We start from the raw sequence: 57,671 nt of genomic DNA, 5'->3' as shown, positions 1-57,671 counted from the left end.
CAAATCTTCTTTGGCCCGACCGATAGTTGCCTTGCCATAAATTGGCCAGGTAAGCTTTTTGCCAATATAGGTGTAGGCTACTGTCTGACAATTCTCAGCTAATACTCCTGCAGCGTGCAGCTGATCTAACCAGCGTTCCCAGTCTTCTCCACCCATTACTTTAACGGTATTGAATATCTCTTCGTCGTTTGCCGGCTCTACCGACACGTCTTCGATCTCACGCTTGGTAGTATTAAGGTTTTTGGCAGTATAAGCCTGGCCTATTGGCTTCAATACCGAACTGTAAACCTCACCACTTACCGGATCTTTTCGCCGTGGCGCCGCCAGGCTATAGACCACTAAATCAATTTTACCCATTTCACTACGGATAAGATTAATGGCTTCGGCTTTTAGCTCATCAGTAAAGGCGTCACCATTCAGATGTTTATTCCATAACCCTTCTGCTTTCGCGGCCTGCTCAAATGCGGCAGTGTTGTACCAGCCGGCCGAACCGGTTTTACTGTCTGTCGGCGCCTTTTCAAAAAATATCCCCAAGGTGCTGGCGCCTGAACCGAACGCGGCTGTGATTCTGGATGCCAGGCCATAACCGGTCGATGCACCAATAACCAGCACGTTTTTCGGGCCATTGGCGACCGGCCCTTGTTGTTTAACATAGCTAATTTGCTGTCTGACATTTTCGGCACAGCCCACCGGATGGGCATTGGTACAAATAAAACCACGAATTTTCGGTTGAATAACCATAAGAAGTCCTGTCGTTAGCTCACTAAAAAATTATGCTAGTGTAAAACTTTAACGCAGAAAACAGGTCTGATCAGCCTGTTTATTTTATTTCAGGCTAATTTCAGCGAATAAAGTGGATAGTGCAGCTTTCACAGCAACGTGTTGCAGTATGCTGTTACAACGATGCCTTGTCGTTTTTGCTACCACCAAAGCATTTTGGCGAGGCGGGTGGTTTTTCGGCGTAATACTCGTACCACTCCGAAGGCGTATAGGTATGTAAAGCCAGAGCATGGATCTTTTCTGCCAGTTCCTCTGCCACTACAGCATTAACGGCACGGTGACGCGGCAGCAAACGCATACCATCAAATGCCGGAGTCACAATCACTACCTTAAAATGAGATTCAGAACCAGCGGGTACATTGTGATTGGCACTTTCATTAATGACTTCCAGAAATACCGGTTCAAAAGCACTCAGTAATTTTTGTTCGATTGCGGTATGAATTAGCATAGTCTTCGTTCCCTGTTCTGGTTTAATGCTGATTTTAGTCAAGCCAGTAAGCATTGTCGCCTGCAAATTGGTTTTTTGAACCAAATAATCCACTAAATCCACTAACAAACTGGCCGTATTACTAAAAATTATTTAGTCTAAATTGGCGGGGCTATATACCGAAAAGTAAGGTTAAGCCGCGGCGCCGCAACCCGGCTTTGTTTGGGCAGCCGGTGCTGCCAGTGCTGCTGGCACTTTCCTGCCATGACCAGTAAACTACCATTTTCCAGCTGCAACTGCAGTTGATGCCCCTGCGTCCGGTGTTGCAAGTCAAAACGTCGGGTTGCCCCTAAACTTAATGAAGCAATAACCGGCGCCACACCAAGTTCAGGTTCATTATCAGCATGCCATCCCATATGGTCCTGGCCGCTGGCATAAAGGTTAAGCAGCACACAATTTAGTGGCCGGTTAATCGTATTGCTGACAACCGCGACTAGCTGCTGCACTGCTGGATGCCAGGACGAAGGAGCAAAACGAACACCGGAATACTGATAGCTGCAATGCGGCTCCCCCATCCATACTTGCTGGCGCGGAATGTTCACCGTTTTACCGTAAATGCGAATTTGCTCTTGTCGCCAGCTTAATTCTGCAGCAAGCGTTGTGAGCAATGTCTCGGCATCAGGTTCTGCCAGCCATGCCGGCCACAGGCTAATCTCAGCTTCTGGTAATAAAAAGTGTTGTGCAACAGCTTTGCAGTTGTCGCTCTGCGTCTGGCGTGTCAAAATGTGGTTCTCTCTGCTAAAACGTTGTTGCTATGAATACCCAATTTCAGATTGGTCAGATCAACCTGACCCTCCAGCGCTGGCCGCTTAATCAGCCTAACCACAGTTTACAAGCCTGGGATGCGGCAGATGAACTTTTAATAGACGCGGTCAATAAAGCTGCCACCGATTTTACTGTAACTCACCACGCCTCTCCTCATCTGTTATTGATCAATGATAGTTTCGGGGCATTGTCCTGCGCCCTGGCACATTGGCGCCAAACCAGCAGTACTGATTCTTATCTGGCCCGGCAAGCCGTTATCTACAATCGCGCCGGCAACGGCCTGGATAACCAGCCGTTTACCAGTATTGACAGCTTGATGCCGCTGCCCACTGACGCCGATGTTGTAGTGATTAAACTGCCTAATAATCATAGCTATTTGCGTTTTATTCTAAGTCAGCTGGCAGCGGTTATCAAACCTGATACCGTTATTCTGGCAGCAGCGAAAGCCAGAGAAATCAACCGTAACGTATTAGATATATTTGAAAAGCAACTGGGCCCTGCCCAAGCCTCACTGGCAGTGAAAAAATGCCGGCTTATTCAATGTCAGCCGCAGCAGGGGAAATTACAACCGCAGTTTCCGTTGCAATGGCCGCTGGCAGACACGAATTTTACCTTGATAAACCATGCAAACGTTTTCGCCCGGGAAAAACTGGATTTAGGTGCCCGTTTTTTGTTGCAGCACTTACCACCAGACACAGCAGATCAGCGTATTATCGATTTAGGCTGTGGTAATGGGGTTCTGGGGCTGATGCTGCTGGCTCAGCAGTCTGATTGTCAGGTTGTATTTACTGATGAATCTTATATGGCGATAGCCTCAGCTCACGCCAGTATTGCCTTGAATTTGCCCAATTGCCTGAGCCAGGCCGAGTTTGTGGTCGACGATTGCCTGGCAAGTCAACCAGACCAGAGCGCAGACCAGATTATTTGTAACCCACCTTTTCATCAACAGCATACCGTTACCACTCACATTGCAACGCAAATGTTCACCGAAGCCAAACGGGTATTGAAACGAGGGGGCAGGTTACGTATTGTAGCTAATCGCCACCTCAATTATCAGCAGCAATTACAGCGGCTATTTGGCCATTGTCAGCAGTTGGCTGCTAATCCTAAATTTGTAATACTCGAAGCCATAAAAAGGAGTTAACCCTGATGCGTACCCTGTTGCTGTGTCTATTTTTACTTGCAGGCTGTGCCAGCAAGCCACCGCAGTTAATCGTCAGCCCTCAGGTGTTCTGGCCACAGGCACCTTCTCTGAATCAGACTTCGTTTAGTTTTTATCTGCTGGACCAGCGGGCAAGTATGCATACGCTGGTTATTCAGCGCGGTGACTCCAGCAAGGGCTATGCAACTGCCAATGATCTCAGGGCAGAATTAGAACAGACCGTTGCCACAGCGCTGAAAGCCAGAGGGGCGAGCTTAAACAATCAAAGTGACCGCACTTTAACCATTCAGATTAATCAGTTGCAAGCCAGAGTCAATCAGCGCCCACTTGATCATGAAGTGGTTAACCGGGTAACCATGACGGTGCTGGTGCAGCACAATGGCAGTAGTTTCTCCAAAGCCTATAGTGGTGACAGTCGCCAGATAGCGCCCCTTAGAGCCGATATTGCAGTGATCGAACGGGAGCTCAGGGTGCTGACCGAACAGGTACTTACCGACCTACTGCGTGATGACAGCTGGCAAACCGAACTAAGAGGATAAAACAATGCGAGCCTGGTTAACTCTGCTGATGTTATTTTTCACCCTGCCCGTCTGGGCGGGTAAGTTTATGCAGCCTGACAACCTTTATCCCAAGGTGCAGCTGGAGACGTCAGTCGGCAATATTGTGCTGGAGCTGGATCGCAGCCGGGCGCCGATCACCGTCAATAACTTCTTAAGTTATGTCAAAGCTAATGCTTATAACAACACCGTTTTTCACCGGCTTATTGCAGATTTTGTCGTGCAGGGCGGTGGATACAACAGGCAGTTTGCTGAAATTGAGCAGGGAAAAACCATTTTTAATGAGTCCGGCAATGGCTTGAAAAACCAATATGGTACTATTGCGATGGCTCGCCTGACTGACCCGCATAGTGCCAGCAGCCAGTTTTATATTAATCTGGCAGATAATGACAGTCTTGATCCGGGTTCCCGCTGGGGCTATGCGGTATTTGGCAGGGTAATCAGTGGCTTTGACGTACTCGATAAACTGAATGCATTGCAGACCGAGACCAGTGAAAAGCTGGGCTGGCCAGATGTGCCCGTTGAGCCCTTATTGTTAAATACAGTACGCTTACTGCCAATCGAATAAAACCGACTATACTTGCCTTAATTGTTGTCACATTCGCAACAGTTGAGGCAAGTAATGGCAGAGCGGTTTATTGAACTCAAATCTCAGCAGCTGGTGTACTATGTGTCTCGCTTTCTGCGCGGCCGGTTGGCACATAGTGAACTGCATTTATTTATCTGGGATACGCTGGAAGAGTGGTCGCAACTTGATTTGCTGGCAGGCACCCCCGGTAGCTTGCAGGAGCGGGCTTTCTGGCACCTGATGCATCAGCTCGAGTACTGGCCCGCTTACAGTCTGCAGCATAACCGTCAGCTTCGCCGCAGTATTCAGGATTGTATGTGCTTCCTGCGAGGTAAAGGGCAGTGTCCGCTTGACTGCATTGGCGTCCGTCCCTAATTGCTTGACCTTCATCAGCAGCAGGGTAAGCTACCGCAATCGTTTTTGAGTTTGGATGTTTACTTTGGCCCCATTCCCGCTTTGGCTTACTGGCCTGCGTGTTTATTTTCAACGCCAGGTGTTAGCGATTTTTGTACTGGGCTTCTCGAGTGGCCTGCCATTGATGCTGGTTTTCGGGGTGTTATCATTCTGGCTCAGGGAAGCGGACGTATCACGCGCCGATATTGGTTACTTCAGCTGGGTGGCTATGGCTTATGCGATAAAATGGCTCTGGTCTCCCTTAGCTGACCACCTGAAAATACCGCTGTTGCATCGCAAGTTGGGCCGCCGTCGCAGTTGGTTACTCACTTCGCAAATTCTGGTTACTGTAGCAATTTGCAGTATTGCGCTAACCGATCCGCAACAGAACCTGGCCTTAATGGCCGCACTGGCAGTGCTTCTGGCTTTTGCTTCCGCCACGCAAGACATCAATGTTGACGCGTTTCGAATTGAAAGTGCGGCAATTGAAATGCAGGCTGCTCTGGCTGCTGCCTATCTTACCGGTTATCGTCTGGCAATGATTCTGGCTTCTGCGGGTACGCTTTGGTTAGCGGCGTTATTTTCTGATGGCCAGGGTTATGACCTGGCTGGCTGGCAGCATGCTTATCTGGTAATGGGTCTGTGCATGGTGCCCGGTATTATTACCACGTTGCTCAGCAAAGAGCCTGTAAGTGCCTTAACGCCGCAACAACGCACCCGGGGATCTGTATTACAACGACTGACAGCCTGGTTAAAGCAGGCTGTGGTCGCGCCATTTATCGACTTTTTTAATCGTTATAAATGGCACGCCTTGCTCATTCTGGCACTAATTGCCTGCTACCGGCTTACCGATGTGGTGATGGGGGTAATGGCGAATGCTTTTTATGTCGATATGGGCTACAGCAAAGAAGAGGTTGCCAGTGTCTCTAAAGTATTTGGGGTGATAATGACATTGGTCGGTGCGGCACTTGGCGGTATTTTAATCAATCAGTTTGGCATTATAAAAGTGTTGTTTGCCGGTGCGATCTTAAGTGCCGCCACTAACCTGCTGTTTTCGGCGCTTAGCCAGGTTGGCTATGATTTAATGTGGTTGACGTTAGTTATTTCGGCAGACAACTTAAGTGCCGGTATCGCAACCAGCGCTTTTATTGCGTATTTATCGTCATTGGTCAATTTAGCGTTTACCGCTACTCAATATGCCATGTTCAGTTCGCTGATGCTGTTGTTACCAAAGTTTATTGGTGGATTTTCAGGTCAGTGGGTCGACCAGCTCGGTTATAGTAATTTCTTTATTATGACGGCAACCATGGGTATACCAGCGTTGGTATTGATTATTGTGTTAGCACGATTATCCAATATTACTGCTAATAAAAAAGCCGCTGAGTAGCGGCTTCCTTTCTTAATCCTATGTTAAGCGTAAACTTAACTTAAGATCGTGTTCAGGCACTGAGTACCTGTTTTAATCCTTCTGTTGGATCGACTTCCAGCGCCTGACAGTAGCGGACATATTCAACAACGTCCAGCCGGCGCTCCTGATTCTCAACTTTACCGATAAATGAATGGGGGGTCCCTAAAATTTCAGACAAACTACGCATGGTATGGCCTTTGTCCTGCCGCTGTCGCTTAAGCCAGACACAAAGACGCTTATTTTCGTCTGAAATTACACTTTTAGTACCTTTCATATTTTTTCTTCTCCCAGCGTGTTACGCTTTTATTATGATTAACCAGCCTTCCTGCGAAATAAAATCCAAACCTTATTGCCAGTGCAATAAGCAATTTAAGCATTTTAATTAAACCATAGGATACGACGAGCGTATAGCTACATGCGTTAAAAAATGTACAGTAACTTTACATGGGCAGATTTTAGTGATGAGTATAAACAGTAAGGCGGACAGAATGTTAGTTACCGCCAGAGAATTCTGAGGTTTTAAAAAATGGTTAAGTTATTGTTTTTAGTGCCTTTATTGATGTGTTTTATTTGGTATTTGTATCTTCAGCAAAACAATTGGACTATCACACAGGGTAAAAAGGGGTTTATATATATTATCAGCTTCAATCTAGTGATAGCGCTGGTTCTTACCATTTTACTGTTTGCGACCCGCTAGCAAGACAAGATTACTGATTTTGAACGATTTTGCCGGCCTAACCAGCAAAATCGTCCTTTAAAATTTACAAAAAGTATACTTTTACTAAACAGAGAATGACGAACCACAACCACAGGTTGTAGTTGCATTCGGATTCTGAACGATAAAACGGCTTCCCTGCAGGCCATCGGTATAATCAACCACACCGCCCATCAGGTATTGCAGGCTCATTGGATCGACAACCATCGACACACCCTGCTTTTCTACAGTCAAATCACCCTCGTTTACTTTTTCATCAAACGTAAAGCCGTATTGAAAGCCAGAACAGCCACCGCCGGTAATATATACCCGCAGCTTCAGATTCGGATTGTCCTCTTCGCTTACCAGCAATGCGACTTTCCGGGCCGCTGCATCAGTAAATTCTAATGGTATTTGCATATCAGACATGAGTGCTCCAACAGGGGTTACAACAACCCGGATTATCTAATACCTGACTAATTTATTCAAGTATTAACCCTGCGCTAAACAAACTTAAGTATCAAATTAACGCTGCTTTGCAATTAAGATCTGCGTTCTCAAACGCTTATGTTAGACTTAACCCATCGTTTAATTCATGCTCTCTACTATGCGACGATGGCGAGACTGGCTGCCCGGGTTGCAGCGCCGATTAGCTTTACCACAGACGTCTTTGCAACTGTGTTTGCTGGGTATGCTTGGTGGTTTGATCGCGGCCCTGCTAATTATTATCTTTCGCCTGGCGATCGTGGCTTTTCAGCAACTTTTCTTGACGAAATCCGATGATTTCTCCAGTGCCGATCCGGAAATTGTCTGGCTGCTGCCTTTGGGCGGAGCACTGTTGATTGGCCTGCTCGCTCTGGTGACAGGCTATCGTCACTACCGGATGGGTATCCCATTCGTAATTCACCGGATAAAAACCCGCTACGGTATTATGCCATTTCGAAATACCATGAATCAGTTTTTTGGCGGTATTATTGCTCTGGTTAGCGGTTTCTCAGTAGGCCGCGAGGGGCCATCCGTTCACCTCGGTGCTTATGGTGCCAGTTCAGTCGGTCGTTATTTGCAACTGCCTTACAACAGCGTTCGAATCCTTGCCGGCTGTGGCATTGCTGCCGGCATTTCCGCTTCGTTTAATACGCCACTGGCCGCTGTGATTTTCGTCATGGAGGTTGTGCTGCGTGAATATCGAATCCATGTATTTATCCCCATTATGCTAGCCTCGGTAGTAGGTGCACTGGCTACGCAGTTAGTATTCGGACATGACCGCGAACTGGCGTCGCTTAATATTGTAGCGATAAGCATCTGGCATTTTCCCTATCTTATTGTGTGCGGTATTGTATTTGGTGCAGTCGCTTTTTTGTTTAACCAGAATCTGATGCGGCTTATCCGCCTGGTAAAAAACTGGCCTTTGATGGTCCGGCTGGCGCTGGCGGGTATTGTGACTGCCGCAGTCGGCTACCTGATACCGCATGCGATGGGTGCGGAAACCGGTGCTATCTTCAACGCGGTTAACCATCCGACTGACGTGCAGCTTTTACTGGTCATCTTTGTCGGAAAACTGGTGCTGACCATCTTTGCCCTGGGGCTTGGTGTGCCTGGTGGGGTAATCGGGCCGGTGTTTGGCATGGGTATCGTCCTGGGTACGCTACTGGCAATCGTGCCTGCCATATTTATTGGTGACAGCAGCACTGCCGGCACCTATGCAGTACTGGGGATGGCGGGTTTGATGGCTGCCACCTTGCATGCCCCGTTAGCGGCTCTGCTGGCGGTCATTGAGCTGGCGTCAAACCAGCAAATTATTTTGCCTGCGATGGTGGTCATTATTACCGCCTACGTAACCACAGTGCAGTTTTTCAACAATAAATCTATTTTTATGATGCAGCTCGATTTTATGCAATTGCCTTATAAACTGGCACCTGCAGATGACATTCTGCAAAAGGTGGGCGTACTGGCGTTGCTGAGTAAAGAGTATGTTTTGCTGCATAACCCGCAGGAAGACGCCGTTCGCCAGCAACTGGCCCAACTGCAGCTGCCGGTGCAATTGCTACTGAAACGCGACGACGGTGACACACCCCAATTCGTCGCCGCCAGTTATGATGTCAGTTTATCGTTAAGTGGCGACAGTGCCATTCGTTATCAGGACATTACCGGACTACCCCACCAGTCTACCATGGCAGAAGTATTTGCCCTGCTTGAAGACGAACGTGATGGCCTGGTTTACATTTATCAGGACGACCCATATGAACCCGTCGGTATTATTCGCTGGGATCAGGTTCGCAGTTTGCTAACTAAGCAGAACAACTTATTATGACTCTGATTTTATTATACAAAGCATTACATCTTTTTTTTATGGTGGCCTGGTTTGCGGGTGTTTTTTATCTGCCGCGGCTATTTGTATATCATGCACAAACCGACAGTACTGAGTGCTCTGACACTTTCAAAACGATGGAACGGCGCCTGTTATTATTTGTAACACCTTTTGCAGTGCTGACCCTGGTTTTTGGTCTGCTGCTCATTGCTGCCTATGGTAAGGCCTGGTTTGCAGCCAGTGGCTGGTTGCATCTGAAGCTGGTACTGGTGCTCCTTTTGTATGGTTATCATGGCTGGTGTTTTAAATTACTGGCCGATTTTAAACATAACCGTAACCGGCACAGCCCGCGTTTTTACAGGGTGTTTAATGAACTGCCGGTATTACTGCTGTTGGCCATCATTTTGCTGGCCACTCTGAAGCCACTGCTGTACTAAACTCGCTTTTGCTGAGCAGTTTTGCGTATAATAGTGGCCACCTTGCGCCCGCAGCGGCGCCTAATGGCATGTGTTAAGTGAGTACTGACGATGAGCTTCAAAGGCCAGCATATTCTCTCTGTTAAGCAATTTGATCGTGATAGTATTACCCGGATTTTTGATATTGCCCGGCAGATGACACCTTACGCCAGCCGTAAAAAACGCACCAAAGTACTCGACGGTGCAATATTAGGTAACTTGTTTTTTGAACCCAGCACCCGGACCCGGGTCAGCTTTGGTTGTGCTTTTAATTTACTCGGCGGCGAAGTCCGTGAAACGACCGGCATGGAATCTTCTGCATTGTCCAAGGGCGAATCGTTATTCGATACTGCCCGGGTAATCAGCAGTTACAGTGATGTGATTGCCATGCGCCATCCGCAGGCGGGTTCGGTGGCCGAGTTTGCTGAAGGTAGCCGCGTGCCGGTGTTAAATGGTGGGGATGGTGCCAATGAACATCCAACCCAGGCATTACTCGACCTGTTTACCATAGAGCGGGAACTGGCAGCTTCAGGCTTGCAGATTGATGGCATGCACATTGCGATGGTAGGCGATTTAAAGTTTGGCCGTACCGTTCACTCGTTGTCTAAATTACTGTGTCTGTATCGTAATGTTAAGCTGACGCTGGTATCACCAGCTGAATTGGCCATGCCAGATGACATCATCAGCAGCCTGACCAATGCCGGCCATCAACTGGTGATCAGTGACAAACTGGAAGGTCACTTAAATGCTGATATTGTTTATCAGACCAGGATCCAGGAGGAGCGCTTTCCTTCTAAAGCGGATGCCGATCAGTATCGTGGTAAGTTTCGGTTAAATCAGGAGATTTATACCCGCTACTGTAAATCTAATACGGTTATTATGCATCCGTTGCCGCGCGATTCGCGGATTGAAGCTAACGAATTAGACAACGATTTAAACCTGAACCCTAACCTGGCGATTTTTCGGCAGGCCGACAACGGTGTGCTGGTACGAATGGCACTGTTTGCCCTGACCCTTGGGGTGGAAAACATCGTCAAAGATTACGAATGTGCCGTGCCCTGGTATAGCAACAAATAGTGCGGCAATGTCGTACTGCCATCGACAGGCTCCGCCAAACCTAACTTCGAACGGAAATTATTATGTCTTTATCTGAAACCCTGTTTCAACGCGCCCAACGTACTATTCCCGGTGGCGTTAACTCGCCAGTCCGTGCCTTTAAAAGTGTCGGTGGTACTCCGGTCTTTATTGAACGTGCCGATGGTGCTTACTTATTTGATGTTGATGGCAAACGCTATATTGATTACATAGGCTCATGGGGTCCAATGCTACTGGGCCATAATCACCCGGCTATCCGCGATGCAGTTATTCAGGCAGCCGCCAATGGCTTAAGTTTTGGTGCGCCTTGCCCGGCAGAAATTGATATGGCAGAAAAAATTGCGCAATTGGTGCCATCAATGGAAATGGTGCGCATGGTGAGCTCCGGTACAGAAGCTACCATGAGTGCCATTCGTTTAGCGCGCGGATATACCGGACGTGACACCATTTTAAAATTTGAGGGGTGCTATCATGGCCATGCTGATTCACTACTGGTTAAAGCGGGCTCAGGCGCACTGACTCTGGGCGTTCCGAACTCACCGGGAGTCCCAGCTGATTTTGCTAAATATACCCTGACCTGCGAATTTAACAATCTGGAGCAGGTAGCCGAGATTTTCGCAAAACAGGGTGATGATATTGCCTGCATTATTGTCGAACCGGTGGCGGGTAACATGAACTGTATCCCGCCAGAACCAGATTTTCTGGAAGGTTTGCGCCGGATTTGTGATCAGTACCAGAGTGTGCTTATTTTTGATGAAGTGATGACGGGTTTTCGGGTAGCGTTAGGTGGCGCACAAGCTGTGTATCAGGTTACCCCCGATCTGACCACCCTGGGCAAAATCATTGGTGGCGGCATGCCGGTAGGCGCTTTTGGTGGCAGGCGGGAAATCATGGAACACATCGCGCCATTAGGTCCGGTATATCAGGCAGGTACGTTATCAGGCAATCCTATTGCCATGGCAGCCGGACTGGCAGCACTTAACGAAATCAGTAAGCCGGATGTTTTTGAAAAACTCACCGCAAAAACCAGTCAACTGATTGCAGGTATCGATAAAGCAGCCCGGCAGCATGGCGTACCCATGACGTTTAATCAGGTTGGCGGCATGTTTGGTTTTTTCTTCAGCAAAGAGAGCAGGGTCAGTAATTATCAACAAGCGACTCAATGTGATATTGGCGCTTTCAAACATTTTTTCCATCTGATGTTACAAAAGGGCATTTATCTGGCACCGTCTGCCTATGAAGCAGGCTTCTTGTCACTTGCTCATACTGACGATGATCTTAAAGCGACCATAGAGGCTGCTGCCAGCAGCTTTGCTGCGCTTTAAGCTCCTTACACGTTACATATTAACTGCGGTTTTGCAGCCACACGATATCAGTATCATAATGTCGTGGCTGCACGCTAAATATGCTTTTGGCATCGTCGCTGTGGATTTCCAGCGGCAATGCCGAAGCAGGCCAGGCATAACGGGTTGTTTCTCCGCTTTGCCAATCGTAGACCTTTAGCTGCCATTGCTGGCGATCGAGCCAAAGTAATTGCTGACTGCTGCTGGTCCACTGCTCTGGCAGTATATGATGCCAGTTCAGGCTGACAGGTAATGGTAGCAGTTGTAACGGCGTTCTGTCTGACCACAATGCCAGCTTATCGTCATTATAAAACTGCACCACCAAGCCATCAGGCGCACATTTGAAATTAACCACCCCTGTCAGTAGCACTTCCGGTTGCTGCGTATTATGCAGTAGCTGCCAGCCATCATTATGTTGCTCGGTCCAGTACAGCGTATCGTGGCAGCTTTGATAACGCCCGGTTACCTGCGAATCTACCATTAAAGTAAGCCCGCCATCATCCAGCGCAATCTGAAACAACTGATTATCTATTACTGCCAGCAACAGATCCTGATGCCAGAATAACTGCCGGATATACTGACCACTGACCAGACGTGATAATTGCCGGCTCTCGCCAGCGCGCGACAACCAAACCTGATTGTCGCCAGCCCGCTCAGACACAAAAGCTATTTGCTCACCTTTGGCAGCAAACAGCCGCTCGTTCCGGTTACTGGTTTGCCAGCTTTGCTCGTTATTCAGCAGGCCATTCCCGAGCGCAAGCTTCACAATATCTGTTGTATAATCCAGGTACTGGGTAGCTAATATTCGCTGTTGATACCGTTGTGGCTGCGTCAGTTGCCAGGTCATCGGGCCTAAACTTAACTGGGTATGTTCTTTTAAACTATATAACTGTAATTCACTGTTTTTCAGGGTTAGCAGTGCATGGTGCTGATCCCAGCTACTGCTGGTAATAATCTGATGATCAAAGTTATCGATTATTTCCAGTTGCGACAGTTCCAGGTTAATCCGATAGAGCTGGCTGCGATAAAAATCTTGCTGTGCCACCAGATATAACGATGCCCCGACGAGCAGCAACTGGTCTGCACGTTGCCATTTTTCGGGAAATGCCATTATTCTGACCGTGCTGCCGTCTTCTGTCCGCTTCCATAATTCATAACGTCGCAAATCAGCAGCGTAATCCAGCCAGTACCATTGTCGATCTAAAATGGCTAATCCCTGCACCAGCACATGCTGGCAAGGCATCACTTTGCTGGCCGGGGCAAATTCAGGCATAACCTGTTGCTGGTAAAAGTAGCAACGTTGTTCGTTATCAAGCGCCCGAAACACCAACTGTGTATCGTCTAACCATAAAGCCTGGCTGGCATTGCCATATTGCGCGGCACTGTAACTCACCTTTAAGCTGGCTAAATCCTGACGGGCCAGTTGAAGCGGTGCATCTTCAGACTTACGATACCAATAAAACGCAGAATGCTCACCAGGTTCCAGCGTAGCCCAGAATTCCTGCCCTGTTACCGCGCTTAGCGGTATTATCGAATCGGGTAATCTGGTTAAGGGTGTTACAGTCACACTGGCCAGCAGATAGGCCAGCACCGTGCCACCGAGCAATAAGACTGAACATACTGCACTGATAAAACGCCAGGGAAGGCCCTTTTCTGCGGCTGCAGTTGCTGATAATTGTTCGTCAGACGTCGTTAGTGGTGTAACCGGCGGGGTTAATGTTTGTGCCGTTAATGGCTTGCGCTGCACGCTCGTTAACGGTTCAATAAGACAAAGCCATTGATAGCCTTTTTTCGCTATCGTAGCGATATACGTTGGCGCCTTTACATTATCACCGAGTACTTTGCGCAGTGCCCCCACTGCCCGCATCACCGCAGCATCGGTACCTTCGCCGTCAGGCCAGACATCATTAATTAAGGTATCTTTATCCAGGATCTTGTCTGGATGGAGCAAAAAGTAATTAAGCAGGCTGTGCAGCCTGGGCTCTAATACTACTGGCACGGCACTGCCTGTATCAGGCTCTGCAGGCAGCAACTGCCCGTAAGCCGCCTGATAATACCAGCCGCCAATTTTCACCAGTGGTTCTAAATTTGACATTAAGGTCCGCCTGACTAAAGTGTCAGGACGGATTATACCTTAATTGACTGAAAAGTAGAGTGTATCTGCTTTTGAAACGACGTTAATGCCCTTTACGCCAGCCGGGTTTGGTCTTTTTTATCTTTAGTCGTGTCTTTATCGCCTGTTGGTTTAGGAAGAGAACTGTCAGTTGGAACAGGCTTAGGTGATAAGTCTTCCGGATCTTTGCACGCAGGCCACCACGGACAGGCATACAAATTGTCCAGCAATACCGGCTCATTAATTTTCACGCTATTGCTACTATTGCTACTATTGCTGGAAATTATAGTTAAGCTAGTAGCAATAAGTAATAGTTTAAAAGTGTTATTCATGATCCAATCTCCGAGTGATATTCAGTTGTTGGGGTCACACAGTTGTGCTCAACAATAGTGAGCCTACTCCTGAACCCAGCATTAAACTCGATGATCTTTCAATAAAAACCTTATAAAACGTCGATCTAAAAGCTAATCTCGGCAATATCAAAATCGGCTCTGACCGCTTCCAGCATGTACACTTCAGTCTCATCAACAGAAATACTATAGCGATTGTGGTACAGATAATCGTCAATCACTTTTTCATCAACAGTGCCACTTTCTAAGTCATAGTAACGAAGCTGATATTGGGTGTCTTCAAGAAGATAAGTGAAATAAAAGCCTTGCCGGCGCAAATCAAATTTAAACAACATCTGGTCAGCTTTCGTCCCTAAATTAAGTTCTCTGATATCACCATTGCTGTATTCAATAACAAAGTTCTTCGAATTTGCGTCGCGCCAGATATTATAATCTGCGTTATAACTTTGAATATATAACTCCCGATCAGTTGCCAGCACCCGTTTTTCAATCTCGGTATCAACAGCGGCCACCATAATATCCCAGCGTCCTTTTCGTGACTGAGCATAAAATACTTCGCTGCCATCCCGGCTCCAGGCGGGGTTAGCAACAATCTCACCTTCTTTTCCAACTATCTGGATTAGCTCACCAGCCATTGTTAACTGCCAGATACCACTATTTAAATGCAGTAATAGCTGACTGCCATCTGGTGAAAAGACCAGGCTGCGGATCCTTTCATTGGACGTAAAATCCGTAAGTTGCTGCTGGCGGCCATCAGGATAAAACAGCCAAACCTGAGATAAGCCGGAGCGACGCGACACAACGGCTGCCGGCCCTTCTGATTTTGGATTAATTTCAATATAGATTTCATTACGATTTGAGCTGAATACCAGGTTTTTTGTTTCTATGTCTGATACTAATTTATTTGCCACTTTTTTTATGTTGGTATGGGAGAAAAAGCCCACTGAGGCATAAATTTTACCGCTAACTGCCCCAACTTGAATTTCACTGGCCTGACTATCGGTATAAGCCAGCTCCCGACTCTCTCCTGTCATAACATCCACTATTCCCAGCGACGAAATACCGGATGGAAAAATAATACTGCGATCATCTTGGGTCCAGTCTATGTTGCCCGGATAGGCATCATCTATCTGTACCAACAGCCGGGTTGCCCGGTTGGTTAAATCAAGCAGCCAAATCTGTGCTGTTCCTGCAGCATCACGAATAAAGGCAATTTTATCGCCCGAGCGTGAATATCGCCCTGCATAATCACCAAAGCTGCTGGCCGGTGGTACAGTTAGTTGCTCGGCAGTGCCACCTGCCAGCGGATACATCATCAAGACCATCTGGCGCTGCTCAGGATCGAGGCTGGGGTAAACAATATAACGGCCATCAGGTGACCAGCTAACCCGAGCAGATACGGATTCAGGCGTACAGACGGTGAGCAACGTATCAGATTTAACAACCATCTGATCGGGTTCAAGCTCGATTAACCGGATTTCACAACGTCGATCCGGTAGCATTTTATGATAGGCAATATACTGACCACTGGGACTGAACGCGGCACCAAGGCTGCTGGCGCTGTCAGCAGTAATTTGTACCCGTTTATGGCTTTGCAGATCCTGTAAATTAAGCACGGCTATTTGTTCGCTACCTTCATTTGCGTAGCTAAATACCAGATAACGTTCATCGGGCGAAACATTATGATAAAACTCAAGGCCATCCAGTGAAGTAATCGGCTTGTAACGCCAAAGTGGAATAGTATCCACTTCCGCTGCCTGCTTATCCGCCACCGGTTTCAGCCAGAATAGCCAGCTTAATAATAGCATTGACAACACAGCCACTGCGGCGGCCCAACGTGAACCTCGGCTTTTGGGCGTTGACACAGCGCCTGATGGCGCTACTTCAGCCGCATTGTCAGTAGCCAGCGACTTATCAGGAATATCTGTGACACTGGCGATAAACCGATAACCGCGTTTTGGAATCGTTTCAATATAAGTCGGCTGCCTGCTGTCATCGTTCAGCGCAATTCTGATGGCCCTGATCACCCGCATTACCCGACCATCAGAGACATCCCGGATCCCCCAAACATCAGCCAGTAACTGATCTTTGGTCACCAGATTACCGGCATGGACGATAAAGTAGTTGACGACTTTCTGGCCAAGGTTATCTAAATTAGCAGTTGCAACAATGTGACCATTCGCATCAAGTTGCACCAGCTTGTCTTCTTTTGCCAGATAATGCCATTCACCCACCTGGAGCGATCGTTCGGGTTTAATTTCCATAATTGTAAGTTAGCCGCACCCTTTATATTAATCGTTAATTGGAATTATCACAGGTTAATTGCTGCTGCATTTCAACTGATATTGCAGGCAATAACAATATGTTAGCGCAAGATTCTGCCACGGCTGTGCCGCTGGTAACAGAAAACGCCTGCACCTGAACCTGATCGGGCAGATACCGAATTATTGACTGAGCGCCCTGTTTTTTAAAATAGTCAATAAACAACGGTAAAGCGCCGTTACTGCCTGTCAGACCAATAGGTTTATTATCATCACGTCCCAGCCAGACCGTTACCAGAGTTTGCTGATCAAAACCACTAAACCAACTGTCCCGATAATCACTGGAAGTGCCGGTCTTACCGGCAAATACGGTGGTTGGTAAGGCATATTGCAACGTTTTGGCTGTGCCCGTTTGTGTTGCAGCAATTAGCGCATGCTGCAACAAATAGATACTCGATGCCGGGTAACGGCTGTACCGTTCACCAGACCGGTGATAAAGACGATGGCCATCCTGATCTGTTACCGCTTGCACAGTGGCTAACATCTGGTACACCCCGTCGTTTGCCAGGGTCTGATAAAGCTGGCTCACCTCCAACGGGCTTAATTCTACCGCACCAAGCAGGGCCGCAGGATGCAGATTTACCCGCCGATTCAACCCCAGCTTGCGTAAGCCGTCACTGATCGCCGGCATTCCCAGTTGCAAACCTAAGCGTACAGTCGGCACATTCAATGAATCTGTTAACGCGGTTAGTAAGTTAACCTGTCCCCGGAAGGTTTTATCAAAATTCTGTGGCTGCCAATCCTCGTTATTTGAGCGCAAACTCAGTGGTTGATCCTGCAGAATCGATGCCAGCGAAAATCTGCCAGGCTGATTAAGCGCCTCCAGATAAATGACCGGTTTAATAATACTGCCAATTTGGCGTTTGGCATCCAACGCCCGGTTAAAGCCGGCAAATCCGCTCTCTCTGCCACCCACTAATGCCTGGATCTCAGCCTGCTGATAGTTTACCACCATCATGGCCGCCTGCAATTGTTCGTCCTTATTTAACAATTGCTCAGTAACTGTCTGTTCAGCTTGTTGCTGCGCTTTGGGATCTAAAAAGGTAAATACCTTAATACCGCTGCTTAATAACTGCTGATCAAAATTAATCTGCCGTAGTTCTTTTTTCACCGCATCCAGATAAGCCGGGAACCGCGCATTGAGATACTGGCCACGGGCCACCAGTTGTAGCGGTCTGGCAAGTGCCTGTTGATACTGCTCCCCTGTCAGCAAATGATGTTCAAACATCAGTCTGAGCACCAAATCGCGGCGGTTCATAGCCCGTTCCGGGTAGCGTCGTGGGTCATAATAGGACGGCCCCTTTAATAAGCCAATCATTAACGCGATTTCATCTGGCCGCAGCTCTGTTATCGGCTTAGCAAAATAAAACCGGCTACCCAAACCGAACCCATGTACTGGGGTGGCATGGTTCTGTCCCAGAAATATTTCATTCAGATAGGCTTCGAGCAAGTGATCTTTACTAAAGCGGTAATCCAGAATCAACGCTATCATTGCTTCGTTAACTTTTCGCAGCAAGGTCCGATCGCTGGACAAATACATATTTTTTGCCAGCTGCTGGGTTAGCGTAGAGCCCCCCTGCACCGTACGTCCGGCAATGATATTGGCCCACAATGCCCGCAAAACGGAAAGCGGTGACACGCCGCGATGATGATAAAAATTCCGGTCTTCTACCAGCAATAAACCTTCTTTTAAAAGCCCGGGTACCTGCTCTAATCTGACCAGTTCCCGGTCTTCCTGATGCGGTGACAACATATGCTCTATTAACTGTGGCTCCAGTCGGGCAAAGTTGACTTCCTGCTGCTGGCGGTAGCGAATCCGGTTAATACCACTACTGTTAAATTCAACGCTGAACAACGCTTCCGGTTCCATGCCATCAATATAGGTAAAAGCACGCCGGAATATGGTGATATGGTTGCGGGAAACGCTGTATTGCCCGGCAGCAGTCATCGCGGGATTACGCTGGTACTGCAGCTGTTCCAGCTCAGCCTGGAGCTGCAAAGAGCTTAACGCCTTGCCAGGATAGAGTTCCAGACTGCGGGCATAGATTTGCGCCGGTACCTGCCATTTCTGACCGGCAAACGCCCGGGTCACTTTACTGTCCAGATAAATCAGATAAGTGAGCAATATACATAAGGTGACCAAAGCCAGCTTACCGAGGGTAACTAATGCTTTATGCCACCACGGCCGGGCTTTCACTTTCGGCGCAGCAGTAGCTTTACTTCGGGTTGACATCGCGTAACATCGCCTTTTTCGTTTTTGTTGTTGGCTGTGCTTCGGCCGGGTTATCAGGCCAGTAGTGTTTGGGATAACGACCTTTCATTTCTTTTTTAACATCCTGCCAGCTATTTTGCCAGAAACTGGTTAAGTCGCGGGTGACTTGCAACGGCTGGCGCCCCGGCGCGAGTAACGCTATGGTCAGGGCAATAGCACCATTGAGCACCACGGGTGTGGTGAGTTGACCATACATTTCCTGAACTCTGACTGAAAGTAGTGGCCCACCCGGATGCAGATAATCAATTTTCAGACGGCTGCCGGTCGGCGTTTGCCAGTGGCAAGGCAATAACTGATTTAATATTTGTTGTTGTGCAAAGCTTAACTGCGCCAGCAATATCGGCTCCAGTTCCAATTGGTTCAGCTGATTTTTTTTACTGATATTACCTAGATAGGGTGCCAGCCAGTCGTGCACGTTTGCCAGTAAACTGGCCTGACTAAAATCAGGCCAGTTGGCATGATCTATTCTGGTGGCACTCTTCTGTGCGGTGCCAGAGGCCGCATCACTATAATACTGGCGAAGCAATTGCACCCGGACAGATAAACTTTGGGCGCCATCAGACCAGGTAAGCTCGGACAGGCCGCGCCTGCTCAGGTAGTCAAGCCAGGCCTGTTGCCGTTCCGCGGCAGTGATAATCCCCTGTACCGGCTGCCGTTGTAACACCAGCTGGCCAAAGCAGCGCTGACGTTCACTGCTGAAACTGGCCGTTTTGTCATGCCAGCCCGTCTTCAGTTGCCACTGTAGCTGGGACCGCCAATCGTTTAATATGTCGTCCAGAGTAATAGCAACAGCATGCCGAATGCGGTTTTGTTGTTGCCATTGCTGAATATCTAATACCACAAGATACTCATTATTCTGTTGCGGATGGTCCGGCATCAGACTGGCACCAACGCCATTTGCCAGTAAATATCCCTGGCCCCGGCGCTGTGCCAGCTGATCCGGAAAAGCTCTGAGCAACAACATAGGCAGCCATTGCAACGGCAAATTTCCGCCCATGCTGACACCTAAGCGCCTGGCGAACTGCCGCGCTTGTTGATGCTGTGGCAAGTGCTTGTTTTGCGCCACATTCTGCAATTGCTGGTCCAGATTCGGCTGCAGGTTACGACTGTCTTCTAACACTGCCGCCACCACAGCGGCTAACCAGGTTAACCCTGACGCTTCTGCCTCGCGCTCAAGTGCATAAAGCAACATGTTGGCCAGGCGCACTGAGCTACCGGTTTGATATAAACGCCGGCCAAAAGAGGTGATCACACCGTGCTCATCCAGTGCTGCAAACTGTTGCAACAAGTGGTTTGCTGCGGCCAGATGTGCCTCTGGTGGTGGTGTTAACCAGTTTATATCAGCTGGCTGACAGCCCCATACTGCAATTTCCAGCCGTAACTGGGTTAACTCAGCCAATTCAATTTCTGCAGGCTCAAACGCCGCTCTTCTTTGCCACAGTTCTGCGGTATCTATTCTGAAACATCGACCCGGCGCTTGCCTGCCTGCTCGGCCTGCGCGCTGGGTGGCCGCCGCCTGACTGATCGCCACCGTTTTCAGCTTGCTGATACCATGGCGGGGGTTAAAGCTGGCCCGTCGGCATAAGCCCGTGTCCACCACCAGGTTAACTCCCTCGATGGTTAAACTGGTTTCCGCCAGATTAGTCGCCAGCACAATTTTAAAACGCCCGGCAGCAGGGGCCGCTATTGCTGCCTGTTGTTCGGCCAGCGACATTACGCCAAGCAGTGAAAACACCTGCACATTAACCGGCAACGCCTGGCTGGCCAGATAATCTTTTGCTTTATTAATCTCAGCCTGCCCCGGCAAAAAAACCAGAATATTACCCGGTTCCTGATTAAAAGCCGTCAATGCCTGGCGTGCAGCCTGGATTGTAATGAGCTCTGTGCCGGGTTTTATATACTGAATGTCGACCGGATAACTGCGGCCGCTGCTGCTGACAACCGGAGCCTGCAGATAGCGCTCCAGCGCTGTAACATCCAGCGTGGCTGACATCACCAGAATTTTTAAATCGTCCCGAAGGTCTTGCACTTCTAAGCTTAACGCCAACGCCAGATCGGCATGCAGTGAGCGTTCGTGAAACTCATCAAAAATAAGCAGGCTGATCCCAGCCAGTTCAGGATCCTGTTGCAATTTGCGGGTAAGAATACCCTCTGTAACAATAAGTAGCCGGGTAGCAGCCGACTGACAACTGTCATGCCGGATCTGGTAACCCACAGTGTGACCAACCGGCTCGTTCAGCTGCTGCGCCAGATAACCGGCAATGGTTTTAGCCGCCAGTCTGCGCGGTTCCAGCATAATGATTTGGCCTGAAGCCAAAGCACTATGCCGGAGTAATTGCAACGGTAACCAGGTAGATTTACCAGCACCAGGTGGCGCCGACAATATCACCCGATTGCGGGTTGTCAGTAACTGACAAAGCTCGGGCAACACTGCTGCAACCGGTAAGCCCGCATTAACCTCCCGGGTTGGCACTGTGTTACGACTTACCTGAGGTTTCAGAAAGTAACGTGGCGGCAATACTACGAATACCGTGGCCGGTAGCGCCCGCAGCCCAATAACTGTTGGCCGAGTTATTAAATGCCGCAGCTAAATCATAATGTAACCAGCCTGAGCCATCTTCCGGCACGAAACGGCTTAAAAATCCGGCAGCATTACTGGCACCACCTGCGCCACCGCCTTTAACCGGCCGACTGTTAGCGGTATCAGCATAAGGTGATGGGCACTGATGCTGATGCCATTTTTCCAGTGGTAGCTGCCAGGTTGCTTCCTGCTCATTGGCAGCATGCTGCAGTGCGCGCGCTGCGAGTGGCTTGTCCAGGGCAAATAACGCGTTATATTCCCCCCCTACAGCTACCATGGCCGCACCGGTCAGGGTAGCAGCATCAATAATCAAAGGTGCGTTACTTTCAGCTGCACACATCAAGCCGTCGGCCAATACCAGGCGACCTTCGGCATCAGTATTGACAATTTCAACCGTAGTGCCATTTTTGTAAGTGATAATGTCGCCCAGCTTGTAGGCATGGCCACTGATCAGGTTTTCGGCACAGCATAAAATCAGTTTTACCCGTTGGCTCAGGCCCTGCAGAATGGCCAGTGCCAGTGCCGCGGTAACTGTGGCGGCCCCGCCCATATCACACTTCATTGTCGCCATACCTTCGGTCGGCTTTATGGAGTAACCCCCGCTGTCAAAGGTAATACCTTTACCCACCAGCGCCCCTGCAACAGGGGTTTCCTGTTTTGCCGAAGGATTAAAATCAAGTACCAGTAACGCCGGTGGCCGGTTGCTGCCGCGGCCAACCTGATAAATACCATGCCAGCCAGCGGCGGCCAAATCTGCGCCGGTAATCAACTGGCTGCTAACGCTGCCTGCAGGTGCAATAGTACGAATAAACGCCTCAGCCTGCTCGGCCAACGCGACCGGCGATAGCATTTCCGGCGTATCGTTGATTATCTTTTTTGCAAAACTAAAACACTTCGCCAGTTGCGACAGCTGTTCAGCTTCACCCTGCTCATTATTAAAACCAACACCATCGTGGTTTCTGGCAGTACAAAACCCCTGATAAAATGCCCACTGCAGGTCTTTGCTCCAACCCAAGCCATTTAACTGTAATTTGGCAATGCCAAGGTTACTCAGGCTTCGAGCCGCTTTTTGCATACTACGCAGCGGATCAGACTCTGTTATGTGAATTTGATATCCCTGGGCAGTCGGGCTGAATAATGCATTATTGCCCCATTTTTGTTCAGCTTTATCTGTTGCAATACTAATCTGTAATATATCGGGTGTTGAATTAGACCTTGAATCAGACATAGTAATCCCCATTTTAACGAGCTTATCAGCGGTAAAGGCTAACTTTGATGGGCCAAAGTGTATCATAGCGCAACGGCTGACAACGAGCGCATCGCGTTAATATGGCGGTACAATGCACTATTTTCACGGTTATTCGTGCTCAAACCCCACTACATTTTAGCCATTGGGGTACGGAGGGTTAAAACAGGTGACGGCTCTTGCCACAATCTGTATACTTCGCCGGCTTTTTTATTAGTGATTGCGGTGGTGGCAATATTCTGTTATCTATAGCCGCCACTTTTTTTGCTTGGCAGTATTGTACAGGAGATAATCATGCCAGAAGGCAAGAATGTTAAGACATTAGGGTTACTGGCACTGGCCGGTGTAGCACCTTATCAGGAAGCGGTCGGGGAAGAATACATGAACCCGAAACAGCTTGAGCATTTTCGCAAAATTCTTGACGCCTGGCGCCAACAACTTCGCGAAGAGGTTGACCGCACCAAAACTCATATGGCAGATGAAGCGGCCAATTTTCCTGATCCGGTTGACCGGGCTGCGCAGGAAGAAGAGTTCAGCCTGGAACTGCGCGCCCGCGATCGCGAGCGTAAGTTATTGAAAAAAATTGAGAAAACGTTACAGAAAATTGAAAATGACGATTTTGGGTTTTGTGATACCTGCGGCATCGAAATTGGCATTAAACGCTTAGAAGCAAGGCCAACAGCTGATCAGTGTATTGACTGCAAAACGCTGGCCGAAATTAAAGAAAAGCAGTTAGGCGGCTAGTTGTAGCCACTGTGGCAAAGTTGACAAACTTCGGTAAGCCAGCAGCAGGTGCTGTTGGCAGGTTTGCCCCCTCCCCATCCGGACCACTTCATTTTGGGTCCTTGCTGGCTGCAGTAGGCAGCTATCTGTTTACCAAGCGCCAGGCCGGTAAATGGCTGTTGCGTATTGAAGATATCGACACCCCCAGAGTTCGCAGCGGCGCAGACAGCGCTATTATGGCCGCACTGGAACAACATGGTCTGCTTTGGGACGATGCGGTCATGTATCAAAGCACCCGGACCGAACGTTACCGCGAGATATTCAGCCAGCTGCAACGCCAGCGATTGCTATATGGCTGTCAATGCAGTCGCAAACAAATAAATGCGGATGGCGGTGTGTATCCGGGTACCTGTGCCAACCTTAACTTACTGCAGACAAATAGCCACACCGGGCCGTTAAGCTGGCGGTTGCGAACAGCAAAGGTTGCCAGTCAGTTTGAAGACATCTTACTGGGGTTACAACGTATTGCGCCCGCACTGGCCCATGAAGATTACATTGTACTGCGCCGGGATGGTTTATTTTCATATCAGCTGGCGGTAGTGGTAGATGACTGGGATCAGGGCATCACTGAAGTGATCCGCGGTGCCGACTTACTCAGTATGACACCACGCCAACAACATTTGTTTACGTTACTCGGGGCACAAGCACCGGTATACGGTCACCTGCCCTTGGCAGTCACCGCGCCGGGCCAGAAACTTAGTAAGCAAAACCATGCCACCGCCCTTAATAACTGGCCTGCCAGCTATACCATGGCCAGCGCGTTGGCGATACTCGGCCTGCCTCTGCCCGCAGAATTGCGGCACGCACCTGCGCCGGAGCAACTGGCCTATGCCCTGCTGCACTGGCAACCTGCTGATATTCCGGCCACGCTGGAAGTTTTAGCAACCAATTTTGGCTGATTTTGGCCAGATTAATTCTTTTTTGCCGCGTGCTGCGGTATTATTAGCCGTTTTTTAAGTCAGATGCCAGGACCGCCGTATAGGCGGGCAAGGGCTCAGGAGAGATATCATAATTTCGCGTGTGTTAGATTTTTGCCGCAGAACCCTTAGCGGTAAGCCTCAGGGCGATAAACAGCAACAGCCGGCTGCGACTAAACCTGTGGCCGCTGCTCCATCGGCGACTACCAGGGCGTCGGCAAGCTCCATATTACCGCCAATGCAGATTATTAGCCGCGATCAGCATAGTATCTCGCGGCGCGATATCAGTCCCAGCGCATTGAAAGTTCTGTACCGGTTAAAGGATGCAGGTTTCGAGGCGTATTTAGTGGGTGGTTGTATTCGCGATTTACTGCTCGGTTTAAAACCAAAAGATTTTGATGTGGTCACTAATGCCCACCCGGAACAGGTTAAACAGGTGTTTCGTAACTGCCGGTTAATTGGTCGTCGCTTCCGGCTGGCGCATGTGGTATTTGGCCGCGAGATCATTGAAGTCGCCACCTTTCGTGGTCATCACAGCGGCGCTGATGATGAAGAGAATATCGCGCCAAAAATGAAAACGGCCAGCTCAAATGACCACGGCCAGATTTTACGTGACAATGTTTACGGCAACATTGAAGAAGATGCCGAGCGGCGCGATTTTACCATTAATGCGCTGTATTACTCGGTAAAAGACTTTGCGATTTATGATTTTGCCAATGGTATGCAGGATATTGCTGCGCGGCGTATAGAACTCATTGGTGACCCGGAAGTGCGTTACCGGGAAGATCCGGTAAGAATGCTCAGAGCCGTCCGGTTCGCAACCAAACTGAATATGGATATTGCGCCCGCTGCATTAACGCCGATCAGTCAGTTAGCGGTGCTGTTAAAAAATATTCCGGCACCACGCTTGTTTGACGAGCTGGTAAAAATGCTGATGGCGGGCAAAGCCTTTGACAACTTTATATTGCTGCGCGATACCCGAATCTTAAAACAACTGATGCCGCAGCTGGATAAAATTCTAAAGCAGGAGCCAGAAGGTAAAGCCTTCAATCTGGTTACCCACGCCCTACAGGATACTGATCAGCGCGTTGCTGTTGATAAACCGGTTACTCCGGCTTTTATTTTTGCCGCTATGTTATGGTATCCGGTAGAGCTTCGCAGCCAGACATTACTGATAGAGAGTGGTCTGAACGAGATTGATGCGCTGAATATCGCGATGACCGAAGTGCTGGATGATATTCAGCGTACTATCGCTATTCCGAAACGCTTTAGCTTAACCATGCGCGATATCTGGGCATTGCAATCGCGGTTAACCAAGCGTGGTGGTCGGCGAGCGTTTAAAATGCTTGAACAAACCAAGTTCCGCGGTGCCTTTGATTTTCTGCAATTACGGGCTCAGGCCGAAGGTGGCAGTCTGACGGAACTGGCCAGCTGGTGGCAGCAATTCCAGTTTGCTGATGAGGCCGAAAAGTTGGAGTTGATAAACAGTCTGGGGCGCGAAGCGCACGACAGACCAAAACGGCGGCGCAACAACTATAAACGTAAGCGCAGCAGTACGCCCGATGCCTGAGCAGCTCAGCCAGCATGAGGTCTATCTGGGATTGGGCGCTAACCTGGCCAACCCCGTAGCTCAGCTGCAACACGCCATCGCAGCATTAAGGCGCTTGCCACAGAGCAAATTGCTGGCAGTCTCGGCTTTATATGGTTCTAAACCCATGGGGCCGCAAGACCAGCCTGACTACGTCAATGCCGTGGCAAAAGTCAGTACAACGCTGGCGCCGCTCGCCTTGCTGGATGCCCTGCAGCAGATCGAGCAGCAGCAGGGGCGGCAACGAAAAGCTGAGCGCTGGGGCCCTCGCTCCCTGGATCTGGATATTTTGCTGTATGGTCACCACACCATTGTCTCAGAACGCTTAACCGTTCCCCATTATGGTTTAACCCAGCGTGAATTTGTATTATACCCACTGGCAGAAATTGCCCCACAGCTGGTTCTACCTTGCGGAACGCCATTGCAAACCTTGCTAAGCCGGATACCGTTAAATGGCCTGGAAAAGCTTAGCGCCACTGTTTGCGAATAACTTGGTCGCGGCTAGCTTGCAGCTGCGTTAACTTTGTGCGATCTTGCGCACCCGGAATAAAAGGTCGGACGAGAACTCTATGGCTAAAATCACCACTGCAGTGTTACTAAAAATGAAGCAGCAGGCAGATAAAATCAGCATGCTGACCGCCTACGATGCCAGCTTTGCCAAGTTATTTGCCGAGCAAGGCGTCGATGTTTTGCTCATTGGTGACTCACTGGGTATGGTGTTACAAGGCCACAGCGACACTTTGCCGGTTACCGTTGCCGATATTGCTTACCACACGAAAAGTGTACGTGCCGGTGCGCCAGATGCATTCGTGATAGCCGATTTACCTTTTATGAGTTACGCCACGCCCGAACAAGCGATGCAAAGTGTTACGCCACTAATGCAGGCGGGTGCCAATATGGTGAAGTTAGAAGGGGGTGATTTTTTATTGCCAACCATTAAAGCGCTTACCGAGCGGGGGGTGCCGGTATGTGGCCACCTCGGGTTAACACCGCAGTCGGTACATATTCTTGGTGGCTATAAGGTACAAGGTAAAACCAGCGATGCGGCCGATGCCATGCTTAAGCAAGCGCTGGCGCTGGAAGCAGCAGGAGCGCAGCTGCTGGTGCTGGAATGTATCCCTACCCCACTGGCAAAACGTATTACCAACGCACTGAGCATACCAGTGATTGGCATTGGCGCCGGTAATGTTACTGACGGTCAGGTGCTGGTGATGCACGATTTACTAGGTATCAGCAGTGGTTATATTCCAAAGTTTTCCAAGAACTATCTGGCGCAAACCGGTGAGATCCGCAGTGCTATTGCCGCTTATGTCAGTGAAGTTAAAAGCCAGGTGTTCCCGGGCGCAGAACATAGTTTTAACTAAATGAATATACTTGCCAATATTAATGAACTGCGGGCGCAGATTGCCAGTTGGCGGCGCGCGGGTAAGAAAATCGCTTTCGTGCCAACCATGGGCAACCTTCATCAGGGGCATTTGCAGCTGGTTGATGTGGCTAAACGCCGGGCAGATAAAGTCATTGTCAGTATTTTTGTTAACCCGATGCAGTTTGGCCAGAATGAAGATTTAGCCAATTATCCCCGTACCATGGCGGATGATATTGCCGGTTTAACCGCACACAACGCCGATGCGCTATTTAGCCCGACGCCGCAGTTAATCTATCCGCGCGGGTTGGATGCCCAAACCTTTGTTGAAGTACCGTTATTGGGTGATTTACACTGTGGTGCCAACCGTCCGGGCCATTTTCGCGGCGTGTCGACCATCGTGTGTAAGTTGTTTAATCTGGTACAGCCGGATATTGCCTGTTTTGGTAAAAAGGATTTTCAACAACTGGCGATTATCCGCCAGATGGTTATCGATTTATCACTGCCAATTGAGATCCTTGGCGTCGCAACCGAGCGCGCAGCCGATGGTCTGGCGCTCAGCTCACGCAATGGCTACCTAACAACCGAACAGCGCGCTAAAGCACCGGCGTTGTATCAGATACTACAACAGCTTAAAACCGCCATTACCAACGGTAACCACGATTACCGGACGCTGGAGCAACAGGCCAAAGTGCAGCTTACTGCCGCAGGGTTTGTGCCAGATTACGTTAATATCAGCAACCAGCACAGCCTGGCGCTGGCCACTACGACCGGCGAACCGAAAGTGATTCTGGCCGCAGCCAGACTGGGCACTACCCGGCTGATTGATAACCTGGAGCTGTAAACGCTTGCTGTATCTGGGTTGTCCGATGTGGGCCAACAGCCGCTGGAAGGGCAACCTGTTTGCTGATGATCTCAGCAGTAATGAATTTCTGACCGGTTACAGTCAGTATTTCAATAGTGTAGAAGGCAATACCAGTTTCTATGCTGACCCTGCCACTCACCAACTAGAGCGCTGGGCAGAGCAGTTGCCAGTGCATTTCCGGTTTGTATTTAAAATACCACGCCGTTTCAGCCATGCGCTGAACGAGCTTGACCACAGCGCATTGCAAGCCTGGTGGCACCACTTTACACCAGTTCACCGCTATATCGGCTTAATTCACTTGCAGCTGCCTGCCAGTACCGGTCCGGCGCTGCTAGGGCAATTAACCACTGTGCTAGAGCTATTAAGCAGCAAAATACCAATGGTTGTAGAAGTACGCCATCCGGCCTTTTTTGATAAAGCAGAGCATGAACTGACATTAAATCGTCTATTGCAAAAATTTGGTGTCGAACGAGTCGTGTTTGATAGCCGGGCGCTATTTTCTGTACCCGCCAGCAGCCCGGCATTGCTTGATGCGCAGGGTAAAAAACCGCGCTTACCTGTGCATGCTATTTGCCTGAGCGACCGGCCTGTGCTGCGCTTTATCGGCACCGACGATATGGATCTGAACCGCCAGTTCTACACCCCCTGGCTGGCTAAAATTAACAGCTGGCTGGCTGAGGGGAAAACCCCTTACTGCTTTTTCCATACGCCAGATAATACCCTGGCACCACAACTATGCCGCCAGTTTGCAGTCGATTTACAGCAACCCCATTCTGTGTTGGCTCCATGGCCAGGAGAGCAGCAGGCGCAGCTGGGGTTGTGGTAACTTCAGTTAATTATGTATCTCTTAATAGTGCTCAGCATTAACCCATGGCAAGGCCAAGCACAATCAGGAACGCAGTACCCAACACGATAAGAGCAGAAAACGTAGTACCAAGAATGCCAAAAATCTTTTTGCGATTTTTCTGAATAAGTGAACTAATACCCAGGCCGAAAGCAACTATTGACGCCCCTAAAAAAGCAAGTAAAAACAGGCCAACTATTACAGCATCTGCAGAGGTTTCATCAATACCACCCGGCGTAGATGCTTCCATAATGCCAGCAATAACGATAAGCACAAAAATTAAAATTCCAGCAACGATACTGGTAATAAATGACGCAATCCCGAGCCCTGAATGTTTTAACGCTTCCACTGTAACTCCCTTTTTTTATATATGCTGTTTTAAGCGCACTCTTACGTTATCTTTATTGATATAGCAAGTAATTGCCGTAGTTTGCAGCACTACGCTTCCTTACCTGTTTCAATAATATAACCAGCTAAACCGTTGGATGGCCGCAACAGCGGCCATCTGAGTTTCAATATTTCGCAGACAAAAATACCAATAAAGCCGACTTACTGACTTTCAAATGAAACTTCTTGTGTATGATTATTTTTAGGACTAATGACAACGGTACCCGCCAGTTTATCGTGCCACCCTTGCTTTTTCTTATCCCATGCTACCCAGAAAAAACCAAGTCCGAGTGGGATCGCGGCAAGATAATAGCCAATGTAGCGAACAATATACTGCTGTAAAGTCGGCTTACCGCCAGTTTTAGCATCTACAATTATTGCTGAAATTGCCATTTTTCCGGGCGTGGCTTGCTTATAAATCCAAAAAGCTAATACAGCAGCTAACGGAAATAACCAATTCATAAAAAAATCGGCAAAGCCCATAATAAATGAGTCATCATCGAAGTAATCCCAGCCATATACTGATATCAAAATTGGCAATGTGATTACTAACAAAATAAGTGTATCAATAAGACTGGCACCAACTCTTGGCCAGAATCCGGTGAATTTTTTTACATCACCCATAGTTGCAGGTACTTCACTATTCACTTCTTAATCTCCATTTTCTACTTATTATCTAATCCTGAAAAAAGCCGGTATCTGACTAAAAGGATTTAACGTTAGTGTGAAATTTAGAATATAGCCTGAGACATTAAATCAATCAGCATATTCTTGTACCCGAATGTAATTCAAGATTTTAACTATGTATACCTTTTTATTGTGGATTGTCTTACGTACATTCTCAGCTTTGGATGTTGATTTACCAGCAGTTGTCTGAGTAACAGCATGTCACAAATTAAACTGTATTAATCTTACCCAGCGTGACGGTGTTTCGGCCAGCCTGCTTACTGGCGTACAGCGCTTCGTCAGCCGCTTTAAAAGCGATCTTATGGCCGTGCTGCGCCGGAATAATCTGAACCAAGCCAATACTGATTGTCAACTCAACTTTTTTCTCTTCAATAAACTGTAACTGTGCGGCTACCTGCTGACATAAACGCTGGCCGATGACTGTTGCAGTTGACTCATCAATATCGATTAACAACGCAGCGTATTCTTCGCCACCAATTCGGCCAATGATGTCGTTACTGCGCAACTGTTTTGATAATAGCCTTGCTACTGAAGCAATAGCCCTATCACCCACTGCATGGCCAAAGGTGTCATTAACCGTTTTAAAAAAGTCGATATCGATCATCATAAAAACGGCAGGAACCGATGGGTGCTGCTGCCAGTAGCGCTCAAGCTGATTGAAAAAATGCTCGCGGTTGGCCAGGCGGGTTAAACCGTCGCGCTGCGATTTAAAGGTCAGTTGGCGTTCCAGTTTTAAAAAGCTTAACCAGGGCAACAACAAGGCAGTAACGGTGGTAAGCATAATGTGGCTCAGCAGGGTGTAAACCGATATTTCAGGTAAGCCATGAAGGTTAAGATGCTGCCAGTTATCAATAACCAGCGCAGCCTGTATCAGCATCACTGCCGCGTGCAGCACAAACACCGTTTGCAGGGTACGGGTAAATATCGGTTCGATAATAATCGATTTAAACAATAAATACGCGCACAAGCAAAATGTCAGCGCAATAGCCAGTGATACCGCCACGCTTAACGCGCCAGGCTGCTGATAACAAAGAAAAAGTGCTACTATCGCAACAACCAGTGCGCCAACAGCACATTGACGGCGACGCCGGGTATATCGAAAACGAGAAAACTGAACCAGCCCCGCGAGCACATAAACCGGCGCTAACAGCAACAAAACGTCAGCAATAAAATAGCTTAAGAGATCAGGAACAGGGTAAGCACGCAACACCACTAAACTGGCGCCTGACACAAACCACCAGCAGGAATACGACCAGAGTTTAAAGCAGCGGTCTTTTGGTTTACGCCGGTAAAGCAGGTACAGATACACCCCGACCAACAGGTTAATCACCAACGCTACCATGACAACAGTGGGTAAATGCATCTATTCCTCAATTCAGTGGCGTTCTATCAGCGGTGGCGAGCGCGGCAACCGCTAACTACGGTAGCGTAAATCAGCACTTAACGGTACAAGTTTAACGCCTCACATTAGTATTATGCTAACTTTGCTACTAAGCTTCGCGAATTGATGAAAGTTATTTAGCAGTACTCCGGTCAATGTCGGCTATATGTCATTCTCAGCAACTTCCTGCAAATGAAGTTATCACCCACAGTGAGTAACGTTATATGAAATATTTTTATTTTGCGCTATTGCTGGCGCCCACGGCCGGCTTAACTGCCAATGCCCCACCTCAGGTCTCCGCGCAACGGTTTGTTGACTTACAGCAAGGCAGCGCAAACTTTGCCGGATTTCGGCGCGCTCATGCCAAGGGTATTTGTGTTAGCGGTGAATTTCGTGCTAACGGCAAATTAGCTGATTATTCCAAGGCCAGTTTGTTTCGAAACGGCACAACACCCTTTACTGGCCGCCTGTCTATTGCAGGCAATAATCCTACCGCACCTGATTTAAAGTCGCCCGTTCGTAGCCTGGCACTAAGTTTCACTCTTAGCCGAACCGAACAATGGCGCCTCGCCATGAATACACCACCGGTGATGGCAGTCGCTGATCCACACACCTTTTATCAGCAGATAAAGGCGATTCAGGCGGGCCCGGCTGCAGTAAAACAATTCTTTACCGAGCACCCCGAGAGTAACGAGTTTCTGGCATGGGCCGGGCAGTATCAGCCAACGGGTAGCTTTGCCGCTGAAACGTATCACAGCATAAATGCCTTTTATTTGGTGAACGCCAACGGAAAACAACATGCGGTGCGCTGGGCAATGCAACCCACGGTATCAGTGGCAGCAACCGATCTGCATGGTGATGATGCCCTGCAACAGGAAATAACCGCCCGGGTTGCAGCAAAACCGGTGGTGTTTGACTGGGTGTTTACCCTGGCAGAGCCGATGGATGATGAAAATAACCCAACCAAGGCATGGCCCGATAGTCGCCAACAGATTAGCGCCGGGCAGATAGTGCTTACCGGTACCACAGCACAGCTGGAGGGGGACTGCCATGCCATTAATTTTGACCCGCTGCTGTTGCCATCCGGCATCGCTGCAACCGCCGATCCTATTTTACGGGCGCGCTCTGCAGCCTATGCAGAGTCTTATCGTCGCCGGGCAAAAGAACAATTACATGGCGCATTAGCGGGCAGCAACAATGAGTAACTCAGATCGGTTTTCACTTTCTATGCGACTGTTTCACTGGGGTATGGCTGCGCTGGTGGTTTCGATGCTGGCCGCTGGCTTACTGATGGTTACCTCACTTCAGCCCTGGCAGTATACTTTGCTAAATGCTCACAAAGCCTTTGGCGTCATTGCCATTATATTGGTGATGGCCAGGCTGATAAACCGCTTACGGCACAAGCTACCAGCGTTACCATCTGAGTTGTCTGACGGACAAAAATGGGTGGCTAAAGCATCGCACTGGCTGTTGTATGGCTTGCTGTTTGCAATGCCTCTTTCCGGTTATTTAATGCAGTATTTTGCTGGCAGGCCGGTGGCGGTTTTTGACTGGTTCAGGTTACCGGCCGCGCTGCAGGTTGATATTTATAATTACGCGCTGTTTCGTGAACTGCATGGCTGGTTAGCGATAGCACTTATCGGCGTTATAGCGCTGCATGTTGGCGCTGCACTACACCATCATTTTGTTCGCAAAGATAATGTACTTAAGAGCATGCTTTGATTGTCAGCTGCCATTAGCCGGCTGTTAATGGCCAGAACAGCGGCAACAACGCCATGGTAATAGCAAATAGCAGCAAGCTTAACGGCCCGCCCACTTTTAAATAGTCAACAAAACGATAGCCGCCAGGGCCCATTACCAGGGTGTTGGCGGCGTGCGATACCGGACTGGCCAGGCTGGTAGCCGCTATCGCGACCACCATCATCGCGCTTTGACCATTCACCCCAAGCGCACTGCTAAGCAATAAACCAATGGGCGCCATAATAAGCACCAGTGCCACGGTGGGGATTACCAGAGTACCCAGCGCCGTGACCAGATATAAGCCCGCCATGACCGCCAGCGGGCCATACTGACCTAAGCCAGATTGCACCCCATTGGCCAGCCAGGCCGCGGCCCCGGAGTGTTGCATGGCCAGCCCGAGAGGCAGCATGCCGGCAATCAGAAAAATCGAGCGCCAGTCAATAGCGGCATAGGCTTGCTCCATGCTCAAGCAACGACTGGCGATCATCAGAGTTGCCGCCAAAATAGCCGCTATGTAAACTGGTAACAGGCCGGTTACGATCAGTAGTACCATCAAGCCAATCAGGCCGGCAGCCAATGGCGCTTTGCTGGCATTAACCGGTTTTACCTGCACCGGATTCAGTACAATTAAATGCTCGCTATCGGTAAGCTTCGCCAGGCGCGAGCGCGGGCCAACAATTAACAGGGCATCCCCCGCCTGCAGTAACATGCTGCCCAGGGCCGAGCGATATGAGCGCCCTTCACGCCAAATCGCCGCTACCTCTACTTTGTAGCGTTTATCGAGTTGCAACGCATTAACACTTTGGCCAATGTATTTACTGCGCGGGTGCAACGTAGCCTCGACTAACTCTAATTTACCTTTAGCCAGTAAATCGAGGTACGGTGACATATCGTCCAACCGCTCCAGTTCTTTAAAGCCCCGTAAGATATCCAGATCTTCTTCCCGGCCCTGGATTAATAGCAAATCACCCGCTTCCAGTTTGTCATCTGAGCTGAATTGCTGAATAATTTCGCCGTGGCGAAACAAGCCAAGCAAGCGAAAGTCAAAGGCATCACCCAACCGGTTATCAGCAAAGGTGCTGTCGACCAGTGGGCTGTCAGCAGGTAAGCCCAGCACAAACAGCCGCTCTTCCAGTTTATATTGCCGTTTTACATCGTCGGCGCTTAAGGGCAGCACCGCGGTAAAAGCGTCTTGCTTTTGCATGGCATCCAGCGCAGTCCGGCTGCCCTGCACCAGAATTTTATCACCAGCGGCTAATGATAGATCGGCCAGGCGGGTACGTAACGTCTGGCCGGGCCGTTTCACCGCCAACACATTTAACTGATAGTTTTCGCGAAAACGGTGATGCTCTAATACTTCGTCTTCCAGCGGGCCATCAGCCGCCACTTCTAATTCGGCCAGACCGCTGGCTGCCAAAAGTTTTTCATGCAGCATCGGGGCTTCACGTTCAATGGTAAGTGAGTTCCAGCTGCGCAGCCGTTCGAAACGGTTAAACTTGCCCTGGGCCAGCACAATATCACCGGCTTTTAATACCGTATGGCGCGATGGCAGGGTAAAGGTTTCCTTACCTCGGGTAAGGGCAATTACCATCAGGCCAACGGTATTAATTAACCCCGACTCTTCCAGTGTCCGACCTGACAACAGTGAAGGATCAGGCAGACGTAAGGCAAATATCCGCTCCTGCAACCCGTATTGATCACTAAGATTACGGCTGCCGGCTAAGCTGGCCCGGCCAGGATCGGTAGCGGGCAGCAAATGGCGGCCAATAAAAGCAACGAAAAGGGTACCGGCAACTAAAATAGGCAAACCAATCAGCGCAAAATCAAATAACTGAAAGCCAGGCTGGTTGGTCTTTTCCAGGGCAATACTGACCAGTAAATTTGGTGGTGTACCAATTAAGGTTAATAAGCCGCCTAACATCGCGCCAAATGCCATGGGCATCAGCACTTTTGCCGGCGAGATACCACAGCGCCGAGCTGCTTCAACCGTTACCGGCAATAACAGGGCGACAACACCAATATTGCTCATAAAAGCCGATAACAAACCGGCTACCAGCATAATTACAATAATCATCCGGGTTTCACTGCTGCCCGACAAGCGAATCACCCGTCTGCCAATACTGTCAGCAATACCTGCCCGGGTCAGGCCTTCACTCATAATAAACATGGCCCACACCGTAATCACCGCCGGGTTACTAAACCCGCTGACCGCCTCAGATGGCGACACTAACCCAAACAACGCCAGGGTACACAACATTAACAGCGCTACCACATCCATCCGCAGCCACTCGGTAATAAACAGCACTAGTGCCGCCGCTAACAGCAGTAAAACGAGGGCAATTTCCAGCGTCATAATGGCCAGAACACCGTAAGCAGTGGCAAGGCAACCACCACCACTAAAATTTCAAGCGGCAATCCCAACCGCCAGTAATCACTGAATTTAAAGCCGCCCGGGCCAAGAATTAAGGTATTGTTCTGGTGGCCTATCGGCGTTAAAAACGCACAGGAAGCGCCGATAGCCACGGCCATTAAAAATGAGTCTGCATTTACACCTAAGGTCATTGCCGCGCCAATAGCGATAGGACACATCACAGCTGCTGTTGCCGCATTATTCATTAAGTCAGATAAAAACATAGTAATCACCAGCACCATACCCAGCGCCACTATGGCATTGCCCTGTGCGACATATTCCATCAGCACGCTGGCAATTAGCTCAGCGGTGCCGGTCGCCTCCATCGCGCCCGCAACCGGGATCAGTGCTGCCAATAACACGATAACCGGCCAGTCGATGCTGCTATAGACTGAGCGGGGCGGGACCGTTTTAAATATCATCGACGCCAATACCCCGAGCGCAAAAGATATCGCCGCCGGTAACAAGCCGAATGCGGCACCCGCCACGGCGAAAAACATAATAATCCCCGCCAGGGCGGCCTGTTTCTTATCCGGTATTTTCAGCTCTCTTTTTGCCAGAGGCACACAACCATAATCGCTGGCAAACTCTAAAACACTCTCGCTGGTGCCTTGCAATAGCAATAAATCCCCCGCTTGCATCCTGAAATTTCGCAGACGTGACTTAGAACGACCGCCATCGCGGGAAACAGCCAGCAAATTTAAGCTATAGCGCGAACGCAACATAATATTGGTTGCGGAGCGGCCCTGCAGGTTTGATTCGGGCCGCACTACCAGTTCCATCAGCACGATATCTTCTGCATGCTGAGATTTACTCTCCGCTGGCTTACTTTCTGCCGGCTTTTCCTCTGTTTTTGCTGCCACCACGTTACTGTCTGCCGCTTTAAGCTCTGCTGTACTATTGCTGTTATTCGTTCGCGTTTCCGTTTTTACGTTTTCACTCTCGGGCTTGGCCGGCTTCTCAACGGTTTTTGATTCTTCCAGCTCCAGCCCTAATGTCGACAGTATGGTCCCTAACGAATCAACTTCAGCTTCCAGCACCAGAATGTCACCGCTTCTGATCATTCTGCCGCCGCTGGGTGCGTTGATTTTAACGTTGTTTCTGATAAGCCCGACAATTTGCGTGCCGCTGTCATCAAACTCCTTCTCAATGTCGTACAAACGCATATCTGCTATTTTACTTTTTTCCGTTACGCGAGCTTCCGTCAGATAAGCGCCTGTTTCAAAGCCTTCGGTGCCCGCTTGTTTACGCGCGGGAACCAAACGCCACGCCAGCACGACAAAAATACAACCGGTAAGCGCCACCGCAATACCGACCGGGGTAAAATCGAACATGGCAAAACCAGCACTATTACCCTGCTGAGCCCGAAAACCCGAGACAATTAAATTGGGCGGGGTACCAATCAGGGTGGTCATGCCGCCAAGAATGGTGCCAAACGCCAGAGGCATCAACACCCGTCCCGGCGGTACCTCCAGCCGGTTTGCAACCTGCAGCGCAACCGGCATAAGCAAGGCCAGAGCACCGACGTTGTTCATAAAGCCAGAAAGCAACGCACCAATACCTACCAGTGCTGCCAGACTTAACATCAGCCCGGATTTCTTAGGCATAGCGTGACGGGCCAGCACATCGACCGCACCACTTCGCTGCAAACCAGCGCTTAATACCAGAACACAGGCCACGGTAATAACCGCAGGATGGCCAAAGCCATTAAACGCAATGGCCGGGTCAATAACCCCGCACACCACACATGCCAGCAGTGCGGCCAGCGCTATCATATCGTGGCGCCAGCGCCCCCATAAAAACATTGCAACAGTGACCAACAGGATCAAAATAATAATGCTTTGCGGCGTGGTCATAGAGGCTCTTTAAATTAGTGAAAAAAATCTGAATTAACAGCAGCAGCCTTAAGAGGAGGCGCTGTAAGCTAACGGGCCGTTACAGTCTTGGCCGGAACTTAGCCGCATCGATAATCGCCCATAAGTGGGCAATTGCAGCAAAAATGGCAGGTATAATCAGCCACCACAAGGCATAGCCTACGATACAGACCACGAAAAATACTAAAGCCGCTAAAATACGCCCCTGCACCAGTTGTCCCAGCCCCGGTATAAAAATATTACATAGTGCCGCGATAACATTGCCACCGGATCCCTGACCAGACATAGAACTCTCCTGTTTCGATTATTGTTTTAACCTGACGCGCCATTGCGCTACTCGGTCACTTGTTCAGTTATTGTTTAAGCGTAGCAATAAATTGCTGTGATTCACTTATCGCTTTATTCATATTGCGGATAAGCAGGGTGATATCCCGTTCGATACCGGCAAACTCGCTCTTTAAGGCGCCGATCGCCTGCGCATTTAAATTATGCTTTAAATACAGTGTATTGTCCCGCAAGCTATCGAGTACCGGAGCCATTGAACTTTCCGCCTGACGCATGGTGCTAAGCAGCTGCTTGTACTGGCGCTGAGTTGAATTCAGCTTTGCTTTGCTTTCCTGCTTCAGCTTTGGATTAGTATACATATCGAGTTCGTCCTGCCACTCATCAAACAATGCTTCTGCGACATCTTCAATACTGTTAATCCGTTCTGATACATTGGCAGCAGCTTCGTTACAAGCCTGGTATTGATCATTGGTCTGTTCGTATTGTTTTTGTAAGTTTCCACCATCGAATTTAATCAGGCTACTGAATTGCTCTAACGCAGATTTAAACTCCTGTTGAGCGTCTTGTTGTGCTTCCTGCGCTTTATCTACCCGATCAGCCAGTATGTCTCTTTTATGAACACCCACTTTTTCCATGGTGGAGTAGTAAGCACTCTGACAGCTCGTCAGCATAACTATCGACAATATTAATAAAAACGTACGCATAAGAATTCCTTAACGTTGATTAAGCCAGACGATTGCGCCATTGCTCAGACAATAGCAATTCATCATTAGTTTACAACATAAATACCGAAATAATGTCACAGATCAAGCTATAAGCTGGCAGCGGCCTATACTCTGTAGCGAAAATGTTTAAAAGGAATTTGTCTTGCTTAAACAGCTTTGCGGCGTAGCTCGGGTTAACTTTCTGAGCCTGACCCTGGTATGTATAGCCCTTGCTGCCGGCGCCAGCTGGCAAGCCGGCCATCTGTTATCGCCTGGCGTGCTGATGCTGGTTACTGCTATCGGATTATGCGCCCATATAAGTGTCAATGCGCTGAACGAATACCTTGATTTTAAATCCGGCCTGGATTTTCTTACCAATCGCACACCGTTTAGTGGGGGCAGTGGCACCCTGGTGACCCATCCGGGGGCCGCTCATCTTGCCCTGCTGCTGGGTATCGTCAGCATGCTGCTGGTTATTGGCGGTGGTTTATATCTGAGTTATCAGCTGAACTGGCAACCATTACTTATTGGGATACCCGGTGTACTGCTGATTTATGGCTACACCCGGCACATTAACCGCTGGCCACTTCTGTGTTTGCTGGCCCCGGGTATTGGCTTTGGTATTTTTATGACGCTGGGCAGCTACTGGGTACTTGCCGGTAATATAAGTGCTACGGCGTGGCTGCTGGCAATGATTATCACTTTGCTGGTAAGTAATTTATTACTGCTAAACCAGTTCCCGGACGCAGAGGCAGACCGTCAGGTGGGCAGACGCCATTTACCCATCGTGATTGGCCGGCGCCATAGCGCAAGTGTCTATACCCTGCTGTTATTACTCAGTTATCTGGTGTTGATTTTAGGCGTATTGAGTGGAATTTTGCCCTGGCAATGTTTACTGGCGCTGCTAAGTCTGGCGCTGGTGATAAGAATAATACCAGACCTGTTCCGCTACGCCGACAAGCCTGCGCAGCTGACTAACGTGCTTGGCTTAAATGTGATGCTATGCCATCTCTATCCGTTGTTATTAGGCACAGGGCTTATCTGGGCTGGCCAGGCTAACTAATTACTGCCATTGGCGCAACTTACTTCACTATTTAGCAGCTGAATATACTGCTCCACTTCTACTGGAATGTTAAATTCCAGTTCCGCTGGCAAACCTAACAGTGCGCGCTTGTCGCGCCATTCTGATGTTAACTTGGGATAAATTTCATCGAAGCGGGCTTGTTCTTCAGTAGACAACTCAGACTTACTTAACTGCATACGCAAAGGTAAAAGAAACTCTTGCAGTTGTGGCATAACTTCAACAGACAATGTTAAATAGGCTTGTGCATTTAACGCTACGTCTGTTTGTTGATCATGTAATATCTCTACTTGTGCAGGATTAGCCGCCAACTTTCTGTTTATGTCTTCAAGTTCAACCATATAGCTCATTGCCAGAAGCGATACAAACGCTCCTCCATAACCATTTAATGCAGCTTGCTCTGCCCAGTATCGCGCCTGTCCAAGTGCTGACCGATCAAGACGCTCAGAGACATGCTGTGTAGCAGGTTTACTAAAGTGCTGATACCGGGCATATGTTAAATACCTTTCCGCCAGCATCCGCATAGCCAACACATCCGCGGCCTGAGCTTGCTCCACTAATTGATCAATACTCAGGGTTTGGTAATAGCTGTTATCCAGTTCAGCGTCTAGTTCTTGTCTATACCAGTGCAGAAAAGCTGTTCTTCCAGAATGATTTTTGACTCGTTCAGCAATATCAACGCAGTTTTGCTCAGTGTAAGTTATTTCAACTGGCATCGATGACGACAATAAAACAGGGCTGTGCCCTCCTTCATTTTTCTTCTCCGATAGCTGCACCTTAGGTGGAGCAATAGACGTCGTGGTAATTTCGGTTACATTTTTTTTAAGCTCATAAGAAGGTTGCTTCTGCTCCGCATCAGTAAGGATATTATCAGCTGAATAACCGTACCACATCGCTACAATTACAATAACAAGCAGTACAATAAAAATGTTGCGTCGGGATTTCGCTGGCATGATGATCAGCCGGTCAGGGTTTTAGCCAGCTGCAACAACTTCGGATAGAACTCTTTGTTCTGCTGAGCTATCTGATCTTGTTCAACCAGAATATCATGCAGAATTTGTTCAGTAGTTAATGGATTAGCCAATACTACCCTAAATACTATAGTTTCCTGTCGGTCGTAATGAGCTGGCGTCAACCGGGTACGAGATACAAAGGATTTACCCTCTTCGCGCTGGCGTTTCTGAATAAACTTAGTCAGGCCATTTAGTAACTCGTTAAATTGCTGGCGCTGCTCTGTGTTGGCTATTGCCATGGCTTTTTGCACCTGGGCGGGCACATAGCGATAAGTTAGCAAACACAGTTCAGGTTCGGTGATCAGCTCAAAATCAATATTATGCTCAATTAAGGTCGCAAAATAGCGGGCTTTTTCTAACGAGCGGTTGATCAGAATTTCATAGCCATCGCGACCAATCACCTGCAGACAGGCATGCACCAGCATCGCCATACCCGGACGCGAACCTTCCAGAGTTTGGCTACCCAAATCTTTTGAGCCTTTACGAAGAATATACTCGGCATGATGCTCAATAGCATGGGCCGATGACGGATGCTTAAACACCACCATCCCGGCGCCCATCGGCACATACATTTGCTTGTGAGCGTCAATCGTCACTGAATCAGCCCGCTCGATGCCGGCCATTAAATGCCGGTATTGATCAGACAATAATGTGGCACCGCCCCAGGCGGCATCGACATGAAAATGACATTGAAACTGTTCGGCCAAATCAGCAAGATCGGCCAACGGGTCAATATTACCGGTTTCAGTGGTGCCCGCTACGCCAACAATGGCCAGCACTTTAATATTTTTTTCGTGTAAACGAACCAGTGTTTGCTGCATCTGGGCCACATCAACCTTATTGTTGGCGTCAGTTTTAACGCTAACCACATAGTCCCGGCCAATGCCAAGCACATCGGCCGCTTTACCAAGTGAGTAATGGCCGCGCTCTGAAACCACTATCGCCAGACCATCGTAGCCGTAATGCTTCAGCGCCTGAAATAAGCCCTCTTTGGCAATACCTTTAAAATCGCCATCGGCTTTTAGCAAACGGTTGCGGGCGATCCACAGCGCGGTAATATTGGCGATAGTGCCGCCCGAGCAAAAGGCGCCTAATGAATGGTTAGCACTGTGCATCCATTTTTTGTAGAAACTGTCTTTTTCACCGTAAACCAGGTGATGCATCATTCCCAGTACCTGGCGCTCCAACGGTGTAAAGGCTTTGGAGGTTTCAATTTTTACCAGGTTTTGGTTCAGCCCAACCATCATTTTTGACAGTGGCAGCACAAAATACGGCAAAGCCGATGTCATATGGCCGATAAAACTGGGTGAAGCAGTATGCACCGAATGGGCAACCAGCTTTTGCATCATGCTCTCGGCATAATCTGAGACAAACTGCGGTGACAGAGGGATTTGGTGCGCCTGAAAATCCCGCTCGATTTGCCACAGCGGTTTTTCCAGCGCGACAATACTTTCGCGCAGAAAGCCGGCCAGATTCTGGGACAGATTCTGTTCAATAATACTAAGCGTGGAATCCGGTGCCTCGGGTACGGTAAAAATACGCCAAAGCGCATCTTCAGAGGCGGCGGCCAGCCGTTTTGTCGGTTCTGTCATGCGTTATACTACTCACTGAGCCGATATATCGGCTCACTATAGGTTTACCACTTCAGGTCTACAGCAAAAGCCATCAGACAGCTGAGCACAAAGGGCCCAACTTTACTGCAACTGCTGCTGGATGTCTGCAAAAATTTCATCCAGGCTAGCTGCGCAGGCCAACACCGCGGTTAATTAAATACAGCGCAAAGCTGAACATTACTACGATAAAACTGATAACAACTGTCAGCGCCAGTACCAGGCTAACATCACTAAACCCCAGAAAACCATAGCGAAAGGCATTGACCATGTAGACGATCGGATTTAATGCTGCCACGTTTTGCCAGAAACCTGGCAACATCTGCAACGAGTAGAATACCCCACCCAGATAGGTTAATGGTGTCAATACAAAGGTAGGGATAATGCTGATATCGTCGAACGTTTTGGCGTAAATAGCATTTATTAAACCACCAAGGGCAAATAACATCGATGTCAGAATTACCGTAACAATAATAATAACCAGATTATGAATTTGGATATCAACAAAAAACAGTGACAGGATCGTGACGATTAAACCCACCAGAATACCGCGCGTCATGCCACCACCGACATACCCCAGCACAATCAGATAATTTGGCACGGGCGCCACCAGCAGCTCTTCGACATTACGCTGAAACTTGGCGCTGAAAAACGAAGAGGCCACATTGGCATAAGAGTTAGTAATTACCGCCATCATAATCAGGCCTGGGACGATAAACTCCATATAACTGAAGCCGCCCATATCACCAATACGTGAACCTATTAAACTGCCAAAAATCACAAAATACAGACTCATGGTAATAGCAGGCGGCACCAGAGTTTGCACCCAAATTCGCATAAAGCGGATAATTTCTTTGCTTAAAATACTCTGCAGGGCAATCAGATAACTGGCACGCATTAGTTTGCCTCCCCACGACCACTTTCGACCAGCGCCACAAATAACTCCTCCAGCCGGTTGGCCTTATTGCGCATCGACAATACATTCACTTGCTGCTTACTCAGCTGACTAAAAATAGGATTTAACCCCTCGCTTTTTGCGATATCAATCTCAATGCTGTGCTCATCTAAGGGGCGCCAGCTGATATCATTCAGCGTAATATTGGCTGGATTTTGATCCAGATCGAGAATAAAGGTTTCATTAGTCAGTTTGTTTAACAACGCTTTCATACTGGTATTTTCAATGATTCGGCCTTTGTCGATAATCGCAATATTCCGACAAAGCATTTCAGCCTCTTCCAGATAATGAGTAGTGAGAATAATCGTCACCCCTGCTTTATTAATAGTCCGTAAAAACTCCCACATTGAGCGGCGTAATTCGATGTCGACGCCTGCCGTGGGCTCATCCAGGATCAGCAACTTAGGTTCATGCATCAGCGCGCGGGCAATCATCAGCCGCCGTTTCATGCCGCCTGAGAGTTCACGGGCCCGGGCATGACGTTTTTCCCACAGCCCTAACTGACTCAGGTATTTTTCAGCCCGGACCAACGCCAGTTTTTTTGGTACACCGTAATATCCGGCCTGATGCATCACAATTTGCAGCACGGTTTCAAACTGATTAAAGTTAAACTCCTGCGGCACCAGCCCAAGCTGACTTTTTGCCTGCTCCAGCTGACTATCGATATCAAAGCCGAACACGCTTACCTGACCACTGCTTTTATTTACTAATGAAGTAATGACGCCAATAGTAGTACTTTTGCCTGCGCCATTAGGGCCGAGCAACGCAAAAAAATCGCCTTGCTTTACCTGTAAATCAATCCCACTAAGGGCAACGGTGCCACTTTTATACACTTTGTGTAGTGCTGAAATATCTAACGCCAGACTCACTCGCGCTCTCCTGTATCGGTATTATTACCACTGGCAATGGCAGAGCGCTCACCGCCATAACCCCAACGGGCGGTCAGCTGCTGCTTAAGCCCCAGCTGGTCCAATATACGTGCGACCATAAAGTCGACTAAATCACTGATTTGCTTCGGCTGATGATAAAAGCCAGGTGCGGCCGGCATAATCGTTATCCCAAGCCGGGCCAGCTTCAGCAAATTTTCCAGATGAATAGCACTAAGCGGGCTTTCCCGTGGCACTAAAATCAGTTTTCCACCTTCCTTAATCACCACATCGGCTGCCCGCTCAATCAGATTATCGCTGGCGCCCATGGCAATGGCTGCTGCCGTACCCGTGGAGCAGGGACAAATGACCATCTTTTTTGGCGCTGCAGAGCCCGACGCCACCGGGGAAAACCAGTCATCTTTACCATACACCGTTAACTGGCCGGGGGCGCAGTTAAACTGGGCTTGCAACTGCTCGGTACATTTATCCGGTGCACCAGCTAACTTAATGTTGTGCTCGGTAGCAAATACTACCCGGGCAGCACTGGAAATAAGTAAATGCACCCGCACACCCTGTAATAACAAAAGTTCGAGTAGGCGCCAGCCATAAGGAGCCCCGGAGGCACCGGTAAAGGCTAAGGTTATTTCCTGCATACTTATTCCCATTTTTGCGCTAATGCCTGAATCAGCTTGTCGTGAATACCGCCAAAGCCGCCATTGCTCATAATAACGATGTTATCACCTTTTATCGCTTGTTCGACCAGTAAACCGACCAGCGCCTCAATATCATGCGACAGACGGGCTTTTGGACTTAAACTACGAGTGAGTGCCTCGAGCGACCAATTGGCGTTAGCCGGCTCGTATAAATACACATGATCAGCAATTGCCAGCGATACGGGCAACGCTGCCTCATGCACGCCCATGCGCATGGTATTAGAGCGTGGCTCCAATACGGCCAGTAAGCGCCCCTGGCCCACTTTATTCCGCACCCCCTGTAACGTTGTGGCAATTGCTGTAGGGTGATGGGCAAAATCATCGTACACTTTAATACCAGCAATATCGGCTTTGAGCTCCATCCGTCTTTTCGGTGCCACAAAATGGCTCATGGCTTCGATAGCAACGGCCACCGGCACACCGGCGTGACGCGCTGCGGCTATCGCCATTACCGCGTTATCAACATTATGCTGGCCGCCTAGCTGCCAGTGCAGCTCGCCCTGTAACTGCTGGCGGTAAAATAATTTGAACGCACTGCCATCATTACTAAGTAACTCTGCCCGCCAATCCTGACCATAGCTCTGTCGCTCGCTCCAGCAGCCCATGGCCAGGGTCTGGCTAACGGCCTTGGTATCTTCCGGCGATAACACCAGGCCATTTGCCGGCACCATACGGAGCAAATGATGAAACTGACGTTGAATAGCCGCTAAGTCGGGAAAAATATCGGCGTGATCAAACTCCAGATTATTAATAACCAGGGTCCGGGGCCGGTAATGAACAAACTTGGAGCGTTTATCAAAAAAAGCGGTGTCGTATTCATCAGCTTCAATTACAAAGAAGGGCGATTCGCCGAGCCGGGCCGAGGTATCAAAATTTTGCGGGATACCGCCAATTAAAAACCCCGGCTTCAGGCCAGCGGCTTCTAAAATCCAGGCCAGCATACTGCTGGTGGTAGTTTTGCCATGGGTACCCGCTACCGCCAGTACCCAACGATCCTGCAATACTTGCTCTGCCAACCACTGCGGCCCAGAGGTATAACGCAGCCCCCGGCTCAGCACATATTCCACCGCCTCATTACCGCGGGACAGGGCGTTGCCAATAATGACTAAATCAGGCTCAGGACTGAACTGGTTGCTGTCGTAACCTTGCACCAAGCCGATACCCAGCTCTGTTAATTGTTCGCTCATCGGCGGATAAACATTTTGATCAGAGCCGGTCACCTGGTGGCCGAGCGCCTTGGCGATAGCGGCAATACCGCCCATAAAAGTGCCACAAATACCTAAAATATGAATATGCATCAGTTATTTCCTGCTATGCAGGCCCGTTGGGATCAGAAAAACAGATAAAACTACGATCAAAACTGCAATTTAACAATAAATTCTTTAAAATAGCCCTGGCCTACAACTTTACACTAGCAATAAAAGGAATAATAAAATGCGCCGTATTTCCCCGGTACTGCAGCAGGACGGAGTAGAACCTGATTTAATAGCCCTGCTTAAAACGATTCTTGCTGCCTGTCGCGAAATAGCCTTTCGGGTCAGTCAGGGTGAACTGGCAGGTGTATTAGGTTCTACCCTTGGCGAAAATATTCAAGGGGAAACCCAAAAAAAACTAGATGTCATCGCCAACGAATTATTAAAAGAAGTTATCTTAGAAACCGGTGTTGTGAAAGCAATTAGCTCAGAAGAAGAAGACACTATCGTTGCCGGGAACCCCAAAGGCAAGTATCTGGTGACCTTTGACCCGTTAGACGGCTCTTCCAACACTGATATTAACAGTTTAATTGGTACGATATTCTCTATTTTGCCTGCTGATCCTGCCAAAGCTGCTGATGACAGCAGTTTATTTTTACAGCCAGGCACTGCTCAGGTTGCTGCCGGTTACGTGCTGTACGGCCCTTCAACCATGCTGGCGCTAACCACCGGTCATGGTACCCGTTTATATACCCTTGATAACACTTATGGTGGCTTTTTATTAACCGAAGACCAGGCCACGATACCCAAGTACACCACTGAGTTTGCCATTAATATGTCTAACCAACGGTTCTGGCAGGAGCCCATGCAACGTTATATAGCAGACCTGTTGCTGGGCAAAACCGGCAGCCGCGGTAAAAACTTTAATATGCGCTGGATAGCGGCCATGGTAGGCGATGTGCATCGGGTATTATGCCGCGGTGGTATTTTTGCTTATCCAACCGATACTAAAGATCCGCAGAAACCGGATAAACTGCGACTAATGTATGAAGCCAATCCAATGAGTTTTCTGGTAGAACAAGCTGGCGGTGTCAGCTCAACCGGCTATCAACGGATAATGGACATTATGCCAAACGATATTCACCAGCGGGTGGCCGTTATTCTCGGTTCAAAACATGAAGTGGAAACCTGTATTGGTTATCACAAAGCATAGTTATTTCTGCGGCTGTCGTTATAATAGCCGGCACAGAATCAATTAATCAAAAAGGAAGCAGTATGAGCTTAAGCGACGTAGCGGCAGGTAAAAACCTCCCGGACGAAATTAACGTTATTATTGAAATCCCGGCCAACGCCGATCCTATTAAATACGAAGTGGATAAAGACACCGGTACAGTTTGGGTCGATCGTTTTATGTCAACGCCGATGTTTTATCCTTGCAATTATGGCTTTGTGAATCAGACGTTATCATTAGACGGCGACCCGGTTGATGTATTAGTTCCAACACCCTATCCATTGGTGCCTGGTGCGGTTATTAAGTGCCGGCCAGTTGGTGTACTAAAAATGTCAGATGAAGCAGGTGAAGACGCCAAAGTGATAGCGGTGCCTGTCAGCAAATTAACCAAGCTGTATGACCACATTCAGGATATCAACGATGTACCTGAACTGTTAAAACAGCAGATCCAACATTTTTTCGAGCGTTATAAAGAGCTGGAACCTGGCAAATGGGTCAAAGTACAGGGTTGGGGTGATGCCGCTGCAGCCAAAGCAGAAATTTTAACGTCATTTGAACGGGCTAAAAAATAACCTCAAGCGCATTGCTGATAACAAAAATAAAGCCGCTCAGCGGCTTTATTTTTGTTAAGTAAAACGTTTAATCAGCTTTATTGCTGTTATTGTCCGCCAAAAACGCCAACAATTCGGTGGTAGGCATTGGTTTGGCAAACAAGAAGCCTTGCACCTCATCACAGCCCATCGCTTCAACTGCTTGCTGTTGCGCGATCGTTTCCACCCCTTCAGCTATAGTAGAGAGTCCCAACCGCTTGCCAAGATTAATGATCGTCTGAGCAATAACTTCTCCGGCAGGTTCTGTAACTTCACGCACAAATGCCCGGTCAACTTTAATCCGGTCAAGGGGCAGCTGCTGCAAATAGCTTAATGATGAAAAACCAATCCCAAAGTCATCAATGGCGACTTTAATACCGGCGTTTTTTAGTTTTTGCAGGGCATCGATGACGATTTTTGGTTCATCCATTACCACTGATTCGGTGATCTCCAATTCTAACAGCGCCGGGTCAATATCATAACGGTTAACGCAGTCAATAACGGTCTGAACAAAGTGATTATTTCGAAACTGTGGCATTGAGACATTAACGGCAATACGTAAATTACTGAAGCCCTGTTTTGCCAGATGCTTTATTTGCTGACAAGCTTGCTCCAACACCCAACTGCCAATCTCAACAATTAAACCCGAATATTCAGCTAACGGAATAAACACTGCAGGCGAGATATATTTGCCATCAGCAACCGGCCAGCGCAGCAATGCCTCCATTCCAACCACTTGCTTGGTGCTTAGTGATACCTGCGGCTGATACCATAATTCCAGTTTATCTCGACTGAAATCGCTCCTCAGCTTACGCAGTAGTGACAGACGTTCAGCCATTTCATCTTCCATTTGTGGCTGATAAAACTGATAGCTGTGGCTAATACTTTTCTTAGCCTTATTCAGGGCGATATACACGTGTTTCAGGATAGTAAGGCCCTGCTCAGCAGAATCAGTTAAGTGACACAAGCCAAAGGTTGCAGTAACCTGTAACGCGTGTTCTGACGCCTGAAACGGCTCACTAAATACCTCTTCTAGCCGCTCTGGCGTTAATTCATGCGAAGGACCTACCAGGCCAAATACATCGGCACCTATCCGGCCCAGCTGACAACTGGTGCCAAAAAACGCAATCAAACGCAAGGTAAGGGCAATCAGCAGCTCATTCCCCACATCCTGCCCCAGGCCATCATTAACATCAGAGAAGTGATCAATGTCTACCAGTACCGCCACCATACCTTCAGCATCAAAGCGCCGGGTATCCTGCAGGATCTGAATAAACTCGTTGCGGTTCGGCGTTTTAGTCAAGGGATCAATATAGGCAGCATGCTTAAGCTGCTGAAACAAAGTAACATTTTCATAACCTATAGAAATATTACTTAAAAATACTTCGATCAATTGCCGGTCAAAGGCTTCAATAGGTCGGTTTGTCTCGATATACACGGCCGCACAGTGGGTATCGCTGCCCAGGTACAATACGGTATCCTGCTGGCCGAAAATATTTTGCCGCTGGCTTAAACATAAACTAATTTGCTGCACTATTCTGGGGTTATCTAACTTGTCCAGCTGGCATTTTATAAAAGGTGCATAGTGGCCAGCCGCTCCTAATACATAAATTTTATCACTGGCGCTACCGTCGTCTTCAATCTGGGCACAAAGCACACCTTCGGCATGCAGACCAATTAATGACGCGATTTGGGTAACAACCCCTTCTGAAAACTCGTGCAGCGAATGCTGTTCGAGCAAATTGGCACCCGCGTTTATGATTTTTTGCAGACCAATCCGATTTTGATTAATAGTACGAATTTGTTGATAAGAACGAATTGACGCGATTATCGTCGTAACGAGCTTACCGCGAGTCAGCTCCGTTTTGGTTTTGTAATCATTAATGTCGTACTCTTTTATTACGTTTTCTTCAGGGGCATAGCCGGGTTGCCCTGTTCTGAGTACTATCCGCAACTCTTCCAGATGCAGTTCATCGCGGATCCGCTGCACCACCTTCAAACCGGCATCATCAGATTCCATTACAACATCCAACAATACCATGGCGATATTCTGGTTGTTATGTAAAAACCGAATCGCTTCGTCACCGGAATAGGCATGGTGAAAGTTTAGTTTACGGCCGAGGACAATCAAGTCGTTCAGAGCAAGCTTGGTAACGGTGTGAATTTCTTCGTCATCATCAACGATAAGAATATTCCAGACACCAACCGCCAGTTCCGGTTGAGACGAGAGCAGCTCGTCTTCTGCAAAAAACAGAAAATCTTCATCTGTTTCATTCGATTTCATGATTACGCCTTAATCGGTCTCTTGTGTTAAATATACATGCTTACGTTAGAAAACGAAAAACGAATTGCCGTTTATTTTGATCTTATTTCATCAGACTGCTATCAGGCATAAACAATTAGCGCTACTTGCTGCTAACTCTGCTTAGTGCCAAGATAACATTAATTTTTCAATAAATACCGGAATTATTGTGAGCAAAATACTCCCGGCTTCGGGGCAGCAGCGCCTGTTAAAACTGGCGCGCTATCACTTAGGTGCGCCCGTAGCGAACAAAACGGCAGAAACTGCTAATGAATCTGCGGAAACATCAGACCATACTCCAGGGAATGCAAAACTCCAGCAACTTGTTGCCCGCTCGGGGGCATCTGAGCCTGGAACGGAATTAAACCTGGCGCAACGGGTAAATCGCCGGCTACAAATGCAGCGCGAGCGCCAGCAGCAAAACCTGGAAAAAATTATGGCGCTTGCCATGGAATACTGCCCGGAGCGGGTCTCAGCACAGGAGATAGATCCGGATTGGTTTTCTCAGTACTGTGAGTTAGTGTTGAATATTTCCAACGACAATATGCAGCAACTTTGGGCCAAAATTCTGGCCGGAGAAATTGCAACGCCGGGCCGGTTTTCATTAAAAACCTTACAAATTTTGCAGCAAATGAGCCACAAAGAGGCACAAAGTCTGCAATTAGCTGCCAGCTTAAGCTGTCGCAGCAGGCAAGAGCAAAGTGGTCGTATTTATTTCGGTTACATTCGTAAGCCATCGCTTTGGCAACTTATTACCGGCCGTAGCATGGCATTGCTGAACTTAAGTCAGTTTGGTTTATCCTACCCGCAAATACTTAATCTGGTCGATATTGGTATTTTACATAATGTCGAAATTGAAAGTGGTCAACTGCAACCAGGTCAATCCTTTAGTTGGCAATTTCAAAGCCAAACCCTGCATTGCACCGCACTGAAGCCTGGGGTAGTGTTGCAATATTATAAATACACTGCCGTCGGTGCCGAATTACTACCGCTGTTAAACAGCCCGACCCATAGCGGCTATTTAAACGCTTTGCAGCAACAATTGGCGGCAGTATTACAGTTTAAATAGCCCCGCTTATCAGATTGGCAGCGGAGCGTTGTCTAGTGTGATGTTAATGAAAAGCGAGCCAGTAAACTGTCCAACCTGGCGGGTTCTAGCGGTTTAAAAACGATATCATCCATCCCAGCCGCGCGATACGTTTCAACTTCTGCAGGCATAGCGTGTGCGGTAAAAGCCACAATTGGTGTTTGACGATACTGCGGCATTTGCCGCAGCTGTTTTGTTATTTCCACCCCTGACATGTCCGGCAGTTGAATATCCAACAGAATCATATCAAACCGATGTTTTTCGCAAAGTATAAAGACTTGTGCCGCTGACGTCGCCGTATGCAACACCAGTGGTTTGTTTTTTAGCAGTACCTGCACAAATGCCAGATTGGTTTCATTATCGTCAACCACCAGAATATGCTGCAAGTTTGGTTCTTTTGGCAATTGGTCACTTAAGGTCTGAACTACTGCCAGGCAAAAGTCATCACTGGCCTGCACCCCGGATAACGCCGATTGCCATTTACTCAGCATATCTGCTGCGGCAAAACTTAACACTGCCGGTTGCTGCCGGGTACAATGGATTATTTTTTGCCAGTGCGGACTATCTGTTGCTGGCGGCAAAAACAGCAATACGATATCAAATTTTTTGCTTTGAATTAAATGCTCCAGTTCACTAAGCGTGGTGCATTTTGTGATTTGAGAAGCCAGCCCAGACAGAGCGAAACAACGTTGCTGTAAACGTTCGTCATCCACGTCAAAAACCAATATATGCTGTTGCATATTTTTGAGATTGGCTGATTCAGTCTGAACCGGAATGGTTAGCTCCACAATGGATCCGAGCCCGTCCAGAGATTGAGATGTAAAGCTGCCGCCGGCCACTCGCGCTGCGGCTTTTAGCAAGGCTATGTCGGCGTCACTCCATTGCAAATCCAATACATCATCTGTTTGCATCAGCTCACGGCAATGCCCTGGCAAGCCATTACCATTGCAAGCAGCCGTTAAGCGTAAGGCAGGTTGTTGTCCTGTTGACTGTAATTGAATTGAGATAGTAATTTTGCTTAGGTCTTCGCCCCGAAGTGCCACCATAATTAACGCATGCAGCAATGACTTTAATGTGTCGGCGTAATACTTGATGGCATAAGCCTGATTGTCCGGATGCTCATGCCACTCCAGCACTACTGACGTTGCTGCTGCTACTTCATTAAACTCTTTAATATGCTCCGCCAGCCAATGAGTCAGCATCAGGGATGGCCCTTGGGTATCAGCGTCCGCAAACTGATAATATCCAGCCAATAAATGCATTTTGGATAAGTGTTGTAGCTGAGCGGGTTGTACTTGATCACGTCGTTGCCACAGGAGCCGGCTTTGCGCAAACCAGTGACAAATCTGGCGTCGTTGTAATTGTTGGTCTGTTGCCAATTGATTACGCTGCTGCTCAAGCCCCGCGACTTCACTATTATGTTGGCGCACACGTTGATTTAGTTGTTGGATCAGTTGCTCGGCGCTCTGTTGGTGCTGATCAAGTTTGCCAGCAAGCTCGTTAAACGCCAGCTGCAATGGCTTAAGCGGCGCTACCAGACGCTCTGATATCTGACAGTCTTGTCTGGCGTTTTGCAACCGTTGCAAATTATGGGCTAATAATTCAATGTCAGTTGCCAGCTTTAATTGTTCACGCCTTATTGCCCCACTACTGAATGCCAGCCCGATGGCCATGGCAGCTGCCAGCAATGCCAGTGGAACAAGCCAGATAAACCAGGGCTGGGCGGTACTGAAAACCACCGCAATATAGCCATTATCAGGTATTGGCGAGGCAATGTCCGACTGCGCCTTAGCAAGACCTGTGCTAATCGGCAGCACCGCAAGTTGCGTTCCTTTGCCAGCCAGAGCGCTAACCTGATAAGTTTTGGGAGCCACTCCCAGCACAGGAGCTGTTGCCGAAGCAACACTGCTGGCAATCAATTGCCGTTGCGCGTTGTACGCGGCAATCTGCTCTACCGCCCGCGTTGCACTGGCTTGAATTTGTGTTAGCTGATTTGCTAATTGCTGATGATCATTGTTAGCTGACAGGTTAGCCTGAACCGCATAGTTTACCGTAATGGCTAATTGCTGAATTTGTTGCAATTGCTGGTTGCGGGATTCATTATTAAGCCATAGCACAACCAAGAGCCAGGCTAACACCAGCGCGAGCAGCCAGGGTGCAATTAACTGTTTGAATGTATTTGTCAAAATGATATTGCCGTCATTCGGAATACCGTTACTATAATGTGATTTTGCGGTAGCAACAAGGATTGTACCGCAGTGCACCAGACCACCAGCAAACGACTACGCGCTGGCGTGTTTAAAAATGTAACTCTACGCCAGCAAAGATCCCTTTAAAATCGAGATTGCTGTACAGGTTATCGATATCATCCAGACGCAGATTCACAGCCCGGTAACCCACTTTAACCCGGATATCCACCGCCAGAGAATCAACAACTTCGTATCCGATACCCGCTTGCAGATCATACATCCGGCTATCACTCAAACCAATGTAACTGCCTTGGGCGAACACATCCAGTCCGGTCAACGGCAACCCTACTTTACTACTGATATATAACATTGGCAGCCATTGCGACACAGACTCTTCGCCCTGCAAACCATTTTGGGTTTGCTCAACTAGCGACGCCGAACCTTTTATATGCTTGCCATTTAAGCCGAGATCCAAGGCAACAACACTATTATCTAAAATTTCATAGTACAATACGACATCGGTATTGGTCAGGTCGACCTGATTGGCTACGGTAGTATTTACCGCAAAACTTTCACCGCCAAAACTGAATTGGCCGTCGATTATTGTAACGCCATTCGCATCCAGTTGATTATGTGCCAACCGAATATTGGGTAGCACCGGTATCGGATGTTCCAGCGCAATATAATATGAGCCTTGGGTTTTGCTATTAAAATTAAATGTCGGTGCAGGTTCACTATTGCCAAAACTTCCGGTTGCATCTGCACGCCAGCCATCACCACCGAGATAAAGACCAAGCAGCGTATCGGCAGAGGCCTGCCCGGCAATGAACAGGGAACTAAACGCTAGCGACAACGCTGCTTTATTAGTGGAGCTTTTTTTCATATTGTTTACCCTTGTATCAATAATTCTGATAGATCAATAAGTGCGGCATTTGCACGGGATATATAATTTGCCATAACCAGGCTGTGGTTGGCCAGTAAGCCAAAGCCACTGCCATTTAATACCATCGGGCTCCAGATAGGTTGCTGTGTTGCCTCCAGTTCCCTGATAATTTGTTGCAGGCTTACCATCGCATTGCGTCTGTGCAGCACTTCAGCAAAGTCTACCTCTACTGCTTTTAAATAATGCAGCAGTGCCCAGGCGGCACCGCGTGCTTCATAAAACTCATCATCGATTTTCCACCAGCTGGTTTGAACTCGCTGCTGGCCAGGTGCGTTAGTAGATTGCCGCGCGCCAACATCGCCTGCTAAATCAGTATTTAAACGGTCCTGGCCGACACTTGCGCTTAGTCTCTGCGAATAACTTCCTAAGCGCTTTTCAACATTTTTTAGCCAGTCTCTCAGATTGTCAGCTCTGGCATAAAACTGGCTTTCAGGCAAAGTGCTATCGGACAATGCATCACGATACAAATACAGTTGAGTAATAGCTTTGCGATACTCTGACTCTGCACTGGGAATAGCCCAGCTACGATGATCAATATTAAACTGTGGCTGTGCCACTTTTAGAAAGTCATTTTCAGCAGACTGTGATTGAGACCGGCTAAAGTCTTTACGAAATGCCAGTGCCAGATCGCGTGACATTTCCAGTACACCAAACTCCCAGGCGGCCATGTTGTCCAACAGACTAAATGGCGGCAAAATATCATTTGCCAGGTATCCACCTGGCTTATCCAGCAAGGTTTCGGTTACTTTAATCAAAGCGGTAGTGGTTGTGTATCCCACCCGGGACGTAACCTTATCGGTTTGCTGCGCCTGTTGAATCTGATCCGTCATCACTGCTGGCTCGCGACTCACCCACCAACTCGTTACCATAAAAATAAATAACAGCAGGCCCAGCGCCAGGTAACTCATATTACGTTTATTCATTGGATATCCTTAGCGACGTGGCATTTCGGTTAACGGCATACTTAAATCAAGTTGCTGACCATTACTAAAACTAAGGGATACCATAACACTCTCCCCTGCAAGTAAGGGTTGTACAGGGTCAAACAGCATCAGGTGCAGGCCGCCGGGTTGCAAGGTAACACTGGTATTGGCATCAATAGCAATATGGGTTACTTGCTCCATTCTCATAACACCGTCCTGATGGCTATGCTGATGCAACTCTGCCCGCTCAAAGGCGCTACTTTTCACTGCGGTTAAACGCACGGACTCAGTGGTATTATTCTGGATGGTAAAATAGCCCGCGGTCACGGTCCGGCCGGGCATAGGCACCCTGACCTGTCCATCAGTTACTATAAGTTCTGTGCTATTGGCAGCAAAACCTATTACCGTCACAACCACCAGCAAAATGAATTTGACCATGTTACGCTCCCTTAACAAATTTAGTTTATCTTACACCAAATAAGGGCAGCTGGCAGTGAACAGTAATAAAGTTATCGAACTTAAGCTAAGAGGGCCCGGTACGACTAGCTCCGGGCTTTATGCCACGACATAATAACCGGGGTCACGACGCTCCAGAGCAGGAACGCCGACCACATAGTGACAACCGGCAGCAGATACAGCAGCAATAAACTGCTTGCGGTCAACATGACTTACTCTACCGTAGGTGTTGCATCGGCTTTATTATCCGTTTCTTTATGTTCGGCAAGTTGGACATCAGAGTTAAATAACTGACGAACATCCGCAGCGGCTTGCTCCATCGCCTGGCGAGCCTGTTTGGCAACAGTAACTTTTAATTCAGCCAACTGATTCGCGGCTAATTGTTGTAAAGCCTCAGTTGCAGGGTTAGCTTGTGCCGGGGCAGCAGTGAACATAACGGCAGCAGTTAAAGTGATAGCAGCTAGAGTTTTCATTTTATATTCCTTCATAATAATTAATTAAGTTGATACTACAACCTACCTATTACAAAGCTTATGCCAACTTTAAATGAAATCTATAATGCTGATTTATAACAACTTTAATTCAATATGAAAATCCTGAATTTACTACTGACAATCTGGAAACCAAAAAGTGGCAAAATTAACCACTTAATTGGTCAAAATCTTCATGCTCTATTCAGCTCGCTGTTTCAACTGTTCTGCCTGGTGCTATATTTTCAGGAACAAACGCCAACGCCTGCAGCAATACCTCAGGCCCTGACTCAGCCTTATGGCCGTTTTCACTTAAATGTCGTCGCCACTGACGGGCACCTGGCAGCCCCTGAAACAAGCCCAGCATATGGCGGGCAATATGCCAGAATCGCGCTCCTTGCTGCATCTGCTGTTTAATGTAGGGTAGCATCGCCCGCACCAATTCGTGCTGACTCAATGCCTGAGACACATCATCATAGATAAAGTGATCAACCTTACTTAGCAGATAGGGGTTGGTGTAAGCTTCACGGCCTACCATTACCCCATCTACCAGGCTAAGCTGATATGTAACGTCATCCAGCGTTTTGATGCCACCATTGATACTGATATCCAACCGGGGGAAATCTTTTTTAAGTTGGTGTACCCTCGGATAGTCCAATTCTGGTATCTCGCGATTCTCTTTTGGACTTAAGCCTTTTAACCATGCCTTCCTCGCATGCACAATAAACTGCTGACATCCGGCATCTGCAATAGTCCCGACAAAGTCGGTTAAAAATTGGTAGCTGTCGAGCTCATCAATCCCAATCCGGCTTTTTACGGTCACCGGGATCGATACTTTATCCAACATCGCGCTAACGCAGTTGGCTACCAACTCAGGTTTTGCCATCAAACACGCACCAAACATGCCGTTTTGTACCCGGTCCGACGGGCAGCCGACATTAATATTAACCGCGTCATATCCTCGCTGCTCAGCCATTTTGGCACACTGGGCCATTTCTGCCGGATTAGAGCCACCTAGCTGCAATACCAGCGGATGCTCCTGCTCATTGAAGGCAAGGTAATCGCCTTTACCATGGATCAGGGCGCCCGTGGTGACCATTTCTGTATACAATACCGCATGCTTTGTCATCAAGCGGTGAAAGTAGCGGCAATGCTTATCGGTCCAGTCCAGCATTGGGGCGACAGAGAATTTATGATCCATAGAGTGAATAGCCAATAGTCTTGTACCTGCAGTAAGCCATAGATTATTTAGCGCCATATTGTACAGCATTAGCTGACAGAAATGACCGCCATCGGATAATTATCAGCATGTACTTTGCG

General features: G+C 48.4%; 53 protein-coding genes (1 of these 53 cut by a window edge). 22 read left to right on the top strand and 31 right to left on the bottom strand.

Annotation, left to right across the window (positions count from 1 at the left end; all coding sequences use genetic code 11):
• The 3 genes from fabV to B2Q61_RS03955 all read right to left on the bottom strand — a co-directional run.
• Positions 1–741, bottom strand: the 5' portion of a protein-coding gene (gene fabV / locus B2Q61_RS03965) for an enoyl-ACP reductase FabV (protein ID WP_290621481.1). It extends 453 nt beyond the left edge of the window; only the first 741 of its 1,194 coding nucleotides appear in the window; its start codon is at positions 739–741; its stop codon lies beyond the left edge, outside the window.
• A gap of 154 nt (positions 742–895) precedes the next feature.
• Complete coding sequence (locus tag B2Q61_RS03960; protein WP_290621480.1) at positions 896–1,228, bottom strand: BolA family protein; 333 nt, start codon at positions 1,226–1,228, stop codon at positions 896–898.
• 137 nt (positions 1,229–1,365) lie between these two features.
• Positions 1,366–1,989 carry an alpha-ketoglutarate-dependent dioxygenase AlkB family protein gene (locus tag B2Q61_RS03955; protein ID WP_290621479.1) on the bottom strand — a complete coding sequence of 208 codons (624 nt, stop codon included), beginning with the start codon at positions 1,987–1,989 and terminating at the stop codon, positions 1,366–1,368.
• Positions 1,990–2,021: 32 nt separating this feature from the next.
• On the opposite strand from B2Q61_RS03955, the gene B2Q61_RS03950 reads away from it, so the two are divergent.
• From B2Q61_RS03950 to B2Q61_RS03930, 5 genes are read left to right on the top strand one after another with little or no spacing between them, the layout of a single operon-like run.
• A complete protein-coding gene (locus tag B2Q61_RS03950) occupies positions 2,022–3,176 on the top strand; it encodes a methyltransferase (protein ID WP_290621478.1) in 1,155 nt (384 codons plus the stop codon).
• Between the two features lie 5 nt (positions 3,177–3,181).
• Positions 3,182–3,733, top strand: coding sequence for a YajG family lipoprotein (locus tag B2Q61_RS03945; RefSeq protein ID WP_290621477.1), 552 nt, complete (start codon positions 3,182–3,184; stop codon positions 3,731–3,733).
• Positions 3,734–3,737: 4 nt separating this feature from the next.
• Positions 3,738–4,319 (top strand): peptidylprolyl isomerase, encoded by a 582-nt coding sequence (locus B2Q61_RS03940; protein ID WP_290621476.1) that lies wholly within the window; start codon positions 3,738–3,740, stop codon positions 4,317–4,319.
• Between the two features lie 54 nt (positions 4,320–4,373).
• Positions 4,374–4,694 (top strand): hypothetical protein, encoded by a 321-nt coding sequence (locus tag B2Q61_RS03935; RefSeq protein WP_290621475.1) that lies wholly within the window; start codon positions 4,374–4,376, stop codon positions 4,692–4,694.
• Between the two features lie 55 nt (positions 4,695–4,749).
• A complete protein-coding gene (locus tag B2Q61_RS03930) occupies positions 4,750–6,099 on the top strand; it encodes an AmpG family muropeptide MFS transporter (RefSeq protein ID WP_290621474.1) in 1,350 nt (449 codons plus the stop codon).
• 52 nt (positions 6,100–6,151) lie between these two features.
• Here B2Q61_RS03930 and B2Q61_RS03925 read toward each other — a convergent pair whose 3' ends face one another.
• Entirely contained in the window at positions 6,152–6,394 is a 243-nt protein-coding gene (locus B2Q61_RS03925) for a helix-turn-helix domain-containing protein (RefSeq protein WP_290614098.1), read from the bottom strand.
• A 507-nt stretch (positions 6,395–6,901) separates the two neighbouring features.
• Positions 6,902–7,243: an iron-sulfur cluster insertion protein ErpA gene (erpA, locus tag B2Q61_RS03920; RefSeq protein ID WP_290614099.1), complete on the bottom strand. Its 342-nt coding sequence runs from the start codon at positions 7,241–7,243 to the stop codon at positions 6,902–6,904.
• A gap of 178 nt (positions 7,244–7,421) precedes the next feature.
• Here erpA and B2Q61_RS03915 point away from each other — a divergent pair, with 178 nt between their 5' ends.
• From B2Q61_RS03915 to hemL, 4 genes are all read left to right on the top strand, one after another.
• Complete coding sequence (locus B2Q61_RS03915; protein ID WP_290621473.1) at positions 7,422–9,125, top strand: chloride channel protein; 1,704 nt, start codon at positions 7,422–7,424, stop codon at positions 9,123–9,125.
• Positions 9,122–9,559 carry a CopD family protein gene (locus tag B2Q61_RS03910; protein ID WP_290621472.1) on the top strand — a complete coding sequence of 146 codons (438 nt, stop codon included), beginning with the start codon at positions 9,122–9,124 and terminating at the stop codon, positions 9,557–9,559. The genes B2Q61_RS03915 and B2Q61_RS03910 overlap by 4 nt, the downstream gene beginning before the upstream one ends.
• A 90-nt stretch (positions 9,560–9,649) precedes the next feature.
• Positions 9,650–10,654 carry an aspartate carbamoyltransferase gene (locus B2Q61_RS03905; protein WP_290621471.1) on the top strand — a complete coding sequence of 335 codons (1,005 nt, stop codon included), beginning with the start codon at positions 9,650–9,652 and terminating at the stop codon, positions 10,652–10,654.
• Positions 10,655–10,716: 62 nt separating this feature from the next.
• A complete protein-coding gene (gene hemL, locus B2Q61_RS03900) occupies positions 10,717–11,997 on the top strand; it encodes a glutamate-1-semialdehyde 2,1-aminomutase (RefSeq protein ID WP_290621470.1) in 1,281 nt (426 codons plus the stop codon).
• Positions 11,998–12,016: 19 nt separating this feature from the next.
• Here hemL and B2Q61_RS03895 read toward each other — a convergent pair whose 3' ends face one another.
• The 6 genes from B2Q61_RS03895 to pepB all read right to left on the bottom strand — a co-directional run bounded on the left by B2Q61_RS03895 (position 12,017) and on the right by pepB (position 22,880).
• A complete protein-coding gene (locus B2Q61_RS03895) occupies positions 12,017–14,110 on the bottom strand; it encodes a winged helix-turn-helix domain-containing protein (RefSeq protein WP_290621469.1) in 2,094 nt (697 codons plus the stop codon).
• 92 nt (positions 14,111–14,202) lie between these two features.
• The gene (locus B2Q61_RS03890) at positions 14,203–14,460 is read right to left on the bottom strand and encodes a hypothetical protein (RefSeq protein ID WP_290621468.1); all 258 of its coding nucleotides are present in this window, start codon (positions 14,458–14,460) and stop codon (positions 14,203–14,205) included.
• Positions 14,461–14,585: 125 nt separating this feature from the next.
• Positions 14,586–16,742: a winged helix-turn-helix domain-containing protein gene (locus tag B2Q61_RS03885; RefSeq protein WP_290621467.1), complete on the bottom strand. Its 2,157-nt coding sequence runs from the start codon at positions 16,740–16,742 to the stop codon at positions 14,586–14,588.
• A gap of 34 nt (positions 16,743–16,776) precedes the next feature.
• Positions 16,777–19,032, bottom strand: a complete 2,256-nt coding sequence (gene mrcB / locus B2Q61_RS03880) for a penicillin-binding protein 1B (protein ID WP_290621466.1) — start codon at positions 19,030–19,032, stop codon at positions 16,777–16,779.
• Positions 19,016–21,589, bottom strand: coding sequence for an ATP-dependent helicase HrpB (gene hrpB, locus B2Q61_RS03875; protein WP_290621465.1), 2,574 nt, complete (start codon positions 21,587–21,589; stop codon positions 19,016–19,018). The genes mrcB and hrpB overlap by 17 nt, the downstream gene beginning before the upstream one ends.
• Positions 21,549–22,880 carry an aminopeptidase PepB gene (gene pepB / locus B2Q61_RS03870; protein ID WP_290621464.1) on the bottom strand — a complete coding sequence of 444 codons (1,332 nt, stop codon included), beginning with the start codon at positions 22,878–22,880 and terminating at the stop codon, positions 21,549–21,551. The genes hrpB and pepB overlap by 41 nt, the downstream gene beginning before the upstream one ends.
• Before the next feature lie 312 nt (positions 22,881–23,192).
• Here pepB and dksA point away from each other — a divergent pair, with 312 nt between their 5' ends.
• The 7 genes from dksA to B2Q61_RS03835 all read left to right on the top strand — a co-directional run bounded on the left by dksA (position 23,193) and on the right by B2Q61_RS03835 (position 29,240).
• Positions 23,193–23,642, top strand: coding sequence for an RNA polymerase-binding protein DksA (gene dksA / locus B2Q61_RS03865; protein WP_290614121.1), 450 nt, complete (start codon positions 23,193–23,195; stop codon positions 23,640–23,642).
• Positions 23,643–23,653: 11 nt separating this feature from the next.
• A complete protein-coding gene (gluQRS, locus tag B2Q61_RS03860; protein WP_290621463.1) occupies positions 23,654–24,580 on the top strand; it encodes a tRNA glutamyl-Q(34) synthetase GluQRS in 927 nt (308 codons plus the stop codon).
• 121 nt (positions 24,581–24,701) lie between these two features.
• A complete protein-coding gene (pcnB, locus tag B2Q61_RS03855; protein ID WP_290621462.1) occupies positions 24,702–26,168 on the top strand; it encodes a polynucleotide adenylyltransferase PcnB in 1,467 nt (488 codons plus the stop codon).
• Positions 26,161–26,676 (top strand): 2-amino-4-hydroxy-6-hydroxymethyldihydropteridine diphosphokinase, encoded by a 516-nt coding sequence (gene folK / locus B2Q61_RS03850; RefSeq protein ID WP_290621461.1) that lies wholly within the window; start codon positions 26,161–26,163, stop codon positions 26,674–26,676. Before pcnB ends, folK begins: the two co-directional genes overlap by 8 nt.
• Positions 26,677–26,755: 79 nt before the next feature.
• Positions 26,756–27,550: a 3-methyl-2-oxobutanoate hydroxymethyltransferase gene (panB, locus tag B2Q61_RS03845; protein WP_290621460.1), complete on the top strand. Its 795-nt coding sequence runs from the start codon at positions 26,756–26,758 to the stop codon at positions 27,548–27,550.
• Positions 27,551–28,393, top strand: a complete 843-nt coding sequence (panC, locus tag B2Q61_RS03840) for a pantoate--beta-alanine ligase (RefSeq protein ID WP_290621459.1) — start codon at positions 27,551–27,553, stop codon at positions 28,391–28,393.
• 25 nt (positions 28,394–28,418) lie between these two features.
• Positions 28,419–29,240 (top strand): DUF72 domain-containing protein, encoded by an 822-nt coding sequence (locus B2Q61_RS03835; protein ID WP_290621458.1) that lies wholly within the window; start codon positions 28,419–28,421, stop codon positions 29,238–29,240.
• Positions 29,241–29,277: 37 nt separating this feature from the next.
• Here the strand turns inward: B2Q61_RS03835 and B2Q61_RS03830 are convergent, their stop codons facing one another.
• From B2Q61_RS03830 to B2Q61_RS03820, 3 genes are all read right to left on the bottom strand, one after another.
• A complete protein-coding gene (locus B2Q61_RS03830; protein ID WP_290621457.1) occupies positions 29,278–29,607 on the bottom strand; it encodes a hypothetical protein in 330 nt (109 codons plus the stop codon).
• A gap of 200 nt (positions 29,608–29,807) precedes the next feature.
• Positions 29,808–30,293 (bottom strand): RDD family protein, encoded by a 486-nt coding sequence (locus B2Q61_RS03825; protein ID WP_290614134.1) that lies wholly within the window; start codon positions 30,291–30,293, stop codon positions 29,808–29,810.
• 247 nt (positions 30,294–30,540) lie between these two features.
• The gene (locus B2Q61_RS03820) at positions 30,541–31,695 is read right to left on the bottom strand and encodes a GGDEF domain-containing protein (protein WP_290621456.1); all 1,155 of its coding nucleotides are present in this window, start codon (positions 31,693–31,695) and stop codon (positions 30,541–30,543) included.
• 242 nt (positions 31,696–31,937) lie between these two features.
• Here B2Q61_RS03820 and B2Q61_RS03815 point away from each other — a divergent pair, with 242 nt between their 5' ends.
• Together B2Q61_RS03815 and B2Q61_RS03810 are read left to right on the top strand one after the other, a co-directional pair.
• The gene (locus B2Q61_RS03815) at positions 31,938–32,918 is read left to right on the top strand and encodes a catalase family peroxidase (RefSeq protein WP_290621455.1); all 981 of its coding nucleotides are present in this window, start codon (positions 31,938–31,940) and stop codon (positions 32,916–32,918) included.
• Positions 32,911–33,435, top strand: coding sequence for a cytochrome b (locus tag B2Q61_RS03810; protein WP_290621454.1), 525 nt, complete (start codon positions 32,911–32,913; stop codon positions 33,433–33,435). Before B2Q61_RS03815 ends, B2Q61_RS03810 begins: the two co-directional genes overlap by 8 nt.
• 13 nt (positions 33,436–33,448) lie before the next feature.
• Here the strand turns inward: B2Q61_RS03810 and B2Q61_RS03805 are convergent, their stop codons facing one another.
• The 4 genes from B2Q61_RS03805 to B2Q61_RS03790 all read right to left on the bottom strand — a co-directional run bounded on the left by B2Q61_RS03805 (position 33,449) and on the right by B2Q61_RS03790 (position 38,726).
• The gene (locus tag B2Q61_RS03805; protein WP_290621453.1) at positions 33,449–35,806 is read right to left on the bottom strand and encodes an SLC13 family permease; all 2,358 of its coding nucleotides are present in this window, start codon (positions 35,804–35,806) and stop codon (positions 33,449–33,451) included.
• Positions 35,803–37,719 carry an SLC13 family permease gene (locus B2Q61_RS03800; protein ID WP_290621452.1) on the bottom strand — a complete coding sequence of 639 codons (1,917 nt, stop codon included), beginning with the start codon at positions 37,717–37,719 and terminating at the stop codon, positions 35,803–35,805. The genes B2Q61_RS03805 and B2Q61_RS03800 overlap by 4 nt, the downstream gene beginning before the upstream one ends.
• A 79-nt stretch (positions 37,720–37,798) precedes the next feature.
• The gene (locus tag B2Q61_RS03795; protein WP_290621451.1) at positions 37,799–38,023 is read right to left on the bottom strand and encodes a hypothetical protein; all 225 of its coding nucleotides are present in this window, start codon (positions 38,021–38,023) and stop codon (positions 37,799–37,801) included.
• A 67-nt stretch (positions 38,024–38,090) separates the two neighbouring features.
• Entirely contained in the window at positions 38,091–38,726 is a 636-nt protein-coding gene (locus B2Q61_RS03790) for a DUF2959 domain-containing protein (protein ID WP_290621450.1), read from the bottom strand.
• Positions 38,727–38,889: 163 nt separating this feature from the next.
• On the opposite strand from B2Q61_RS03790, the gene B2Q61_RS03785 reads away from it, so the two are divergent.
• Complete coding sequence (locus tag B2Q61_RS03785) at positions 38,890–39,789, top strand: prenyltransferase (RefSeq protein ID WP_290621449.1); 900 nt, start codon at positions 38,890–38,892, stop codon at positions 39,787–39,789.
• Here B2Q61_RS03785 and B2Q61_RS03780 read toward each other — a convergent pair.
• From B2Q61_RS03780 to mpl, 6 genes are all read right to left on the bottom strand, one after another.
• Positions 39,786–40,760 carry a hypothetical protein gene (locus B2Q61_RS03780; protein ID WP_290621448.1) on the bottom strand — a complete coding sequence of 325 codons (975 nt, stop codon included), beginning with the start codon at positions 40,758–40,760 and terminating at the stop codon, positions 39,786–39,788. The two genes, B2Q61_RS03785 and B2Q61_RS03780, sit on opposite strands and share 4 nt — an antisense overlap.
• Before the next feature lie 5 nt (positions 40,761–40,765).
• Positions 40,766–42,412, bottom strand: a complete 1,647-nt coding sequence (panP, locus tag B2Q61_RS03775) for a pyridoxal-dependent aspartate 1-decarboxylase PanP (RefSeq protein WP_290621447.1) — start codon at positions 42,410–42,412, stop codon at positions 40,766–40,768.
• A 145-nt stretch (positions 42,413–42,557) separates the two neighbouring features.
• On the bottom strand, positions 42,558–43,328 hold the full coding sequence (locus tag B2Q61_RS03770) for an ABC transporter permease (RefSeq protein ID WP_290621446.1): 771 nt from the start codon (positions 43,326–43,328) through the stop codon (positions 42,558–42,560).
• Positions 43,328–44,254 (bottom strand): ABC transporter ATP-binding protein, encoded by a 927-nt coding sequence (locus B2Q61_RS03765; RefSeq protein ID WP_290621445.1) that lies wholly within the window; start codon positions 44,252–44,254, stop codon positions 43,328–43,330. The genes B2Q61_RS03770 and B2Q61_RS03765 overlap by 1 nt, the downstream gene beginning before the upstream one ends.
• Positions 44,251–44,919, bottom strand: a complete 669-nt coding sequence (locus B2Q61_RS03760) for a flavin prenyltransferase UbiX (protein WP_414631472.1) — start codon at positions 44,917–44,919, stop codon at positions 44,251–44,253. The genes B2Q61_RS03765 and B2Q61_RS03760 overlap by 4 nt, the downstream gene beginning before the upstream one ends.
• Positions 44,910–46,265 (bottom strand): UDP-N-acetylmuramate:L-alanyl-gamma-D-glutamyl-meso-diaminopimelate ligase, encoded by a 1,356-nt coding sequence (mpl, locus tag B2Q61_RS03755; protein ID WP_290621443.1) that lies wholly within the window; start codon positions 46,263–46,265, stop codon positions 44,910–44,912. The genes B2Q61_RS03760 and mpl overlap by 10 nt, the downstream gene beginning before the upstream one ends.
• Before the next feature lie 136 nt (positions 46,266–46,401).
• On the opposite strand from mpl, the gene B2Q61_RS03750 reads away from it, so the two are divergent.
• Together B2Q61_RS03750 and ppa are read left to right on the top strand one after the other, a co-directional pair.
• Complete coding sequence (locus tag B2Q61_RS03750) at positions 46,402–47,373, top strand: class 1 fructose-bisphosphatase (protein ID WP_290621442.1); 972 nt, start codon at positions 46,402–46,404, stop codon at positions 47,371–47,373.
• 62 nt (positions 47,374–47,435) lie between these two features.
• On the top strand, positions 47,436–47,963 hold the full coding sequence (gene ppa / locus B2Q61_RS03745) for an inorganic diphosphatase (protein ID WP_290621441.1): 528 nt from the start codon (positions 47,436–47,438) through the stop codon (positions 47,961–47,963).
• 67 nt (positions 47,964–48,030) lie between these two features.
• Here the strand turns inward: ppa and B2Q61_RS03740 are convergent, their stop codons facing one another.
• Entirely contained in the window at positions 48,031–50,265 is a 2,235-nt protein-coding gene (locus B2Q61_RS03740; protein WP_290621440.1) for a two-component system response regulator, read from the bottom strand.
• A 187-nt stretch (positions 50,266–50,452) separates the two neighbouring features.
• Between B2Q61_RS03740 and B2Q61_RS03735 the strand changes: the two genes are divergently transcribed.
• Complete coding sequence (locus B2Q61_RS03735; protein WP_290621439.1) at positions 50,453–51,352, top strand: TIGR03899 family protein; 900 nt, start codon at positions 50,453–50,455, stop codon at positions 51,350–51,352.
• A 32-nt stretch (positions 51,353–51,384) separates the two neighbouring features.
• Here the strand turns inward: B2Q61_RS03735 and B2Q61_RS03730 are convergent, their stop codons facing one another.
• From B2Q61_RS03730 to dusA, 6 genes are all read right to left on the bottom strand, one after another.
• Positions 51,385–53,556: a response regulator gene (locus tag B2Q61_RS03730; RefSeq protein ID WP_290621438.1), complete on the bottom strand. Its 2,172-nt coding sequence runs from the start codon at positions 53,554–53,556 to the stop codon at positions 51,385–51,387.
• A 112-nt stretch (positions 53,557–53,668) separates the two neighbouring features.
• Positions 53,669–54,442 (bottom strand): TIGR04219 family outer membrane beta-barrel protein, encoded by a 774-nt coding sequence (locus B2Q61_RS03725; RefSeq protein ID WP_290621437.1) that lies wholly within the window; start codon positions 54,440–54,442, stop codon positions 53,669–53,671.
• 5 nt (positions 54,443–54,447) lie between these two features.
• Positions 54,448–55,425, bottom strand: a complete 978-nt coding sequence (locus B2Q61_RS03720; RefSeq protein WP_290621436.1) for a DUF2333 family protein — start codon at positions 55,423–55,425, stop codon at positions 54,448–54,450.
• A gap of 9 nt (positions 55,426–55,434) precedes the next feature.
• Positions 55,435–55,863: a copper chaperone PCu(A)C gene (locus B2Q61_RS03715; RefSeq protein ID WP_290621435.1), complete on the bottom strand. Its 429-nt coding sequence runs from the start codon at positions 55,861–55,863 to the stop codon at positions 55,435–55,437.
• 230 nt (positions 55,864–56,093) lie between these two features.
• Positions 56,094–56,354 (bottom strand): hypothetical protein, encoded by a 261-nt coding sequence (locus B2Q61_RS03710; RefSeq protein WP_290621434.1) that lies wholly within the window; start codon positions 56,352–56,354, stop codon positions 56,094–56,096.
• A 202-nt stretch (positions 56,355–56,556) separates the two neighbouring features.
• Positions 56,557–57,609 (bottom strand): tRNA dihydrouridine(20/20a) synthase DusA, encoded by a 1,053-nt coding sequence (gene dusA / locus B2Q61_RS03705; RefSeq protein WP_414631485.1) that lies wholly within the window; start codon positions 57,607–57,609, stop codon positions 56,557–56,559.
• Positions 57,610–57,671: the final 62 nt, after the last annotated feature.

Origin of the sequence: Arsukibacterium sp. UBA5043 (genome assembly GCA_002415085.1) — a bacterium.
Taxonomy (GTDB): Bacteria; Pseudomonadota; Gammaproteobacteria; order Enterobacterales; family Alteromonadaceae; genus Alishewanella.
This window is presented reverse-complemented; position numbering and strand designations above follow the sequence as displayed.

Excerpts from the sequence above, each read along its gene's own strand:
- B2Q61_RS03960 (WP_290621480.1), bottom strand. The coding sequence starts at position 1,228 with ATGCTAATTCATACCGCAATCGAACAAAAATTACTGAGTGCTTTTGAA.
- B2Q61_RS03950 (WP_290621478.1), top strand. The coding sequence starts at position 2,022 with ATGAATACCCAATTTCAGATTGGTCAGATCAACCTGACCCTCCAGCGC.
- B2Q61_RS03945 (WP_290621477.1), top strand. The coding sequence starts at position 3,182 with ATGCGTACCCTGTTGCTGTGTCTATTTTTACTTGCAGGCTGTGCCAGC.
- B2Q61_RS03940 (WP_290621476.1), top strand. The coding sequence starts at position 3,738 with ATGCGAGCCTGGTTAACTCTGCTGATGTTATTTTTCACCCTGCCCGTC.
- B2Q61_RS03935 (WP_290621475.1), top strand. The coding sequence starts at position 4,374 with ATGGCAGAGCGGTTTATTGAACTCAAATCTCAGCAGCTGGTGTACTAT.
- B2Q61_RS03930 (WP_290621474.1), top strand. The coding sequence starts at position 4,750 with ATGTTTACTTTGGCCCCATTCCCGCTTTGGCTTACTGGCCTGCGTGTT.
- B2Q61_RS03925 (WP_290614098.1), bottom strand. The coding sequence starts at position 6,394 with ATGAAAGGTACTAAAAGTGTAATTTCAGACGAAAATAAGCGTCTTTGT.
- erpA (WP_290614099.1), bottom strand. The coding sequence starts at position 7,243 with ATGTCTGATATGCAAATACCATTAGAATTTACTGATGCAGCGGCCCGG.
- B2Q61_RS03915 (WP_290621473.1), top strand. The coding sequence starts at position 7,422 with ATGCGACGATGGCGAGACTGGCTGCCCGGGTTGCAGCGCCGATTAGCT.
- B2Q61_RS03910 (WP_290621472.1), top strand. The coding sequence starts at position 9,122 with ATGACTCTGATTTTATTATACAAAGCATTACATCTTTTTTTTATGGTG.
- B2Q61_RS03905 (WP_290621471.1), top strand. The coding sequence starts at position 9,650 with ATGAGCTTCAAAGGCCAGCATATTCTCTCTGTTAAGCAATTTGATCGT.
- hemL (WP_290621470.1), top strand. The coding sequence starts at position 10,717 with ATGTCTTTATCTGAAACCCTGTTTCAACGCGCCCAACGTACTATTCCC.
- B2Q61_RS03895 (WP_290621469.1), bottom strand. The coding sequence starts at position 14,110 with ATGTCAAATTTAGAACCACTGGTGAAAATTGGCGGCTGGTATTATCAG.
- B2Q61_RS03890 (WP_290621468.1), bottom strand. The coding sequence starts at position 14,460 with ATGAATAACACTTTTAAACTATTACTTATTGCTACTAGCTTAACTATA.
- B2Q61_RS03885 (WP_290621467.1), bottom strand. The coding sequence starts at position 16,742 with ATGGAAATTAAACCCGAACGATCGCTCCAGGTGGGTGAATGGCATTAT.
- mrcB (WP_290621466.1), bottom strand. The coding sequence starts at position 19,032 with ATGTCAACCCGAAGTAAAGCTACTGCTGCGCCGAAAGTGAAAGCCCGG.
- pepB (WP_290621464.1), bottom strand. The coding sequence starts at position 22,880 with ATGTCTGATTCAAGGTCTAATTCAACACCCGATATATTACAGATTAGT.
- dksA (WP_290614121.1), top strand. The coding sequence starts at position 23,193 with ATGCCAGAAGGCAAGAATGTTAAGACATTAGGGTTACTGGCACTGGCC.
- folK (WP_290621461.1), top strand. The coding sequence starts at position 26,161 with ATGCCTGAGCAGCTCAGCCAGCATGAGGTCTATCTGGGATTGGGCGCT.
- panB (WP_290621460.1), top strand. The coding sequence starts at position 26,756 with ATGGCTAAAATCACCACTGCAGTGTTACTAAAAATGAAGCAGCAGGCA.
- panC (WP_290621459.1), top strand. The coding sequence starts at position 27,551 with ATGAATATACTTGCCAATATTAATGAACTGCGGGCGCAGATTGCCAGT.
- B2Q61_RS03835 (WP_290621458.1), top strand. The coding sequence starts at position 28,419 with ATGTGGGCCAACAGCCGCTGGAAGGGCAACCTGTTTGCTGATGATCTC.
- B2Q61_RS03820 (WP_290621456.1), bottom strand. The coding sequence starts at position 31,695 with ATGCATTTACCCACTGTTGTCATGGTAGCGTTGGTGATTAACCTGTTG.
- B2Q61_RS03815 (WP_290621455.1), top strand. The coding sequence starts at position 31,938 with ATGAAATATTTTTATTTTGCGCTATTGCTGGCGCCCACGGCCGGCTTA.
- B2Q61_RS03810 (WP_290621454.1), top strand. The coding sequence starts at position 32,911 with ATGAGTAACTCAGATCGGTTTTCACTTTCTATGCGACTGTTTCACTGG.
- B2Q61_RS03805 (WP_290621453.1), bottom strand. The coding sequence starts at position 35,806 with ATGACGCTGGAAATTGCCCTCGTTTTACTGCTGTTAGCGGCGGCACTA.
- B2Q61_RS03800 (WP_290621452.1), bottom strand. The coding sequence starts at position 37,719 with ATGACCACGCCGCAAAGCATTATTATTTTGATCCTGTTGGTCACTGTT.
- B2Q61_RS03795 (WP_290621451.1), bottom strand. The coding sequence starts at position 38,023 with ATGTCTGGTCAGGGATCCGGTGGCAATGTTATCGCGGCACTATGTAAT.
- B2Q61_RS03790 (WP_290621450.1), bottom strand. The coding sequence starts at position 38,726 with ATGCGTACGTTTTTATTAATATTGTCGATAGTTATGCTGACGAGCTGT.
- B2Q61_RS03780 (WP_290621448.1), bottom strand. The coding sequence starts at position 40,760 with ATGCCAGCGAAATCCCGACGCAACATTTTTATTGTACTGCTTGTTATT.
- panP (WP_290621447.1), bottom strand. The coding sequence starts at position 42,412 with ATGACAGAACCGACAAAACGGCTGGCCGCCGCCTCTGAAGATGCGCTT.
- B2Q61_RS03770 (WP_290621446.1), bottom strand. The coding sequence starts at position 43,328 with ATGCGTGCCAGTTATCTGATTGCCCTGCAGAGTATTTTAAGCAAAGAA.
- B2Q61_RS03760 (WP_414631472.1), bottom strand. The coding sequence starts at position 44,919 with ATGGGAATAAGTATGCAGGAAATAACCTTAGCCTTTACCGGTGCCTCC.
- mpl (WP_290621443.1), bottom strand. The coding sequence starts at position 46,265 with ATGCATATTCATATTTTAGGTATTTGTGGCACTTTTATGGGCGGTATT.
- B2Q61_RS03750 (WP_290621442.1), top strand. The coding sequence starts at position 46,402 with ATGCGCCGTATTTCCCCGGTACTGCAGCAGGACGGAGTAGAACCTGAT.
- ppa (WP_290621441.1), top strand. The coding sequence starts at position 47,436 with ATGAGCTTAAGCGACGTAGCGGCAGGTAAAAACCTCCCGGACGAAATT.
- B2Q61_RS03740 (WP_290621440.1), bottom strand. The coding sequence starts at position 50,265 with ATGAAATCGAATGAAACAGATGAAGATTTTCTGTTTTTTGCAGAAGAC.
- B2Q61_RS03725 (WP_290621437.1), bottom strand. The coding sequence starts at position 54,442 with ATGAAAAAAAGCTCCACTAATAAAGCAGCGTTGTCGCTAGCGTTTAGT.
- B2Q61_RS03720 (WP_290621436.1), bottom strand. The coding sequence starts at position 55,425 with ATGAATAAACGTAATATGAGTTACCTGGCGCTGGGCCTGCTGTTATTT.
- B2Q61_RS03715 (WP_290621435.1), bottom strand. The coding sequence starts at position 55,863 with ATGGTCAAATTCATTTTGCTGGTGGTTGTGACGGTAATAGGTTTTGCT.
- B2Q61_RS03710 (WP_290621434.1), bottom strand. The coding sequence starts at position 56,354 with ATGAAAACTCTAGCTGCTATCACTTTAACTGCTGCCGTTATGTTCACT.
- dusA (WP_414631485.1), bottom strand. The coding sequence starts at position 57,609 with ATGGCGCTAAATAATCTATGGCTTACTGCAGGTACAAGACTATTGGCT.